Raw genomic sequence first — 55,898 nt, 5'->3', positions numbered from 1 at the left:
GCCCCTCATCCTCGCAGGAACGCCCCCGCTCATGCGGGGGCGTTCCTGCGTTCCGGCCCGTCGACCGGCTCCGGACCGCATTCCGCAGGGTTCTCCACGGATCCGGAGGGTTATCCACATTCTGGGGATGGATATGCACAGCCGCTCCCCGGAGTTATCCACAGTTCTATCCCCACCTGGGGAGAATTACACGGGTGTTATTCACATGTCTCCCGAGGACGACGAAAGCCCCCGCCCGAAGGCGGGGGCTTTCGTGACGGGGTTCAGCGCCCGGCGGTGATCAGCAGGGGAGGGACGACCGCGACCACGACGAGCAGCACGAGCACGATCACGGCGACGAGCCCGATCCACCAGAACTTCGCGTTGCGACGCCCGCTGGTCCGGACGTAGACGAGCGCCACCAGCGCTCCCACGACGGCACCGCCGACGTGCGCCTCCCAGGCGATCCCGGGCACGATGAAGCCGTACACGAAGTTGATCGCCAGCACGACCAGCGCCCCGACGATGTTGCCGCCCAGGTGCCGGCCGATCACGATCAGAGCCACGAACAGGCCGAAGATCGCACCGGACGCCCCGACCGTGGGCTGGGCCGGATCGATCAGTGCCATCGCGACGGACCCGCCGAGACCGCTCACGAGATACAGCGTCAGGAACCTCGCACGGCCCAGCAGCGGCTCGAGCTGCTGTCCCACCATCCACAGCGCCAGCATGTTGAGGCCGAGATGGATGAAACCGCCGTGCACGAGCAGTGCAGTCAGCAGTCGCCAGGGCTCGAACGGCAGCCCCGACAGCGACGGATAGAGATAGGCGCCCGCGAACAACAGCACGTTCTTGATCACGGCCCCGACTCCCGGGAGCTCGGCCAGGATGCTCACGGCCGAGGTGATCGCGAGGATCCAGTACGTCGCGAGCGGACGCCCGCCGACCGCCGTCATCGATCGTGCGCCCCAGCGCCGGTGGGCGCGACGCTGGGCGGGGGTCTGGCTCCGGCGCTGGTCCTGCATGCACTCGGGGCAGATCACGCCCACGGGCGCCTGCGTCTGACACTCCGGGCAGATCGTGCGCATGCAGCGCTGGCACAGCACGAAACTCTGCCGCCCGGGGTGCCGGTAGCAGAAGTTGTCGGGATTCGCGTGGAACTCCGGGTTCGTCATCGGTGCGCTCCGGAGTCCACTCGCGGAGAGGCGATCAGTTCGCGACGATGTCGACGGACTGCAGCACGACGTCCTCGACGGGACGGTCGCCGGCGCCCGTGCGCACGGCGGCGATCTCGTCGACGACGGCCTTCGACGCGTCGTCGGCGACCTCGCCGAAGATCGTGTGCTTGCCCTGCAGCCAGGGCGTCGGGTCGGTCGTGATGAAGAACTGCGAGCCGTTGGTGCCCTCGACCTGTCCGGTGATGGCGTTGCGACGGAGACCCGCGTTGGCCATGGCGAGCACGTAGGGCTCGTTGAAGTTCAGCTCGCCGTGGATCTCGTCGTTGAAGGTGTAGCCGGGGCCGCCGACGCCCTGACCGAGCGGGTCGCCGCCCTGGATCATGAAGTTCGGGATGATGCGGTGGAAGATGACGTCCTTGTACAGCGGGCCCTCGCCCGGCTTGCCGGTGGCCGGGTGGGTCCAGGATCCCGTGCCGTCGGACAGTTCGACGAAGTTCTTCACCGTGCGGGGAGCGTGGTCGCCGTACAGGTTGACGACGATGTCTCCGTGGTTGGTGTGCAGGGTGGCGACGTGAGTGGCGTGAGGCATGGATCCATTCTCGCATCGGATCCCCGGGACCTTCCGATTCCCCTGTGAACTTCCCACATGCACACGCGTTGCACAGGAGCATCTCTGGCAAGATGGGGAGTCCGAACCCCGTTTCGATTGGGAGGGCATCGTGAGCCTGAGCCGCAAGCGTCAGAAGGAACTCCGCCAGCTGCAGAGCGAGGCCGCCAAGCTGTGGGCCGCCCAGCAGGTCGTCGCCGGCGATGCGGCGAACGTCGCCCGCGAAGCCGGTCGCCAGCTCGACAACTTCCGTCGCGAGCAGGTGCTGCCCGCGGTGCAGGACGTCTACGAGCACCGCGTGGTCCCCGTCGTCGACAAGGGCCTCAAGATGTCCCGCGACGTCGTCGACCACAAGGTCGTCCCCGCGATCGGCGGCGTGGTCGGATCCGCTCTCACCGCCTGGGACATCGCCAACGCCAAGCGCACCGGCTCCCCGCGCCCCGCGCCCCGCGCCCTCGTGACCGTCGCCGAGCCGAAGCGCGGCCCCGGCATCGGTTCCGTGATCGCGATCATCCTGGGCGCCGCCGCCGCGGTGGGCGTGCTGGTCGCCGCGTGGCAGGCGCTGCGCGCCGATGACGAGCTCTGGGTCGCGGACGACCCGCTGAACGCCCCCGAGGCGTGAGCACCACCGCCCCCGAGCCCGGGGAGGAGACGCACGCCCGCGTGCGCGACGCCGCTGCGGCGCGCGACCTCGACATCGAGATCCGCCCGCGCCCTGCGGCGAAGAGCCTGCACGAAGCCGCGGCGCTGCTCGGACTGGATCCGTCCGGCATCGTGAAGACCCTCGTGGTCAAGAGATCCGACGACACGTTCCTGTTCGCGCTGATCCCCGGCGGTCGCAAGATCTCCTGGCCGAAGCTGCGGGCGCTGGTCGGCGTGAACCGGCTGAAGCTCCCGGATCCCGACGTGGCCTTCGCCGCGACCGGCTACGAGCGCGGCACCATCGTGCCCATCGGCAGCACGACCGCATGGCCCGTGTTCGCCGACGAGACGATCCGGGGCCGCCGCATCGCGATGGGCGCCGGAGCGCACGGCTACAGCCTGTTCGTCGATGCCGACGAGCTCATCCGCGCGTACGACGCGACGGTCGCCGACATCTCCGAACCCGAGTGATCCGCATCCCCCTCGCCTGAGCCCGGTGCCGGAGTAGCATCCGGACATGACGGATGCGCTGGAGACGTGGCGGGAGTTCCACGTCGCGATGCTCGGGGCCACGGCGGCCCTCGCTGGGCTCGTCATCGTCGCCGCGAGCGTGAACATCGACAAGATCGTGCTCGCCAGGTCGCTGACCGCGCGTCTGGCCGCCGCGATCGCCGGACTCGTGCTGGCGATCGTCACCTCGGGCATCGCGCTCATCCCCGGCCTCTCCTCCGCCTGGTTCGGCGCTCTCGTGCTGATCGTCACCGTGATCGCGGCGGCGTTCCAGGTGCACGCGGCACGGGCCCTCCGGAAGGATCGCGGGCACGGCAGCGTCGCCGCCCGGGCGGGTCTCGGGTTCCTGCCACTGGTCGCCTACGCGGTGGCGGGTGCGCTGCTGCTGTCCGGGCTGTCTTCGGGCCTCGTCCTCGCCGCGGCGGGCTCGCTGCTCGCGATCGTGGTGGCGATCGTCATCTCCTGGATCGCGCTGGTCGAGGTGCTGCGCTGAAGTCAGCCGAGCAGGCCGGCCATCCCCAGGGCGATGTCGACGAGCCGCACGCGCTGCAGGCCGCCGATCTCGTCCAGCCGGTACCAGGCGGCCATGTCGGTGGATCCGCTCTTCTCGAACCTCAGCCGCCCGCCCGTGATGCGCGCCCGGTACACGATGCGCAGCGTGTGCAGCGGGTCGGTGGCCCCCGGCGTCACCCGCCGTCGCGGCGGGATCACGCGGGAGTGGATGCCCAGCAGATCCTCGATGACCACCTTGTAGCCGGTCTCCTCGTGCACCTCGCGACGGGCGGCGACCTGCGGATCCTCGCCCGGCTCCAGCCCGCCGCCGGGCATGGTCCAGGACACGCGCCGGCCCTCCGTCCACCGGGCCAGCAGCACGCGGTCCGCATCGTCGACGATGACGGCGTATGCCGCGACCCGCATGTCCATGAGTCACACCCTAGGCGGTGCGGGCCGGTATGGCGCCGTCAGGTCGTCCTTCGTCCGCCGAGACGCACCTCGCGCACCTCGGCCGTGACGAGTTCCTCAGCCGGGACGGTGAGCGGATCCCGATCCAGCACGACCAGGTCGGCGAACAGTCCGGGGGCGAGGGATCCGATCTCGTGCTCGCTGAAGAGCTGCCAGGCCGCGTTGCCGGTGTGCGCGGCGAGCGCCTGCGCCCGTGCGACAGGAGTGCCCGCGGGCATCACCCGGCCGGCACGGGTGCGCCGGGTCTCTGCGACGGCCATGTTGCGCAGCGGCTCGGCGGGCGTCACCCAGCCGTCGTTGTGGAACGTCGCACGGTGGCCTGCGGCGAACGCGGCGCCGGCGTCCGCCCACGCTCCGCCGTGCTCGGATCCGAAGAGGTCGTCCACGAGCACCTCTCCCCAGTAGGTGATGTGATCGACGAAGAGGCTCACGGTGACGCCGAGCTCCCGGGCGCGCGCGAACTGGGCGGGCGTCATCGCGCCGACGTGCTCCAGGCGGAAGCGGTGATCGGTGAGCGCGTGCGTGCGGATCAGCCGCTCGTAGACGTCGAGCGTCTCATCGATCGCGAGGTCTCCGTGCGCATGGCAGGCGAGCTGCCACCCGGCGGCGGCGTAGGGCTCGGCGATCCCGTGGAGCTGCGCGGCCGTGTAGTTCGCCGTGCCGCGGTGCCCCGGCTCGAGCCCGAGGCCGCGGGTGGCCGCGGTGTCGAGATAGGGGAAGCTCGTGGCGATGTTCCCGATCCACGGGGATCCGTCGGTCCAGGTCTTCACGCCGACCTGGCGCATCATCGCATCGCCCTGCCCGCGCGGCGCCGGCGTGCCGCCCGGACGCGACATCTCGTACCAGCGCAGGCGGAGCGGCATGCGCCCGCTCGCGCGGAGCGCGTCGACCGCGGGAGACAGCGCCGGGTTCCAGCTGAGGTCGGAGACGGTGGTGATCCCGCGGCGGGAGAGATCGGCGAAGTGGGCCGCGAGCAGCTCGACGATGTCGGCCTGCGCGGCCTGCAGCAGAGGCGCGGCGACGCGCTCGACCGCACCTGCCTCGAGGGCCACCCCGTTCAGCTCCCCATCGGCGGCGCGGCCGAACGAGGCCCCCACCGGATCGGGCGTCGTGCGGTCCAGTCCCGCACGCCGAGCCGCCGCGGAGTTGAAGTACGCGGAGTGGCCCGAGTTGTGCACGATCACGAGCGGCGTGGTTCCGGCGAGCTCGTCGAGCAGGCGCAGATCCGGATCCGGGAGTCCGCGCTGCAGCAGCGCGTCCCAGCCGTTCGCGTACACCGGGGCGCCCTCGGAGGCGGCGAGCGCGGTGCGCAGCGCCGCCATCACCCCTTCCGCGTCCGGGATGACGACCGGCCGGAGGTCGAGCACGCGATCCGAGAGCAGCACTGCGGCGGTCCCCGGGTGTCCGTGCGGCTCGATGAGTCCCGGCATGGCCCAGCCGTCCAGCGGGATGCGCTCGGCGGACGGATCCTGCGCGGCGAGGTCGTCGATCGCACCGAGAGCGATGATCCGCCCGTCATCGCCGACGAGCAGCGCCTCGACGAGATCGGGAGCGGCATCGGAGAGCGGCCGGAACCGGCCCGTGAACAGCGTCGTCATGCGGCCATCGTGGCAGGTTCCCCGCCGGGGCGGATACTGCGGCGTGCTGGGTCAGGGCCCCGAGCGGATCGATCAGTTCTGAAGAAGCGCGGTCTCCGCGGCGTTCCTAGGCTGAGGAGCGTCCCGATACCCGGGCCGCCGACAGGAGGATGCCATGACCGAGAACACCGCCCCCGTGCTGACCGACTTCGAACGCGCCGCCGTCAAGGAGGCCGCGAAGGAGAGCCGCACGCGCGTCGCACGCAAGAAGGCGAGCCCGGAGGAGCTGCGCGCCGCGGGAGAGGCCGACGTACAGGCCAAGATCGCGGAGATGGACGAAGAAGACGGATCCCTTGCCACCGCTCTGCATCGACTGGTCGCGGAGAACGCGCCGCACCTCGTCCCCAAGACCTACTACGGCATGCCGGCCTGGGCGAACGCCGCAGGCAAGGTGGTCTGCTTCTTCAAGCCCAAGGCGAAGTTCAAGGTGCGCTACGCGACGTTCGAGTTCGAGTGGCCGGCGCAGCTCGACGACGGCACGGTGTGGCCCGTGTCGTACGCCGTGACGGCGCTGACGCCCGCGGACCTCGCCTTCCTCGGCGAGCGCATCCGCACCGCCGCGCCCGCGGAGTGACTCCGCTCCAGAACCCGGGCGCTGGGCGCACGAGCTGCGGCACGGCGCTCACTCTCCGCGCAGGTGCGCGGCCGTGAGCGCGGCCATCTCCTCGTCGCTGAGCTCGTCCAGCTGTCGCGACTCGCGCCGGTCGGAGCGGATCCACCGCATCATCAGGATCACGAGGATCGGCACGTCGACGATCTCGGCGATGAACCACAGGAAGTCACCGGAGAGCTGCTGATCGCGCAGCGGGTTCGGGAACCACAGCGGCAGCGCACCGGGCCAGGTTCCGGCGTGGTCGAAGACGACGGTCCCCAGCCGCAGCAGCACGCCCGGGATCGCGTCGAGCACGAGCTCCACGAACGCGAACATGAACTCGGCCACGATGAACAGGCTCGTGCGTGCGACGGTGTGCGCGGCGATCGGCAGCACCATGAGCAGTCCCAGCACGGGCACGAGCACCGACGCCACGCCCTCGGCGATCGGATCGATGCGGAGCACGGCCGACAACGGCGTGAAGAGCACCGAGAACACGAGGCACGTGAACACCGGCGCCATGATCGCGTTGCCGAAGAACTTCGCGAGCCACGAGCGCAGGAAGCCGTCGACCCGCGCACGGGGCCGCGTCGAGAGCACCGCGCGGGCGAGGGACACCGGCCGGCCGAGGGTGACCAGCACCGGGACGACGAAGAGCAGCAGGGCGATCCGGGTCGAGAACGCCCAGCGCAGCGCGGGGCTCCACGTTCCGAGGAACCCGAACGACACCACGGCGTAGGAGCCGAGGCCCAGCAGCAGATACATGAGCGTCAGCCGCAGCGGCCAGCGGTGCCCACGGCGCCGCAGCACCTCCACGCCGCCGAGATAGAGCGCGGCCGCGACGACGAGCACCGCGAGCGCGGTGGGATCCAGGCTCCAGGTGCTGAGGAAGACGGGGAGGGAGGGCGTGGCGGGATCCGATCTGCTGGTGCGGCCGCCGCGACGTTACGCCCGGTGGCTATGCAGAGGATGGGATCCGGTCCCAGAGCGTCTTAACGCGGGGTGAACTCTCGCGGTCGAGTGCGCGAAGACCCCTGTCGCGGCGGCCGTCGCGCGGGATGCTGACGATCATGAGCGCCGAAGTGCTGATCCTCGTCCTGGTGGTCGTGACCGCCCTCGGCTTCGACTTCACCAACGGCTTCCACGACACCGGCAACGCGATGGCCACGTCCATCGCCACCGGCGCTTTGAAGCCCAAGGTCGCCGTCGCTCTGTCCGCGATCCTGAACCTCGTCGGCGCCTTCCTCTCGGTCGAGGTCGCTGCGACCATCACCAAGGACGTGCTGACGATCCAGGGTCCGAACGGAGACCTCGTCCCGGGGCTCTCCCCGGAGTCGGCCATGATCATCATCTTCGCGGGTCTCGTCGGCGGCATCCTGTGGAACCTGCTCACCTGGCTGCTGGGTCTGCCCTCGAGCTCGTCGCACGCCCTGTTCGGCGGCCTCATCGGCGCCGGCATCGCGGGCGCCGCGACCGTCAACTGGGCGGGCATCGTGGGCAAGATCATCGTCCCCGCCGTGCTCTCGCCGGTCATCGCCGGCGTGGTCGCCGCCGTCGGCACCTGGCTCGTGTACCGCCTCACGCGCACGGTCCACGCCAAGCACCGCGAGGCCGGCTTCCGATGGGGTCAGATCGGCACCGCATCCCTCGTCTCCCTCGCGCACGGCACCGGGGATGCGCAGAAGACCATGGGCGTGATCGCGCTGGCCCTCATCGCGCACGGCACCCTGACCGGCGAGCAGATCCTGAGCGACGGCCTGCCGATCTGGATCATCGTGACATGCGGCGCCGCCATCGCCCTGGGCACCTACCTCGGCGGCTGGCGGATCATCCGCACCCTCGGCAAGGGCCTGGTCGAGATCGAGTCGCCGCAGGGCCTCGCGGCTGAGGCCTCGTCGGCGGCGATCATCCTGACCTCCAGCTCGATGGGCATGGCCCTGTCCACGACGCACGTCGCCACGGTCTCGATCCTCGGATCCGGCGTCGGACGTCCGGGCGCCCAGGTGCGCTGGGGCATCGCGGGCCGCATGGTCACCGCATGGCTGATCACGATGCCCGCCGCCGGCGTGGTCGGCGCGCTCTGCTACTTCCTCGCACACGGGATCGGCGGCCTCGCCGGAGCGCTCACCGTGTTCGTGCTGCTGATCGCCGCGGCCGCGCTTCTCTACGTGCGCAGCCGCCGGCAGAAGGTCGACCACCGCAACGTCAACGCAGAATGGGACGGCAAGGTCGTCCCCGACGCCGCCTCGCAGGGCGCGACGGCCTGAACCGAAGGACGGATGAGATGAACTTCGACATCGCGCAGATGGCGCTCTCGGCCGGCCGGGTGCTGCTGGTCGGCCTGCTTTTCGGCGCCGGCCTGCCGGCCCTGTTCGCGATCGGGATGCGGCTCCAGTCCGCCGGCACCGGGGAGGTCGACGGCGAGGCACCAGGCACACGCCGGCCCCTGCTCACCGTCGCCGGATGGATCCTGTTCGCCCTTGTGATCGCGGCGGTGCTCGCCGGCGTGCTGTTCATCACGCGGCTGAGCATCTACCACTACTTCGGGATCTCCCTGTTCGGAGTGGGCAAGTGAACGGCGGCGTCCTGGCGCGCGTGCTGGACTGGCTGCGCGCCGGCTACCCCGAGGGCGTTCCGCCCAAGGACTATTCGCCGCTGCTCGCCCTGCTCCAGCGCACCCTGACCGCCGAGGAGCTCACGGCGGTCGTCGGCGCGCTCGCGCAGCAGGAGACCGATCCCGTGCGTGTCTCGCAGATCCGCGCGGCGATCACCGAGATCACGGCCGCGACGCCCGGCGAGGACGAGGTGCGCCGCGTGGCCGCCCACCTGGCCGAACGCGGCGTTCCGCTGAGCACCAAGGCGCAGCGCATCGTCGGCGATCGTGCGATCCTCGCGGAGGCCGCCGCGGAGGCGGGCGGACCGGGCGCCTCCCGCGGCGGGGTCTCGGATGGATCGGGCGCTGCCGACCTGAGCCCCATCGCACAGGCGCTGCGCTGGCTCGGCGCCGGCTACCCCGACGGGATCCCCGCCCAGGACCGCGTGCCGATCCTCGCGCTGCTGCGACGCAGGCTCACCGACGACGAGGTGCAGGAGGTCTGCGCGGCCGTGGCGGCGCAGAGCGGCGCGGATCCCGAGATCTCCCTCGTCGACGCACAGGTGCTGATGATGAAGGTGCTCGGAGAGCTGCCCGGAGACGACGACGTGGAGCGCGTGCGCGCCCGCCTCGAGCAGTCCGGATTCACGCTGACCTGAGCGCGTCCGTCCGGCGTGTCGCAGGCGCCGCCGTGTGACGGGAATGTCTGTCCCGAAGGCGGTCAGAGGGCGGCAGGACAGACGTTTCCGCCCCGAACTGCGTGGTCCGGGACAGTTCATCCTGTTCTCGGAATATGTTCTCCCGGCACGCTGGTGCGGCCCCGGCGCGGCGACGTAGCGTGGAGGGGTGAGCACCCCGTTCCCCGCCTCCGTGTATGCCGCCCGCCTCGATCGCGCTCGTGCGCTGACCGCCGACGCGGGTCTCGACGCCATCGTGGTCGGCCCCGGCCCGGACCTCGCGTATCTCGTCGGCGTCGAGGGCGACACCATCGAGCGGCTCACCGCGCTGGTGATCCCGGCGAGCGGCGAGCCGACCGTCGTCGTTCCGCGCATGGAGCTCGCCAAGGTGCGCGACACCGCGGTGGGCTCGCTCGGGCTCGCCGTGTCAGACTGGGTCGACGGCGAGGATCCGTACGCCCTGGTCACCGCCGCGATGGGCGGATCCGCCGCGCGCTTCGGCGTCGCCGACGCGCTCCCTGCCCTGCACGTCGTGCCGCTCACCGTGCGCCTGGACGTGCGGCCCGAGCTCGCGACGCCGGTGCTGCGCGAGAGCCGCATGATCAAGGACGCGGCCGAGGTCGCCGAGCTGCGACGTGCCGGTGATGCCATCGACGCCGTGCACCGCCGGGTGCCCGGGCTGCTGCGGGCGGGCCGCACCGAGCGCGAGGTCGCCGCCGAGATCGCCGCGGCGCTCGTCGAGGAGGGGCATCGCACGGTCGAGTTCGTGATCGTCGCCTCGGGTCCGAACGGCGCAGATCCGCATCACGAGGTGTCGGATCGCGTGATCCAGGACGGAGACGTGGTGGTCGTGGACATCGGCGGCGCGGTGCCGAGCGGCTACAACTCCGACAGCACACGGACGTATGCCGTCGGCACGCCGGATCCCGAGGTCGCGCGACGCATCGCCGTGCTGGTGCGCGCCCAGCAGGCCGCCGTCGACGCGGTGCGCCCCGGCGTCACCGCGGAGCAGGTCGACGCCGCCGCCCGCGACGTGCTCGCCTCCGAGGGGCTGGCCGACGCGTTCCTGCACCGCACCGGCCACGGCATCGGCGTCACGACGCACGAGGAGCCGTACATCGCGCCCGGCAATGCGCTGCCGCTGCGCGAGGGGATGGCGTTCAGCATCGAGCCGGGGATCTACTTCCCCGGCGAGTGGGGCTCCCGCATCGAGGACATCGTCGTCGTCACCGCCGACGGCTGCACGAACCTCAACACCACCCCGCACGAGTTGACGACCGCGGGTTCCTGACGCCCGCGCTGCGCCCGCGCCGTTGGATCTCCCGGCGCGGGCGCAGGGGGCAGGCCCGCGCCGGGAAGTCTGTGTGTCGCGCCTCAGCGCACGCGGTCGAGAGCCTCGGGGATCTCCACGCGCCAGGACGACGGCGCCTCGGACGCGGGGGCCGCGGGAAGCACGCCCTCGCCGTCGGGGTGCGGGATCGCATCCAGCAGCGCTTCCGTGTACGGGTGCACGGGGTTCGCCCACACCACCGGAGTGGCCCCCGACTCGACGATGCGCCCGCGGTACATCACGGCGACGCGGTCGGCCATCAGGCGCACCACCGAGAGGTCGTGCGAGATGAAGAGCATCGCCGCGCCCGAGGCGACGCAGAGTTCGCGCATCATCGCGGCGACCGAGGCCTGCGCCGACGCGTCGAGCGCCGAGATCGGCTCGTCGGCGACGATGAGGTCGGGCTTGGCGGCGAGCGCTCGGGCGATCGCGACGCGCTGGCGCTGACCTCCGGAGAGCTGGTACGGGTAGCGGTTCTCGAGGGCGGGAGACAGGCCGACGGCCTCGAGCCAGTGCGAGGGCGCCTCGGTGTCGACGCCGCGGGCGCGGGCGGCACGCGACCCCTCGGCGATCTGCTGCGCCACGCGGATGCGCGGGTTCAGCGAGGAGTTCGGATCCTGGAACACCATCTGGATCGCCGTGAGCTCCTTGGGCCGGGTGCGAAGACCCAGCGGCTGCACGGGACGGTCGCGGTACAGCACCGTGCCCCCGGCGGGGCGCTCCATGCCGATCACCGCTCGCGCGGTCGACGACTTGCCGCAGCCGCTCTCGCCGACCAGAGCGAGCACCTCGCCGGCGGCGATGTCGAACGAGACGCCGTCGACGGCGCGGAACGCCGTGCGCCCGCCGTACTCGACGACGAGGGAGTCCACGTGCAATACCGGCTTCTGATCGCTCATCGGTTCTCCTCCGCATCGGCGTCGTGCACGTCGGCGCCGCCGACAGGACCGTCGACGAGCGAGTCCTGCGCATCGGGCATGGCCGCCAGCAGCTCACGCGTGTAGGGATGCTGCGGATCCTGGAAGATCTGCGTCCGGGACCCTGATTCGACGATGAGCCCGCCGCGCATGACCGCCACCTCGTCGGCGATCGCGCTCATCACGCCGAGATCGTGGGTGACGAGCAGCACGGCCAGGTCGCGCTCGGTGGCGAGGTCGCGCAGCAGGTGCAGGATGCCGGCCTGCACGGTGACGTCGAGCGCCGTGGTCGGCTCGTCGGCGAGCAGCACCTCGGGCTCGCAGGCCAGGGCGATCGCGATCGCGATGCGCTGACGCTGCCCGCCGGAGAACTGGTGCGGATACTTCTGCAGGGCTTCCTCGGGGTTCGGCACCCGGACCAGGGCGAGGAGCTCGGCGGCGCGCCTGCGCGCCTCGGCGCGGGAGAGCCCCAGATGCGCGCGCATGCCGTCGGCCAGCTGGGAGCCGACGGTGATCTGCGGGTGCAGGCTCGCCGAAGGATCCTGGAAGACCATCCCGATCCGCTTCCCGCGCACCGTGCGATAGCCCCTGCCCGTCATCCCGACGAGCTCGGTGTCCGCACCGAGCATGATCGATCCCGACGCGGTGCCGCCTGCGGGCAGCAGACCGAGGATCGCCATGGCGGTCATGCTCTTGCCGGATCCGGACTCTCCGGCGAGACCCTGGATGCGACCCGGCACGAGGTCGAGCGAGATGCCCTTGACGACCTCGGTGCGGTTGCGTCTGCTCTGGCCGAGCTCGACGCGCAGATCGCGGATCGCGAGTGCGGTGCTCACTTCGACTCCCTTTCGGTCGCTCGGTGCATGCGCGCTCATGCCGCCTGCCCCGTCGCCGCGGCGGCCGACACCGCGGTGGGAGCCTCCGCCTCCCGCTCGCGCGCGGCGAGCGGGTCGAGGGCGTCGCGCAGCGAGTCGCCGATGAAGTTGAACGCCATCACGATGCTGAGGATGGCGAGGCCGGGGAACAGTCCGAGCCACCAGGCCGAGGTGTTCTGCATCGCCGCGGCGATCATCGTCCCCCACTCCGGCGTGGGCGGCTGCGCACCGAGGCCCAGGAAGGAGAGGCCGGAGAGCAGCAGGATCGCCGTGCCGATGTCGAGCGAGGCGAGCACGAGTACCGGACCCGCGATGTTCGGCAGCACGTCGCGCGCCAGCGAGCGCAGCGGCGAGGAGCCGAGCAGGCGGCCGGCGACCACGTAGTTCTGGGTGCGCAGTCCCAGCACGAGCGACCGCGTGATGCGGGCATACGGAGGCCAGGCGACGATGATTCCGGCGATCACGGCGTTCATGATCGACGGGCCCAGCGAAGCCGCGATCACCATGGCGAGGATGACGGTGGGGAACGCCATCACCATGTCGGTGATGCGCATCAGCACCTCGTCCACCCAGCCGCCGAGGTAGCCGGCGACCGCGCCCACGATGGTGCCGACGACCATGGCGCACACGACGAGCATGAGCGCGAGCGGGATCGTGGTCTGGGCGCCGAGCAGCAGGCGGGAGAAGACATCGCGGCCGTTCACGTCGGTGCCCATGATCGCGTCGCCGCTCGGGGCGGCGAGCCGGGGCAGGTCCTGCGCGAGCGGGTCGTGCGGCGCGATCCACGGAGCGAGGATCGCGACGAGGATCCAGACGAGCGCGATCACGGTGCCGACGAGCGCGAGCGGGGTGCGCCACGCGCGCGGCAGCCAGGAGCGCCGGCGCTTCGGCGCGAGCTTCTCGGGGATGACGAGGTTCACGACAGCCTCACTCGCGGGTCCAGGACGCCGTAGAGCACGTCGACGACGAGGTTGATGACGAGGTAGATCACGCCGACCACGAGACCGACGCCGGTGACGGCGAGCAGGTCCAGGTTCTTCGACGCGTTGTACGCGTAGGTGCCCAGGCCGGGCCAGGCGAACACGGCCTCCACCAGCACGGTTCCGGAGAGCAGGCTGCCGAACGCGATGCCGACGAGGGTGAGGATCGGAAGCGCCGCGCCGCGCAGGACATAGCCGATGACGACGCGTCGACCGCTCAGGCCCTTCGCCCGCGCCGCGCGCGCGTAGTCCATGTCGAGCACCTCGAGCACCGAGGTGCGCACGAAGCGGGTGAGCGTCGCGATGGTGAAGAGGCTGAGCACGAGCACCGGCAGAGCCAGGTGGCTGGTGGCGTCGAAGAAGCCGACCGAGTCGCCGTTGAGCAGGTAGTCGATCGTGTAGAACCCCGTGATCCGGGGCGGCGGTGTGATCGTGGGCGAGATCCGGCCGGATCCCGACACCCAGTGCAGGTTCATGAAGAACAGCTGGTAGCAGAGGATCGCCATCCAGAAGGTCGGGATGCTCAGACCGATCAGGGTGACCACGCGCACCACCTGATCGGTGGCCTTGCCCCGGCGGTACGCGGCGAGCGTGCCGAGGACGATCGCGACGGCGAGGCTGACGATGATCGCGTAGAACGCGATCTCGCCGGTCGCCGGCACGGCCTTGGCGAGATCGGCCGACACCGGGCGTCCGGTCGTCATCGAGGTGCCGAGGTCGCCCTGCAGCAGATTGCCGACGTAGCGGAAGAACCGGATCCAGACGGGCTGGTCGAGGCCGTACTTCTCGCGGAACGCCGCGACCGTCGCCGGGTTCGACGACGCGCCCTCGCCGAGGGCGGCGCGCACCGGGTCGCCGGGCACGATCACGGTGAGGGAGAAGGTGACCAGCACGATCCCGAACAGCAGGATGACGCTCGTCACGGCCCTGCGGGCGAGGAACCGCAGCAGGGTGTGCTGCGACTGCCTCGTCCTTCGGGTGGCGATGGCTCGGGTCTCGGACAAGATCGGCGCTTCCGGGTCTGCGGGTCTGTGTCGGCGTTGGTGCTGCGGGGGCCGGATGCGGTTCCGGCCCCCGCAGGGCTCACTGGGCGGGGTGCAGCGTCCGCAGGTCCAGCGTCCAGGTCACGTTGTACTCGAGACCGGCGACCTTGGTGGAGCTGGCGAGGTTGATGCCGGGCACGATCAGCGGCACGAACGGGCCGGACTCCTGCATCGCCTTCGCGTAGTCGCTGAACGCCGCGTTGCGGGCGTCGACCGTCGTCGCGTTCTGCGCCTTGGTCACGAGGTCCGCGATCGCGGTGTCGGCCTCGGCGGGCCAGCCGGCGCGGAGGCCGACCTTCTGGCCCGGGCCGAACGGCAGGAACGACGAGGTGTCGGCGTAGTCGGGGCCCCAGTACCAGAGCGAGAACGCCTCCTGGGCCTTGACGTAGGGCTGCACTTCGGTTGCGAACGGCGCGGGGGCGAGGGTCACGTTGATGCCGACGGCCTTCAGCTGCTCCTGCACGCGCTCGGCGACCGGCGTGAACTCCACACCGCCGACCGGGTTGTCGTTCGGGAACTGCAGCTTGACCTCCTGGCCGGTGTAGCCGGAGGCGGCGAGGGCGGCCTTGGCCTTGTCCAGGTCCTGCTTCGCACCCGACTTGTTCGCGCCGGGGAACATGGGCGGGATGACGCCGGTGGCCTGCGCGGATCCGGATCCGGCGAGCTCGAGCAGCTTGTCGTAGTCCAGCGCGTAGCGCACGGCCTCCGCGAACTTGGGGTTGGCGGTCACGCCGCCCACGTTCTTGTCCTGGTTGATCAGCAGGAACAGCGTCTCGGCGGAGGGCGCGGAGTCGACGGTGAAGCCGTCGCCGAGGTTCTTCACCTGGTCGCCGGAGAGGTCGACCGCCACGTTCGAGTCGCCGCCCTTGAGGTTGGTGAGCTGCGTGGAGGACTGCGAGATGTTGCGCACCACGATCTTGTCGTAGGCGGGCTTGTCGGCGCCGTCGTACTTGTCGTTCTTGACGAGCACCACCTGAGTGGTGAGGTCGAGCGACTGCAGCTTGTAGGGACCGGATCCGGCCGAGTTGGCGTCGAGCCAGCTCTTCGCGCCGTCCTTGTCGTCGGTGGTGCCGCCGTTCTTCTTGACGACCTTCGAGTTGAGGATCGCGAGCGACGGGTTGGTGACGATCGCGGGCAGCTGCAGCGACGGCGTCTTGGTCGACAGCTTCACGGTCTTGTCGTCGACCTTGGCGACCGTGATGCCGGCCATGAGGAAGTTCGCCTTGGAGTCGGTGATGCCCGCAACCCGGTCGAGCGAGAAGACGACGTCGTCCGCGGTCACGGGGGTGCCGTCGGAGAAGGTGCGGCCGTCCTGGATCGTGAAGGTGAACTCGGTGGCGTCCGCGTTCTGCTTCATGGTCGCGAGGTCGGGCTTCGGGGTCGTCGAGTCGGCTCCCTGGAACGTGAGCAGGGTGTCGTAGACGGCGTGCAGCACCATGTTCCCGGTCGGCACGTAGTTGCGACCGGGGTCGCCCGTCTCGAGGGAGAACGCGGTGTCGACCACGAGCGTGCCGCCCGAGGAGGAACCGCTGGAGTTGTTGCTCGCGGAGTTGCCGCCGGAGCAGCCGGCGAGCGCGATGGCGGCCGCGGCGATGAGCGCTGCGGCGACGTGGCGATAGGAACGGGCCACGGCTTTCCTCCTCATTGAAAAATGGACAGGTCAGACGACCGGATCGGGTTTCCCGGCACTATATCCGACCGTTCGCGACGATTTCGAGCAATCCATTGTCACGCTTCCATCACTACGGCAATATGTCCAGCATGACCGAAGATCAGCCCTCCGCGTCTGGACGATCCGCGCCCGCGATCGACGAAATCGCGTACGACATCCTCCGCGCGCTGCGTCGCAACGGACGGATCTCGATCGCGGCGCTCGCCCAGGAGGTCGGGATCTCGCGGGCCAGCGCCTACTCGCGCGTGGAGTCGCTGACGCGCGCCGGCATCATCACGGGCTACACCGCGGAGGTCGACACCACCCGGCTGGGGCTCGGCGTGAGCGCCCTGGTGTTCTGCACCATCCAGCCGCAGTCGTGGACCTCGTTCCTGCAGGCGATCGGGGAGATGCCCGACGTCGAGTCGGCGATGGTGATGACCGGGGAGCACGACGTGATGCTCCTGGTGCGCAGCGTCGACATGGAGCGCATGCAGTCGCTCGTGATCGGGACGATCGCCGATCGGCCCGAGGTCACCAAGGTCGAGACCGCGATCGTGATGGGCGAGGTGTTCCGGCGGCCGTTCGTGCTCCCGGACGAGATCCCCGAGCGCGCCGCGATCGGCGTCGACAGCGGCCTGATGCGATTCACCCGCACCGACGGCAGCCGCGGCACCCGCGTCTGATCCCGCCCGGGACCGCCGGCGCGTCGGGGTCAGACCTGCACGCAGACGCTGACGTGATCCACGCCGTCGACCGCGAAGTCCTCGATGAGACGGATCCGGCCGTCGTCCGACTGCTCCGCCCGGCTGACCGCGTCCCCGCGCACCACGGTGCCGTCGCTCGCCAGCGCATGTGCGAACGAGACGCGCACCTCGGCCCCGGCCACCTCGCCGACGAAGCGGCCCTCGGTGACCGTGTCGCCCGTGTACTCGCCCCAGATGAGGCTGCCGTCCTGGTGGTAGTCGAACGTGGTGGGGGCGTCGGAGTCGACGGCGCTCGCGGTCGAGGAGACCATGGCGAAGCGCAGTCCATCGAGGGAGAGGGTGGAAGGCATGACGACGAGTATGGACCCGCGCACGGGCTTCCGCGCAATCCCGACGGGAGCGCAGGCGGCCCCGGTCCGGCTCGTCCGCGCACTCCGGAAGGAGCTCGGCGGCGCTCTCCGAATGACAATCGTCCGGGCCCGGAGATCTATTAACAGGTTCATCCACATGTGGATTACTCGGCGAATGCGGAAATGGTCCGGCGCACCCGTCCCCGATCGGAGGGAGCTTCGGTATACCCGCTGTTCACCGGCTGTTTTCCGAGGGTCTCGGACCGGGACTCCTGCAGGATGCGGAGAGTGTGATCCGGTCATTGCGATCATCCCGCGCGCACTGCGCAAACGCCTCGGGACGCCGCGTCAGGAAATCCTGCGGAAGAGCGCATTCCCGGCTGCGGCGAATGCGCTTCCGACCGACAGGATAGCCGTGCCGCCACCCGCGTAGGCGATCTGGAGATGGCTGCCGTGGTTCTGCACGGTGATGAAGATGATCACGAAGGCGACCGCCGAGGCGATCGCACCGGCTCCCGCCACCCACCACAGCACCCGCAGGGATCGCGCCGGCGGATCCGCTTCCGGCACTCCCCACAGCAGCAAGGCGATTCCTCCCAGACAGCCGCATACCGCGACGAGCATGAACGCGGCGACCACATCGCTGGGTCGGTGCCACTGCTCGATCACGAGGCCGATGCCCGTCAAGACGGCGAACGCGCCGCCGATGATCGCGGCCAGCGGCCGCCAGCGCGACGGGCTCACGACGAAGACCGCGAACCCCGCGGCGGCGGCGACCGTCGCATGCCCAGACGGGAATGAATTGTCCAGCAGGTCGGTCGCACCGGTCGCGGCCCGCTCCAGGAACACGTGCTTCGCGAGCTCCGCGGCGATCACCGCGACGACGCCCGCGCCGAGCGCGACCACCAGATGCCGGAAGCGTCGCGTCACGAGCCCGATCACGAGCGTCGCGAGGATCCCGCCGCCGACGGCGACGGTCGGCACGTTCCCCAGGACCATGCCCATGAACTTGTAGACCGCGTCGTGCTGGGCGGAGGCGCCGACGAACGCCCGCTCATCGACGATCTGCCCCACGTAGGTGCGCACGAAGAACAGGTAGGTGACGACGAAGGAGGCCGCGAGCACCACGGCGGCGAGGGCGAACCGTCCTATCCCACGTCTCTCCGCCATGGATCCATCTTGCCGGGTCCAGCTGTGCGGTCGCTCACCACTCGCTGCGGTCGTGCGCCGCGCGCAGGTCGCGGACGGCGCGCGCGTCGTCGTACGTCGCGACTCCGCCGCGCAGCAGGACGCCCCGCGGAGCCGAGGCTCCGGCCCGGGTCTGCCCGGAATCCACCGGTGCGACGGGTTCCGGCGTCTTCTGGTCGCCGTGACGCCCGCGGGCGGTGTCGAGCAGGGGCAGGGCGATGTGCACGAGGGGTCCGATGCCGAGCGCGAACACGACCGTGCCCACCCCGACGGTGCCGCCGAGCAGCCACCCGATCGCGAGCACGCTGACCTCCACGGACAGGCGGGACACCCAGATCGGCCATCCGAGCCGCGCGTTCATCCCCGTCATCAGACCGTCACGGGGACCGGGTCCGAAATGGGCGCCGATGTAGAGCCCGCTGGCGAGCGCGACCACCACCACGCCGGCGAGCAGCACGAGCACTTGCGCGAGGAGGCCGTGGACGGGCGGGATCACGGTGACGGTCGCCTGGATCGCGGTGCCGACGAGCAGCACGTTCAGGAGGGTGCCGAGGCCCGGCTTCTGCTGCAGCGGGATCCACAGCAGGAGCACGAGCACGCCGACGATGTTCGTGATCCAGCCCACGCCGATGCCGGTGTGCCGGGACAGGCCCTGGGCGAACACGGTCCACGGATCCACACCCAGACCGGCGATGATCATGAGGCCGTCTCCCACGCCGTAAAGCACGAGACCGACCAGCAGCTGCAGCACCCTTCTTGTCATGTCTCCATGATCGAGCACAACTGGACTGTTGCGTTCAGTCCAATCGTCCTAGGCTGGCCTCATGGACTCCCGGCTCTCCGCCCGTGCCCTCGTCGATCTGCTCGGGCTCTGGCGCACCAGCGAACCCGCGTTCGACGCCCTCGCGGACGCCATCCGCCTGCTCTGCCTCGACAATCGCATCGCGCCCGAGACGGCGCTGCCCGCCGAACGCGAGCTCGCCGCGGCCCTGGGCGTGAGCCGCACGACGGTCGCCGCCGCGTACCGCGCGCTCCGCAGCACCGGGCACATCGTCAGCCGGCAGGGATCCGGCAGCGTGACCCGGCCGCTCGGTCGCACCACCGCGGCCCGCTGGTTCGACCGCGAGGGGATCGATCTCCAGCAGGCGAGCCCGCCCGCCTGGCCGGGACTGCCCGGGGTGATCGCCGAAGGCGCGGCGTCGGCGACCGCGCTCGTCTCCCGCGCGGGCTACGACATCCTCGGTCACGTGGAGCTGCGTTCGGCGATCGCCGATCGCTACAGCCGGCAGGGGATCCCGACGAAGCCCTCGCAGATCATGGTCACCACCGGTGCGCAGCACGCCCTGAACCTCATCGCGTCGACGCTGCTGCGGCGCGCGGATCGCGTGCTGCTGGAGACCCCGAGCTACCCGCATGCCATGGAGACGTTCCGCCGGGTGGGCGCGCGGCTCGTCGGCGTGCCCGTCGAGTCCGGGCACGGCTGGGATCTGGACCGCGCCACCCAGGCGTTCGCGCGCACCCGCCCGATCCTCGCCTACCTGATGCCCGATTTCCAGAATCCCACGGGGTGCTCGATGAGCTCCGAGGAGCGGGCGGTGTTCGCACGCGCTGCGCACGATGCCGGATCCATCCTCCTCATCGACGAGACCACCGCCGACCTCGCCATCGACCCGCTGCCGCGCCCGCAGCCGCTCGGCACGGGCAGCTCAGCGACGATCCGGGTGGGCTCGCTGGGGAAGTCGGTGTGGGGCGGATTGCGGATCGGCTGGATCCGCGCGGCGGACGACGTGATCCGCAGGCTCCGGGCCGCCCGCACGACGCACGACCTCGGCACCCCCGACCTCGAGCAGGCCGTGGCCACCCGGGTGGTGCAGCGGCTCGACGAGATCCTGCCGCAGCGCGCGTCGCTGCTGAGGGACGGCCGGGACGCCCTCGCCGCCGCGCTCGCCCGTGCCCTGCCGGAGTGGACCGTCCCTCGCGTGCACGGCGGGGTGGCGCTCTGGGTGGGACTGGGGGAGCCGCTCAGCTCCGCCCTCGTGATCGACGCCGCCGCGCACGGGTTGCACCTCAGCGCCGGCGGGCGCTTCGCCGTCGAGGGAGGGCAGGAGCGGCACCTGCGGATCCCCTTCACCACCGAGCCCCGGGAGCTGGAGCGCGCCGTCGACATCCTCGCCGCGTCCTGGGCGCGGGTGACCGCGGGCGCCCCTCGCATCTCGCCGGTCGCGGCCCTCGCGGAAGCCGTGGTCTGACGCTCCGCGTGCACTGCCCCAGAACGAGGAAACGGACCCGGTTGCACCGGGTCCGTTTCTGAACTGTGGAGCCTAGGAGATTCGAACTCCTGACATCCTGCTTGCAAAGCAGGCGCTCTACCAACTGAGCTAAGGCCCCGTGTCGCTGACGACGGGTTTCGACCGAATGAGCGGATCCGATTGCTCGGATCCGCTCATGTGTCGGTGGGGCTACCAGGACTTGAACCTGGGACCTCTTCATTATCAGTGAAGCGCTCTAACCGCCTGAGCTATAGCCCCGTATCAACCTCCAAGACTTTACCCGACGGCGGCGCGATCACGAAATCGAGCCCGGTCAGCTCCCTTCGCGGATCACGACGCTTCCCGCGGACACGCTCGACCGGATGCGGTGCGGCGACGACGGATCGGTCTGGATCCGTGCCTCGAGGCTCCCGGCCGACGTGTCCTTGGAGAGGTCGTAGCGCCCCGACGGCACCGTCACGTCCATGGTTCCCGCGCTGACGTCGAGGCGGATCAGATCCGGCTGGGATCCGCCGATGGTGGCGTTCAGATCCCCGGCGGACAGGGACAGGTCCGCCGTGGTCACGTCGTCCAGGCGCAGCTCCGCGGAGCCTGCGTTGACGCGCGTGGTCACCGACGCAGCACCGCCGTCGACGGTGAGGGAACCGGCGTTGACCGTCGTCGAGAGCGTCTCGAAGCGGCCCTCGGTCGTCAGGGAGCCCGCGTTGAGCGTCAGGTCGCCGGTCAGCTCGCCCTCCAGCTCCCGGGGAAGCGTGAGCGTCATCCGCGGATCCGTGCCGAACCAGCTTCCGATCCACCAGCCGAAGGGCGTGTTGGGCCGGTCCACCCGCAGCACATCGCCGTCGCGGCGCATCGTCCAGTCGCCTCCGCCATCGCCCGTCACGCTCATGGTCGCGTCCGTCACATCGCTGAAGCGGACCGTCGCGGCTCCCCGGCCGACGTCGATCTTGAGCGTCGTGACGCCACGGACGTCCGCCGTGGTGCTGCGCGAGTCCGCGCCGTCGCCCGTGGCCACCTGCTGCATCGCGGCGAAGGCCGAGGTGCCGCCGGCGACGACGAGCGCACCACCGCCGATGATCGCGGCGGCGATCGTGATCGCCAGGAGCGCGCCCTGCGGAGGCCGGGCCCCCGCGGCCGGCGCGGGGTTCGGCGCGCCGGTCGGCTCCGTCGTCGCCGTGAGGACGTCGGGGTCCGCGTGCGCCGTGCCGCTCGGATCCGTTCCGGGGCGAGGAGGGGTGAGGTTCGTCATCGGCTGATTCCCGTCTGTGTCGGTCCGGCAGGGGCTCCGCCCCGGCCGGTGCTGGAGAGGTGGGCGATCGCGGCGAGCACCCGGCGGTTGCCGGACTCGTCGGGTTCGAGCCCGAGCTTCTGGAAGATGGCGGTGATGTGCTTCTCGACGCTCGCCTCGGAGAGGAAGAGCGTGCCGGCGATGGCCTGGTTCGACCGGCCCTCGGCGATCATCGCGAGCACCGTCCGCTCGCGCTCGGTGAGGCTGCGCATCCGATCGTCCTGGTTGCGCCGGGTGAGCAGCTGCGCGACGACCTCCGGATCCAGCACGGTCGATCCTGCCGCGATCCGCTGCACCGACTCGATGAACTCGGAGACGTCGGCGACGCGGTCCTTGAGCAGGTAGCCGAGAGGTCCGGCCGATCCCTGCGCGACGATGAGGTCCGACGCATACCGCTCCTCCACGTACTGCGAGAGCACGAGCAGGGGGAGCTGCGGGAGACGGCGGCGCAGCGCCAGAGCGGCCCGGATCCCCTCGTCCACGAAGGTCGGCGGGAGCCGCACGTCGAGGATGCACAGCTCTGGGTCGCTCGCGTCGACGGTCTCGTCGAGCGCGGTGGCATCGGGCAGGGCGGCGACGACCGTGTGACCGGCGTCCTCGAGCAGGCGGACCAGTCCTTCGCGCAGCAGAACCGAGTCCTCGACGATCAGGATGCGCACGGGACGCTCACCTCCAGGCTGGTGGGACCGCCGACCGGGCTGTCCAGGCGGATCGTGCCTCCGGCCGCGAGCGCCCGGTTGCCGATGCCGTCGAGCCCTCCACCGGGGACGACGGTGGCACCGCCGACGCCGTTGTCCTCCACGCGGGCCCACAGCGTGCCGCCGTCCCGCACCCGCACCACGACCCGGCACTCGCTCGCACGCGAGTGCTTGGCGGCGTTGGTCAGCGACTCCGCGATGGCGAAGTACACGGCCGCCTCCGCGTCGCGGGAGCAGCGGCCGTCGAGCCGCACGTCGAGCACCACGGGCACCGGCGAGCGACCGGCGAGCGCCGAGAGTGCGGCGTCCAGCCCGCGGTCGTCGAGCACCGAGGCGTGGATGCCGCGGGCGAGCTGGCGCAGCTCGGTGATCGCGGCCTTCGTCGAGGTGTGCGCCTCGGCGATGAGCGCCTTCGCGGCCTCCGGATCCGTGTCGATCTTCTGCTGCGCCATGCCGAGGGTCATGCCCACGGAGACGAGCCTCGGCTGCACGCCGTCATGCAGGTCCCGCTCGATACGGGTGCGCTCCACGTCCGCGGCACGCACGGCACCCGCCCGCTGCGCCGTGGTGGTGCGCACCTGTTCGCTGAGATCGAGGTTGCGGTCCGGAGTCGCGACGATCCCGCGGGAGATCACCCGGTGGAGCAGGGCGATGCCGATGATCCCGACGACCGCGGCGGCCGCCCCGGCCCCGCCGACGAGGGGCGCCCAGGCGCTGGGATACCGCGTGCCCCAGCCGGTGTCCACGTCGGCGCCGGTGAACAGCGGCGCGAACGCCGTGACCGCCGACCAGCCGAACCACGTCATGAGCCGCAGCACGAGCGACCCGAGGGCGCACGCGATCGCGAAGTTCGCGAGCGCCCGCCACATGCGGCCGTTGTACGCCTGCCGCCAGAGCGAGAGCAGCCAGCCGCCGAAGCCCGGACGCTCTCGCGGACGCCGGCGCAGCGCCGGGAGGTCGAATCCGTAGAGCCCGTTCAGCCGGGCGATCTCGAACCACCCGATCCCGAACAGCGCGTACACGAGACCGACCAGCACCACCAGGCCGACGCCGAAGACGCTGAGCCCGATCCCGATGCCCACGGCCCCGCCGAGGACACCTGCGACTCCGGATCCGAGGAAGCCGAGTGCGGCCAGCTCCAGGATCGTGAGGAACAGGCGCACGGGTGTGCGGACGGATTCCGCGGCCGGGCCGGCGGCGGTGCCCGCCGGGGGAGGATCGTAAGACGGTGCGGTGGTCACGTTCGGCGCACTCCGTTCGCTCGCTGCTGGCATGACTCCACGCTACGGGCGCGTTCGGAGGCAGGGAACGGAGGCATCCGGAGCAACCGTTTCGGGTTTTCCGTAACGCGTGCGGGGTTATGCATGCCTAGCCTCGTTGGACGCGCGCACGATCTCGTGCTTACGTGATGCCATGCATGCATTGAGCGAACGAGAGGATCTGTCGTGAGCACGGCACATCCGGACGAACCGCACGGGACGGGACTCGGCCAGCGCCTGAACTGGCTCCGCGCCGGCGTCCTCGGCGCGAACGACGGCATCGTCTCCGTCGCCTCGCTCGTCGTGGGCGTCGCCGGTGCGACGACCGACAACGCCGCGCTGCTGGTGGCAGGCCTCGCCGGCCTCATCGGCGGGGCGATCTCGATGGCGCTCGGAGAGTACGTCTCCGTCAGCAGTCAGCGCGACAGCGAGCACGCCCTGATCGCCAAGGAGCGCGAGGAGTTGCGCACGATGCCGGAGCAGGAGCTCGCCGAGCTCACCGACCTGTACCGGCAGCGCGGGCTCAGCGAGCAGACCGCGCATCAGGTCGCCGTCGAGCTCACCGCCCACGACGCCCTCGCCGCGCACCTCGAGGTGGAGCTGGGCATCGACCAGGACGATCTCGTCAACCCCTGGCACGCGGCGCTCTCCTCGGCGATCGCCTTCACGGCCGGGGCGATCCTGCCGCTGCTGGCGATCCTGCTGCCGCCGCCCGCGTGGCGTGTGCCGGTCACGTTCGTCGCCGTGCTGATCGCCCTCGCGGCGACCGGTGCGCTCTCGGCGCGGATCGGCGGCTCGAGCCCGACGCGCGCGTCGATCCGGCTGGTGATCGGCGGCGCACTGGCTCTCGCCGCGACCTGGCTCATCGGCACCCTGCTCGGCACGACCGGGGTGGTGTGACCTGAACTCCGCTCGGGGAATCCCCGGAGGACGACGAAGGCCCGGATCCGTGGATCCGGGCCTTCTCGCGTCGAGGCGGTGTCAGTTCGAGGTGAACCCGACGAGCAGGCCGCCCGTCACCTTCACCGCGAAGTTGTAGATGCCCGCGACGACAGCACCCATCACCGTGAAGACGATGAGGTTCAGGATCGCGCAGACGGATCCGAACGCCAGCACCTGCGGCAGCCCGATCAGGCTGCTGAGCTTGGCGCCGTCGGCGATGCCGGCCACGAACTCGTCGGCCTTGCCCATGAGACCCGTCGCATCCACCACCAGGTAGATCAGCAGGAACGAGACCAGGGTGACGATGGCGATCGCGATCGCGCCCAGGAACGACAGCTTCACTGCCGACCAGAAGTCGATGTAGACCAGGCGCAGGCGCACCTGCTTGCTGGAGGTCTTCCGGGACGACTTCTTCGCGAGCTTGTCGGCTACCGTGCTCATGCGTCAGTTCCTTCGGGGGCTTCGGGGGATTCGGTCTCGGGGGCGGCACCGGAGTCCTCGGACTCTTCGCTGTCGGCCAGGCCTCGCTCGGTGTTCCGCGCGATCGCAAGGATCCGATCGTCCTCATCGGTCCGGGCGAAAACCACGCCCATGGTGTTGCGACCCTTCGCCGGCACCTCGGCCACGGCAGAGCGTACCACCTTGCCGCTGGCAAGAACCACAAGGACCTCATCGTCTTCCTGGACGATCAGACCCCCTGCCAGGATGCCCCGGTCATCGTTCAGTTTCGCGACCTTGATGCCCTGACCGCCGCGGCCCTGCACCCGGTATTCGTCGACCGAGGTGCGCTTCGCGTAGCCGCCGTCGGTGACGACGAACACGTAGCCCTCGGCCGTCACGAGCGACGCCGACAGCAGACTGTCGTCGCCGTTGAACCGCATCCCCTTCACGCCCTCGGTGGCGCGGCCCATCGGGCGCAGCGCCTCGTCGGTCGCGTGGAAGCGCACCGACATGCCGTGGCGGCTGATGAGCAGCACGTCGTCGGTGGCGTCGGCGAGGAAAGCGCTGACCAGCTCGTCCTCCTCGCGGAGGCGGATCGCGATGACGCCGCCCTGACGGTTGGTGTCGTAGTCGCCGAGGCGGCTCTTCTTCACCAGGCCGCCGCGGGTGGCGAGCACGAGATACTGCGCCGCGGCGTAGTCGCGGATGTCGAGGATCTGCGCGATCTTCTCGTCCGGCTGCAGCGCGAGCAGGTTCGCGACGTGCTGGCCCTTCGCATCGCGGCCGGCCTCGGGGATCTCGTACGCCTTGGTGCGGTACACGCGGCCCTTGTCCGTGAAGAACAGCAGCCAGTGGTGCGTGGTCGTCACGAAGAAGTGCTCGACGAGGTCGTCGGCGCGCAGCTGCGCGCCCTTGACGCCCTTGCCGCCGCGGTGCTGCGAGCGGTAGTTGTCACTGCGGGTGCGCTTGATGTAGCCCTCACGGGTGACTGTGACGACCATCTCCTCTTCGGCGATGAGGTCTTCCATCGAGACGTCGCCGTCGAAGCCGTGCAGGATGTGCGTGCGGCGCTCGTCGCCGAAGCGGTCGACGATCGCCGTGAGCTCCTCGCGGATGATGGTGCGCTGGCGCCCCTCGTCGGCGATGATCTCCTTGTAGTCGGCGATCCGCGCCTCGAGCTCGGTCGCCTCGTCGATGATCTTCTGGCGCTCGAGCGCGGCCAGGCGCCGCAGCTGCATGTCGAGGATGGCCTGCGCCTGCTCCTCGTCGATGCCGAGCAGCTGCTGCAGACCCTCGTTCGCCTCCTGCGCGGTGGGCGAACGGCGGATCAGGGCGATGACCTCGTCGAGCGCGTCGAGCGCCTTGAGGTATCCCTGCAGGATGTGCATGCGCGCTTCGGCCTTCGCGAGGCGGTACCTCGTGCGCCGCACGATGACCTCGATCTGGTGGTCGAGCCAGTGCGTGACGAAGCCGTCGAGCGCGAGCGTGCGGGGCACGCCGTCGACGATCGCGAGCATGTTCGCGCCGAAGTTGTCCTGCAGCTGGGTGTGCTTGTACAGGTTGTTCAGCACGACTTTGGCGACGGCGTCGCGCTTGAGCACGATCACGAGACGCTGACCGGTGCGGTCGCTGGACTCGTCGCGGATGTCGGCGATGCCGGTGATCTTGCCCTCACGGGCGAGGTCGCCGATCTTGACGGCGAGGTTGTCGGGGTTCACCTGGTACGGGAGCTCGGTGATCACGAGGCACGTGCGGCCCTGGATCTCCTCGACGCCGACCACCGCGCGCATCGTGATGGATCCGCGCCCGGTGCGGTACGCCTCGTGGATCCCCTTGGTGCCGAGGATCTGCGCGCCGGTCGGGAAGTCCGGTCCGGGGATCCGCTGGATCAGCCCGTCGAGCAGCTCCTCACGGGGGAGTCCGGGGTTCTCCAGCGCCCAGAGCGCGGCCTCGGACACCTCGCGCAGGTTGTGCGGCGGGATGTTGGTGGCCATGCCCACCGCGATGCCGATCGACCCGTTCACGAGCAGGTTCGGGAAACGCGCCGGCAGGACGTCGGGCTCCTCGGTCTGGCCGTCGTAGTTCGGCGAGAAGTCGACGGTCTCCTCTTCGATGTCGCGCACCATCTCGAGCGCGAGCGGAGCCATCTTCGTCTCGGTGTATCGCGGCGCGGCGGCGCCCATGTTGCCCGGGGAGCCGAAGTTGCCCTGGCCGAGCGCGAGCGGGTAGCGCAGCGACCACGGCTGCACGAGGCGCACGAGGGTGTCGTAGATGGCGGTGTCGCCGTGCGGGTGGTACTGACCCATCACCTCGCCTACCACGCGGGCGCACTTGGAGAACGACTTGTCCGGACGGAAGCCGCCGTCGTACATCCCGTAGATCACACGGCGGTGCACGGGCTTGAGGCCGTCGCGCACGTCGGGGAGCGCACGACCGACGATGACCGCCATCGCGTAGTCGAGGTACGACCGCTGCATCTCCGACTGCAGGTCGACCTGGTCGATCTTGCCGTGGTTGTGGCCGTCCCGGATGTCCTGCGCACCCTCGTTCGTGATGATCTCTTCGTCGTCAGCCATGTCTGCTCTTCCTGAGTGGTCCAGAAGTTCTGTGCGCGCTGCGGCGCGCGGATCCCGTCAAGGGATCAGATGTCGAGGAACCGCACGTCCTTGGCGTTGCGCTGGATGAAGCTGCGGCGCGACTCGACGTCCTCGCCCATCAGCACGCTGAAGATCTCATCCGCCGCGGCGGCGTCGTCGATCGTGATCTGACGGAGCGTGCGGGTGGTGTGATCCATCGTGGTCTCCCACAGCTCCTTGGCGTTCATCTCGCCGAGACCCTTGTAGCGCTGGATGCCGGCGTCCTTCGGGATCCGCTTCCCGTTCGCGAGCCCGTCGTTCAGCAGCGCATCGCGCTCGGCGTCGGAGTAGACGTACTCGTGCGGCGCGTTCGTCCACTTCAGGCGGTACAGCGGGGGCATCGCGAGGAACACGAAGCCGGCCTCGATGAGCCCGCGCATGTAGCGGAAGAGCAGCGTGAGCAGCAGCGTCGTGATGTGCTGGCCGTCGACATCGGCATCGGCCATCAGCACGATCTTGTGATAGCGGGCCTTCTCGAGGTCGAAGTCCTCGCCGATGCCCGTGCCGAAGGCCTGGATCATCGCCTGGACCTCTTTGTTGGCCAGTGCCTTGTCCAGACGCGCGCGCTCGACGTTCAGGATCTTGCCGCGCAGCGCCAGGATCGCCTGGGTGTGCGGGTCGCGCCCCTGCACGGCCGAACCGCCGGCCGAGTCGCCCTCCACGAGGAAGATCTCGGAGATCGACGGATCCTTGCTGGTGCAGTCCTTGAGCTTGTCCGGCATCGCCGCCGACTCGAACACGCTCTTGCGGCGCGCAGTCTCGCGCGCCTTGCGTGCGGCCATGCGCGCGGTCGCGGCCTCGACGGCCTTCGTCACCACGTTCCTGGCCTGCTTCGGGTTCCGGTCGAACCAGTCGCCGAGCTGATCGCCGACGACCTTCTGCGTGAACGCCTTCGCCTCGGTGTTGCCCAGCTTGGTCTTCGTCTGGCCCTCGAACTGCGGCTCGCCCAGCTTGATCGAGATGACGGCCGTGAGTCCCTCGCGCACATCGTCGCCCGTGAGGTTGTCGTCCTTCTCCTTGAGGATGTTGTTGGCGCGCGCGTAGCGGTTGACGAGCGTCGTCAGCGCGGCGCGGAAGCCCTCCTCGTGGGTGCCGCCCTCGTGCGTGTTGATCGTGTTGGCGTAGGTGAACACGTTCTCCGTGTAGCCGGTGGTCCACTGCATCGCGACCTCGAGGGAGATCTTGCGCGCCGTGTCCTCGGACTCGAAAGCGATGATCTCGTCATTGACCACATCGGCCTTGCGCACGTGGTTCAGGTACTCGACGTAGTCGACGAGTCCCCGCTCGTAGAAGAAGACGTCGGCGCGCTGGCGGGTCACGACGGTGCCGTCGACCTCCTCGTCGACCGTCGCGCCCTCGCGCTCGTCGTGCAGCTCGATGCGCAGGCCCTTGTTCAGGAACGCCATCTGCTGGAACCGGGTGCGGAGGGTGTCGTAGTCGAACTCGACGGTCTCCTGGAAGATGGTGCCGTCCGGCCAGAACGTGATCGCGGTTCCGGTCTCGGTCGTGGCCTCGCCCTTCTCGAGCTGCTGCTGCGGGGCGCCGCCGTCGGCGAAGCTGTGCCGCCAGACGAAGCCCTTCTGCTTGACCTCGACCTCGAAGCGCGTGGACAGCGCGTTCACGACGGAGGAGCCGACGCCGTGCAGTCCGCCCGAGACCGCGTAGGCCCCGCCGCCGAACTTGCCGCCGGCGTGCAGGATCGTCAGCACCACCTCGACCGTCGACTTGGTCGGGTCGGAGGAGTGCGGGTCGACGGGGATGCCGCGACCGTTGTCGACCACGCGCACACCGCCGTCGGCGAGCAGCGTGACCAGGATCGTGTCGGCGTAGCCGGCGAGGGCCTCGTCGACGGAGTTGTCCACGATCTCGTACACGAGGTGGTGGAGTCCGCGCGGACCCGTGGATCCGATGTACATGCCGGGGCGCTTGCGCACGGCCTCGAGACCCTCGAGGATCTGGATCGAGTCGGCGCCGTACTCCGCCGCCTGGGCCGCGGGAGCACCGGAGTCGTTCGAAATCGTCGCGGATCCGGGTGCTTCAGCCCCCGTCTGGGTCGATTCGTTCGCGTCAGAGGGGGTTTCAGGCGTCATCTGAGGGGAGGCTCCACATCGAAGATCTAGGCTCTCAGTCTATCGGAAAGACCCCTTCCTGTCTCGTTGTACGCGCTTCTGCGCGCCTTAACGACGGTGGAGCAGGACGGATCATGTCCTAGCCGTAGGTATCGCGCGGACCGCGCCCTGGAGCGACTCTGGGGCCCCATTTCCAGGAAGGGACGTCCGGTCCGACGAAGCGGATGTTCTCGACTCCGGCCTCCGGGTATCGCCGGCCGATCTCCGTGATGATGACCGCGCGCATGTACTGCAGGTTCTTCGCCCACGCCGTCGAGTCGCATTTGACGGTGAGCATCCCGCCCTCGAGCGACACCGGCTCGGAGTGCTTGGCGGTGTCCGGCCCCGCCAGCTCCGCCCACTGCAGCACCAGGTCCTCACGGCTCAGCGCCGCTTCCCAGCCCGCGTCGCGGGTGAGCTTCGCGAGCACGTCGCCGAGCGATCCCGGATCCCGGCCCGGCGTGAACGGCGCGTTCTCGTCGTCGACGATCCGCTTCTTGCGCTTCCAGTTCTTCGAGCTCGGCTTGAGCCCGCGCAGGCGCAGGTAGGTCGCGACGGTCTCCGGGATCTCGGGTTCGCCGTGCTCAGCCATCGTGCGCCTCCGCGTCGTCGAGGTCGGGGGCGGCGGGCACGGCCTCGCGCTCGTCCGTGATGGTGCCGGCGGAGATGCGCACCACGTGCCGGTGCAGCACCTCGGGGATGTCCTCCTCCACGGCGGCGGTCACCAGCACCTGCTCGTACCCGGCGGTGATCCCGGCCAGCCGCCGGCGACGCTCGGCGTCGAGCTCGGCGAAGACGTCGTCGAGGATCAGCACCGGGTCCCCGGCCGGCGACTCCGCGCGCAGCAGCTCCGCCGAGGCGAGTCGCAGCGCGAGCGCGATCGACCAGCACTCCCCGTGCGAGGCGTATCCCTTGACCGGCAGGTCCCGCACCCGCAGCACGAGATCGTCGCGATGCGGACCGACCAGGGTGAGGCCGCGCTCCAGCTCGGCCGGACGCTTCGCCGAGAGGGCGGCGCGGAACAGCTCCGCCGTGGTGCCGGAACCGGCGGCATCCTCGGCGTCGTCCCCCTCTTCGGGGTCGCCCCCGCGGATGGACTGCGCCCAGTGCAGCCGCGGATCGTGATCCTCGCCGGCGATCGCGGCGTACGCGTCCGCCACGCCGGGCTGCAGGTCCGCCGCGAGGCGGGAGCGCGCGTCGATGATCTCGGAGCCGAGCGCGATGAGCTTGTCGTCCCAGACGTCGAGCGTGCTGAGGGCCTCCGCCTTGATCCCGCGCGCCCGGGCCGACTTCAGCAGCGCGGTGCGCTGGCGCAGCACCCGGTCGTAGTCGGCGAGCACAGCGGACATGCGCGGGGTGCGCTGGATCAGCAGCTGGTCGGCGAAGCGCCGCCGCGAGGACGGATCGCCGCGCACGATCTGCAGATCCTCCGGAGCGAAGAGCACGACATGTGCGTAGCGGGGGAGGTCGGCGGTGCGTCCCGGGGCGCCGTTGATCCGCGCCTTGTTCGATCCCTGCCGATTGATCTGGACTTCGATCAGGACTTTTCTCGCACCGTGCGCGAGCCGCGCGCGGACGATCGCAGCCTCGTGGCCGTCGCGCACCATGGGGGCGTCCGAGGAGACCCGGTGGGAGCCCAGGGTCGCGAGGAAGACGATCGCCTCGGCGAGGTTGGTCTTGCCCTGGCCGTTGCGCCCGACGAGCACGTTCGGACCGCGGTGCAGCGTGAGTTCGGCGGTCGCGTAATTGCGGAAGTCCACGAGGCTGAGGTGCTCCACAATCACCCGAGCAACCTTACCCGCGGTCTCCGACAGCGGGACCGGGCGGAGCGCCCGCGATCAGAGCTCGCGCGCGACGTGGACGAAGCCGTTCTCGCGTCGCGTCTCGGTCATGCCGGAGCGGGCGAGCACGGCGAGCGAAGCGGAGTTCGTCTCCTCGGTGTCCGCGATCGCGCGGACGGCTCCGTGCGCCGCCGCGATCCGCAGGCCTTCGGCGACCGCCGCGGTCGCGAGCCCCCGACCCCGCGCCGAGGGCACCAGGCCGTAGCCGAACTCGACCGTGCCGCTCTGGTCGGGCGGACCGAAGAACCCGAAACCTCCGACGGCGACGCCCTCGTCATCGCGGATGACGTACATCGTGAACACCGGATCCGCGTATTCCCGCGCCGCGAGCGCGCGCAGCGGATCCCGCTCGTCCTCGAACGGGTATTCCGCGTGCCAGTCGTCGCCGGCACGCTCGTCCCGGGCGACGATCCGCGCCGCGAGGGCGGGATCGATCGGGTCCAGGCGCATCAGCGCAGCAGGAGGTTCGGCTGCAGGAGGTACTTGAACGAGTCGAGTCCCGCCTGGTCGACCGAGGTCTGGCTGGTGATCAGAACCGGGCTGAGCTTGTTGGCGTTGTCAGAGGAGGTGAACGTCACACGCACGAACTCGCTCTTGACCGCGCCGAGCGCCTCGAGCAGGTACTGCGGGTTGAGGCCGAGGGTCACGTCCTCGCCGTTCAGGTGGGCGTCGACCGACTCGGAGGCACGGGCCTGCTCCCCGCCCGACGCGTCCATGGTGACGCTCGACGTATCGAACGTGAATCGCAGGGGAGCCGAGCGGTCCAGCACGAGGGCGACGCGGCGGACCGCCTCCATGAGGTCGGCGGTGCTGACGACCGCGTGGTGGTCGGTCTGCTCCGGGAAAAGTCGCCTGACCGGGGGGAAGTTTCCCTTGATCAGCAGCGAGGTCACGGTCTTGTTGCCCGCGGTGAAGGCGATGATCTCGCGATCGCCGGCGCCGGAGAACGAGATCTGGATCGTGCCGGCGTGGCCGAAGGTCTTCCCGACCTCCTGGAGCGTGCGCGCCGGGACCAGTGCGGTCTGCTCGCCGCCCTCGCCGTCCCACGGCACGTCGCGCAGAGACACGCGGTAGCGGTCGGTGGCGACCAGGCTCAGCGTGTTGTCGCCGACTTCGAGCTGGACGCCCGTGAGCACAGGCGTGACATCGTCGCGGGACGCGGCGAAGGCGACCTGGGCGATCGCGGTGCCGAACTCCTCCGCGGGCACCAGTCCGCTGGTGCCCGAGACCTCGGGGATCGACGGATACTCCTCGACCGGCATGGCGGCGAGCGTGAAGCGCGCGGATCCGCAGCGGACGGCGATGCCGCCGTCCTCCTCGACCGAGATCTCGATGGGCGCATTGGGCAGTCGGCTGGCGATGTCGGAGAGCAGTCGCCCGTGCACGAGGATCGTGCCCGGTTCGTCGACCGTGGCCTCGATCGTGGTGCGGGCGGACGCCTCGTAGTCGAACGCCGACAGGGTGAGACCGCCGTCGCCCGCCTCGATCAGCACACCGGCCAAGATCGGCTGCGGGTTGCGCTGCGGCAGGAGCTTGACGACGAAGGACACTGCTTCGCTGAACACATCGCGATTGACCTGGAACCTCACCGGTGCTCCTTCGTCGACTGATTCCGAAGGGTCGCGCCGATGGCGCCCTCCGTCCGCTGGCACACACCAGGGGATCCCATGCTAATGCCACGAAGCGTCGCGTCCAGGTCGAGGGCCCTCGGATCCGGATCCGTCCCCAGCCCGGCACCGGGAGGTGATCGATGGCCGGAGATTCGAAAGGAGTTCTTAACGGTGTTAACACCTGTGGAGACTGTGGATAAGTCTGGGGATGCTTTGCGGCTGTAGGGAACTACACGTCTGTCACTTGTGGAGATCCTGCGGAAACAGTGGGGTCTCGGGGCGGGGTCGCTTCCTCGCCGTCCCCGAGTTATCCACAGATCGGGGTCCGATGTGGGGAATCCACGCCGTCCGATCGCGGAGATATCCCCAAGTTATCCACATGTGGACGCGCGGACCGGGCGCATGCCAGAATCCGCCCTCCGGGCGCGTCGAAGCCGCTCACGGCCGTCCTGGGGCCGATGAGCGGGGATCCGTGCCGGGGTGTGCGAGCCGAGACCGGGCTCAGCGCCGGCTGAGCTGCGCGGTGATCTCGGTCACCTGGTTGAAGATCGCGCGACGCTCCTTCATGAGCTCGCTGATCTTCTTGTACGCGTACATCACAGTGGTGTGGTCGCGGTTGCCGAAGAGCTGGCCGATCTTGGGGAGCGAGAGATTGGTGCGCTCGCGGCACAGATACATGGCGATCTGGCGTGCGGTCGCGATCTGCTGCGACCGGCTGGAGCCGTAGAGGTCGTCCTCGGTGAGCTTGAAGTAGTTCGCCGTGGTGGTGATGATGTCGGTCGGCGAGACGATGCTGTCCTCGTCCTGGTCGACGATGTCGCGCAGCGCGGTCTGGGCAGTGGCGATGTCGAGGGCCGAGCGGTTCAGGTTCGCGAAGGCGGTCGCGCGGATGAGCGCGCCCTCGAGCTCGCGGATGTTCGAGGACACCTTGGTCGCGATGTACTCCAGCACGTCGTCCGGCACGTGGAGCTGCTCGCTCTGCGCCTTCTTGCGGAGGATCGCGATGCGCGTCTCGAGGTCGGGCGCCTGCACGTCGGTGATCAGGCCCCACTCGAAGCGGCTGCGCATCCGCTCCTCGAAGCCGGTGAGGTGCTTCGGCGGCACATCGCTCGTGATGACGACCTGCTTGTTGTGGTCGTGCAGCTGGTTGAACGTGTGGAAGAACGCCTCCTGGGTCTCCGCGCGACCCTGGAGGAACTGGATGTCGTCGATCATGAGGATGTCGACCTCGCGGTACCGCGCCTGGAAGGCGGATCCGCGGTTGTTCGCGATCGAGTTGATGAAGTCGTTCGTGAACTCCTCGCTCGACACGTAGCGCACCTTGACCCCGGCGTACAGGGACTGCGCGTAGTCGCCGATGGCGTGCAGGAGGTGGGTCTTGCCGAGGCCCGGACCGCCGTAGATGAAGAGCGGGTTGTAGGCCTTCGCCGGCGCCTCGGCCACGGCCACCGCCGCCGCGTGGGCGAAGCGGTTGGACTGCCCGATGACGAAGTTGTCGAAGACGTACTTCGGGTTGAGGCGCGACTCGTGGCGGATCGGCGTGGGCTGCTGCTCGATGGGCGACTCGACGCGAGCGGGCTCCTGGCGGGCCGATGCGAAGTCCGTCACGGGGATCGGCACGGTCTGCTGATCCACCATGTCGTGGTTGACCGTGACCCGGAAGGACGTGACCTCGTCGCCGATGCGCGCGAGGGCCTCCATGATCGGCAGGCGCAGCCGCTTGTTGATCTGCCCGGCGGTGAGATCGTTGGGCACCTCGAGGTAGAGCGTGGCGGTCATCACGCCGGCGGGGACGGCGAGGTTGAGGAATCCCTGCAGCGGGGCGGTGACGCGCTCGTCGCCGGCCAGCTCGGCGAGCAGCTCGTCCCAGATCGGGACGTCGGACGCTGCGGATGCGGACATGGTTCCCCCGGGTGACTCGGCACAGCGGCGGATTCGATCGCGCTCCTGTGGATAACTGCTCGTGCCACGGTAGTCAGCGAGGTGCCTCCAGGGCAAGCTGTGACTGGCTCTCGCCGCCGGCGTGTCCCTGTGGGCGGATCCGTCCACAGGTGTGGATAATGTTGCTTTCGCCTGCTCGGTTTGCGATGTGGGGATCGACGTCGTAGCCTTAATCGGTTGACTTATGCCATTTCGGCAGTCTTTGTCCACCCGTCTCCGGCCGCATCGATCCCGGTGACAGCTTCCCTTCCCGGAGAAATCATGAGCAAGCGCACTTTCCAGCCCAACAACCGTCGCCGCGCCAAGAAGCACGGCTTCCGTGCCCGCATGCGCACCCGCGCCGGCCGCGCCATCCTGTCGGCACGCCGCTCGAAGGGCCGTGCCGAGCTCTCGGCGTAATCCGTGCTCGCCCGCCCGCATCGACTCACCCGCGGGTCCGACTACCGTACGGTGGTTCGGCGCGGGCGGCGATACGGCGGGCCCCGGCTGATCGTCTCGGTGCTCGACACCGGTGAGGAGCGCCCCGTGCGCTTCGGTTTCATCGTGAGCAAGCAGGTGGGGAACGCAGTGACCCGGAACACGATCCGGCGACGTCTAAAAGACGTCTGCGCACGCCAGCTCCCGCTGCCCGACGGCGTCGACCTGGTGATCCGCGCCCTGCCCGCTGCGGCGACGGCCCCGTTCACCGAGTTGCTGGCCGATGTCGATCGCGCGGTCGCCCGAGGTGTGCGATGAGCGCCCTGCCCGCATACTCCCGAGGAACGGCGCATCTGCATGGCCCTGATGCGCTGCGGGCGGTTCCGCTCGTGCCGAGGAATCTGTTCCTCGGGTTCCTCACCGCGTATCGCGCGGTGATCTCGCCTCTGTACGGCGATGTCTGTGCCTACTACCCCAGCTGTTCCGCCTACGCTGTAGGTGCGGTGCAACAGCATGGCGCGGTGAAGGGCGCAGGCCTTTCGGCGTGGCGGATCCTGCGCTGCAATCCCTGGAGCCACGGCGGTGTGGACGATGTGCCGCCGCACAAGAACTTCCGACACGCCCTCACGCCTCGAGGATTCGTCGTACCCTCCCGAAAGGACTGATCAGTGGGTTCCGACCTCCTGTTTGCCGCGTCAACGACGCCCGCTGCCTCGAGCGGCGGCTTCGATCTGCTGGGCACCATCATGTGGCCGTTCAAGGCCCTGGTCGAGGCGATCCTCGTCGCCTGGCACTGGCTGTTCACCGCGATCGGTCTTCCGGGCGCCGCAGGTCTCACCTGGGTGCTGTCGATCGTCGGCCTCGTGCTCGTCATCCGTGCGGCGGTCTTCCCGCTGTTCGTGCGGCAGATCAAGAGCCAGCGCAAGATGATGGAAATCGCTCCTGAACTGAAGAAAGTTCAGGAGAAGTACAAGGGCAAGCGCGACCAGCTGAGCCGTGAGGCCATGAGTCGCGAGACCATGGCGCTCTACAAGAAGCACGGCACGACGCCGATGTCGAGCTGTCTGCCGCTGCTTGTGCAGATGCCGTTCCTGCTCGGCATGTTCTACACGCTGAGCGACGTGAAGAAGCACGCCGAGGCCGGCGTCGGCGGCGTGTGGCTGCTGACCAAGGAGCTGACTAAGCAGTTCTACGACGCGACCCTGTTCGGAGTCGCACCGCTGCACACCAGCCTGGTGGACGCCGTGCAGCACAAGCCCTCGGGCTGGGAGACGACGGTCGCGATCCTCATCGTGCTGGTCATCCTCATGATCGGCTCCCAGTTCTTCACGCAGCTGCAGATCATCTCGAAGAACCTGTCGCCCGAGGCCAAGACCGGCCAGGCGTATCAGATGCAGAAGATCATGCTCTACATCCTTCCGCTGGGCTTCATCTTCTCGGGGCTGTTCTTCCCGCTCGGCGTCGTCATCTACTGGTTCGTCAGCAACCTGTGGACGATGGGGCAGCAGTTCCTCGTCCTCCGCGAGATGCCCACTCCCGGATCGGATGCGGCGAAGGCGCGCGAGGAGCGCCTCGCGCGCAAGGGCAAGGCGATCAACTCCGAGGGCAAGGTCGTCCCGGTCGCGGTGTACGAGGCGGAGCAGCAGAAGATGCTTGAGGATGCGGAGCGTCTTCGAGCCCAGCAGCCCAAGCGTCAGCAGCCGAAGAGCGCCAAGCGCGCGAAGAGGGAGCAGGGCGGGAAGCCCCAGATCGGAGACCAGTCATGACCGAGCAGAGCGTCTCCGAGCCGACCGTCTCCGACCTCGAGAACGAGGGCGACGTCGCCGCGGACTTCATCGAGGGTCTGCTGGACATCGCCGACATCGATGGTGACCTGACCCTCGACGTCAAGCAGGGCCGGGCGTACGTCTCGGTCGAGGCGGAGGGTGATGGCCTTCGACTGCTCTCGGCACCCGAGACGGTGCAGGCGCTGCAGGAGCTCACCCGCCTTGCGGTGCAGAGCAGCACCGGCGCGTTCTCCCGGGTGATCCTGGACGTTGCCGGCTCCCGCGATGCGCGGCGCAGCCAGCTCGAGCGCCTGGTCGATTCGGCCGTCGCGAAGCTTGACGATGGTGCTTCGCAGGCGTCGCTGCCCTCGATGTCGAGCTACGAGCGCAAGCTGGTGCACGACATCGTGGCGGAGCGTGGTCTCGTCTCCGAGTCTTACGGAGATGGTCCGTCGCGCCACACGGTCATCCGCCGGCACTGACGTTTCACGTGAAACATGACTGATCTGGATTCGGATTCGACAGGCCTGGAGCGAGAGCCCGCGGCCGCCGCGACGCTGTTCGGGTCCCGGTTGGATCTTGCGCGCGCGTTCACCGAGTCCCTTGCCGCACAGGGTGAGGAGCGAGGCCTGATTGGGCCTCTCGAACTCCCGCGTCTCTGGACCCGCCACATCCTCAACAGTGCGATCGCGGCACCGCTCTTCCATGGATCGGTGGCCGATGTCGGCTCCGGCGCCGGACTCCCGGGCATCGTGCTCGCGATCGCTCGCCCCGATGTGGAGTGGACTCTCATCGAGCCGATGGAGCGCCGCGTCGTGTGGCTCGACGAGCAGGTCGAAGCCCTGGGTCTGTCCAACGTGACCGTTGTACGGGGCCGTGCGGAAGACGTGGGTCTCAGTGCGCGCTTCGATGTGGTCACCGCGCGAGCGGTGAGTGCCCTGCGTACGCTGCTGCCGTGGACGGCACCGCTGGTCCGCAACGGGGGAGAGCTCGCTCTCCTCAAGGGCGCGAACGCCGAGAACGAGATCACCGCTGCGCAGAAGCAGATCCGCAAGTTCCTCCTGAGCGATGTGCGAGTGGAGACCCTCGGTGAGGGCGTGCTCGACGAGACCACGCGCGTGCTGCGCGCCACGGTTCGCGGCTGAGGTCCTGTCTTCTCGCTGATTCTCGTGCCGTCTAAGGCGTGGGTTCCTGGCCTATGAGATCGGATCCTCCCTACCGCGGATAGTCCGGCGGCTTCTGCGCGTGCGCGCGTCGGTTCTGCCCACCCTTAGGTTCAGCGCCGTGAGCCACGGCTGGAGGGTGACGTTTCACGTGAAACATCGCGGGATGGTCGGGGTCAACCAGAAGTGCGCGATGGCGAGCGATCCGGTTGTGACCGGAGCGTCATCGGCTGAGATCCCCTTATCGGTACGGCCGAATCGCTGATGACGGTCAGCGAGATCACGCACAGCCCCATGCTTGGTCAATTCCTGAGGCACGGACGGACCGGAGCCATGGGGTGGACCTGGCCTTCTCGGTCCGCACGGTCATGTTTCACGTGAAACATCCCGCGGATCCTGGCGTGAAGGCGGGGATTGTCACCCGTGCAAGTTAGAGTGGATAGTCCGTCGTTCCCCGTCGGAGACCGTCGAAAGGAGTGGATGTTTCACGTGAAACAGTCCTCGAACACCTCGACTGCTGAATATGGCGTGGACACCCCACTCGCGCGAGAACTCGCGGATCTGACAGCCCGCCGCAAGGCGCTCGAGTCGGTGACGGTGCGGTTCGACGGTCCCACGCGGATCTTCACGATCTCGAATCAGAAGGGTGGCGTCGGCAAGACGACCACTGCGGTCAATGTCGCATCGGCGATGGCTGAGCTCGGGGCGAAGGTCCTGGTGATCGACCTGGACCCGCAGGGGAACGCATCGACAGCGCTGGGTGTGCCGCACACGGCCGATCTCCAGAGCATCTACGACGTGCTGATCAGCGATGTCCCCTTGGCGGAGGTTGTGCAGGTCAGTCCCGAGTCACCGAACCTGTTGTGCGCACCGAGCACGATCCATCTCGCGGGAGCCGAGATCGAGCTTGTCTCGCAGGTTGCTCGCGAGCATCGACTCCGCACGGCACTGAACGACTATCTCTCGGCCCACCCGACCGACGTCGTGATCATCGACTGCCCACCGTCGCTGGGGCTCCTCACGATCAATGCGTTCACGGCAGCCACGGAGGTCATGATTCCCATCCAGTGCGAGTACTACGCACTCGAGGGATTGAGCCAGCTGCTGGGCAACATCCGCATGATCCAGAAGCATCTGAATCCCGATCTCACAATGTCAACGATCCTCCTGACCATGTTCGATGGTCGCACGCGGCTCGCGCAGCAGGTCGCGGAGGAGGTGCGCGGACACTTCCCGCACGAGGTGCTCGACACCGTGATCCCACGATCGGTGCGCGTGTCCGAGGCGCCGAGCTTCGGACAGACGGTGATCACGTATGACGGACAATCGGTGGGCGCTGTCGCCTACCGCGAAGCAGCAGTGGAGATCGCCCGTCGGGCGAACGACGACAACGAGAAGAGGCACTGATGGCCAAACGCACGGGACTCGGCCGGGGGATCGGAGCACTCATCCCCACTTCGGACGCCGCAGAGCGTCCGGTCGACGTGTTCTTCCCCGGTGCGCGGGTTACCGAAGCGGTCAAGGAGTCCGCCCCGGTGGTGAACACCGAGGAGCCTGCCGAACTCGTCGCCGTTCCCGGCGCACGTCTGATCCGGGTCGATCCGCATGACATCGTGCCGAATCCCCGCCAGCCGCGTACGCACTTCAACGAGGATGACCTCGCCGAGCTGGTCCACAGCGTGCGGGAGTTCGGCGTGCTGCAGCCCGTCGTGGTGCGCGAGAACGCCGAGGGCAAGTACGAGCTCATCATGGGTGAGCGCCGGACACGCGCTGCGCGTGAAGCCGGACTCGACTCCATTCCCGCGATCCTGCGGGAGACCGCGGATGAGGACCTTCTCCGAGACGCGCTGCTCGAGAACCTGCACCGCTCGCAGCTGAACCCCCTGGAGGAGGCATCTGCGTACCAGCAGCTGCTGGAGGACTTCGGCATCACTCAGGAGGCGCTGGCGACGCGGATCGGACGCTCCCGACCGCAGGTCAGCAACACCATCCGTCTGCTGCGTCTGCCGGTTCCGGTCCAGCAGCGGGTCGCAGCGGGTGTGCTCACCGCGGGGCATGCGCGCGCGATCCTCTCGCTCGACGACGCCGAGCTCATGCAGCGCCTCGCGGACAAGGTCGTGAACGAGGATCTGTCGGTGCGGGCCACCGAAGAGGCGGCGAAGACGATCGCCGCGTCGGGCGCCGTGGCGAAGTCTGTCAGGCCGCAGGCCGGTGCGCGACGCGCGTACCTCGACGATGTCGCCGGCAAGCTCGGCGATCGCCTGAACACTCGCGTGCAGATCGCGCTCGGTGCCAGGAAAGGCCAGGTCAAGATCGAGTTCGCCTCGATTCAGGATCTGAATCGAATCCTCGCGGAGATCGGTGAGGAAGGATTCGGCTCCTAGCAAACCCTGAGCCCGGATACTCGTACGGCCCGGAAGGCATTCGCTGCAAGCGGATCCTCTCCGGGCCTTCGTGTCCCCGGGGCCGCGTAGGCTTGTCAGGTGACTGGATCTCCGACGCGGCGTGCGAGCCTTGAGGTGCTCCGTGCCGAGGCGGCGGATGAACTGGCGGTTCTGGTGCAGGAGCGGCTGCTCGGGGGAGAGGACCCGTGGGCCTTCATGGAGGAACTGCCCAGCGTCGATGAGCTGGTGGTGTTCCTGCTCCGCGCCGACGAGATCGTCGAGAGTGGGGGAGTTCGCCCGGACGAGGCTCGGAATTTCGATGTGCTGCGGCGCATCGCTCTCGACTATCCGGAGCTGACGTCGATCGTCTGGGGATTGCTCGGTGACGGGCCCAAGTACCGGCGCTGGGATCTGCTCACCGACGATGCGCGTTCCTCGTAGCGTCCCGACGTTTCACGTGAAACATCGGTAGCTCGGTGGCAGCGGCAATGGGATCCCAACCCCAGCGTGAGTGACGGGTTTCCCGCCACCCGGATCCAACGCTCGCATCGATGGCGGAAGTACCTAGGGGAACAGCCGCGCGAGACTTCCGTGTGATCGGCGCCGTTTCACGTGAAACGTCCGTAATGAGGACTCGGTATGCCGCCGTTACGGCGGTGGGCTCCACCGAGAGCGCTGGCACAGCGATGGGTAGGCACCCGTCGGGTGTGGAAAGTATGAACCGAGTCGTTTCACGTGAAACGGTGCAGTGGGGAAGTGAGGGGTAGCGATATCCCCCGAGCCCTGAAATGCGGGATCACTGCGGGAGAGTGCCACAGGACACGACGAAGCCCGCCCTCCAGCGGAGAGCGGGCTTCGTCGTGATCGGGGGTCAGCCGAGGAAGGCGGACAGATCCTGCTCGAGGGCGAACTTCGGCTTGGCGCCGATGATCGTCGTCTTCACCTCTCCGCCCTGGAAGACCTTCATCGCCGGGATCGACGTGATCTGGTACTTCATCGCGAGGTCGGGGTTCTCGTCGACGTTGAGCTTGAGGATGGTGATCTTGTCGGGGTTCTCCGACTGGATCTCGTCCAGCACGGGCGCGACCATGCGACACGGCCCGCACCATGCGGCCCAGAAGTCGACCAGAACGGGGCCTTCGGCCTGAAGCACGTCCTGCTCCCAGGTCGCCTGGCTGGTTGCCTTGGCAGTCATGATTCTCCTTGTTCGTGTGAGCGTGTGATGCTCGGTGATGTCAACAGCGAGAGGGGCGGAACTGTTCCCGCCGTCAGGCGAGCGCCGGCTCCGCCTCGGTCCCGTCCGAGAGTGCGGCGAGGAAGTGCTCGACGTCGAGTGCGGCAACCGTTCCGGAACCCGCAGCGGTGACGGCCTGACGGTAGGTCGGGTCGATCACGTCGCCGGCGGCGAAGACGCCGGGCACGGAGGTGCGGGAGCTGCGCCCGTCGACCCAGATCGTCCCTTCCGGAGTCAGCTCGAGCTTCCCGTGCACGAGGTGCGTACGCGGGTCGTTGCCGATCGCGATGAACAGGCCGTCCACGGGCAGGTCGGTCGTGCTGCCGTCGACCGTGTTGCGCAGACGCACGCCCGTCGTCGCATCGTCGCCCAGCACCTCCTCGACCGCGCTGTTCCAGATGAACTCGATCTTGTCGTTCGCGAACGCGCGCTCCTGCATGATCTTGGACGCACGCAGGGTGTCCTTGCGGTGGATGACGTACACCTTGCTGGCGAACTTGGTGAGGAACGTGGCCTCCTCCATCGCCGAGTCGCCGCCGCCGACCACGGCGATCGTGCGCTCTCGGAAGAAGAAGCCGTCGCAGGTGGCGCACCACGAGACGCCGTGACCGGAGAGCCGGTCCTCGCCCGGGATGCCGAGCGTGCGATAGGCGGAACCCGTCGCGTAGATCACCGACGCGGCCTCCAGCACCGTACCGCTGCCGAGCGTGACCTTCTTGATCTCACCGTCGAGATCGAGCTCGGTGACGTCGTCGTAGAGGACTTCGGTACCGAACCTCTCAGCCTGCTCCTGCATCTTGGCCATCAGGTCGGGACCCTGGATGCCCTCGGGGAAGCCCGGGAAGTTCTCGACCTCGGTGGTCTTCATCAGCTCGCCGCCGACCTCGACCGAGCTCGCCACGAGCACCGGGTTCAGGTTCGCACGCGCTGCGTAGATCGCCGCGGTGAATCCCGCAGGTCCCGAACCGATGATGATGACCTGTCGCATTGCTTCTCCTTGCTGTCGCACGCTTCAACACATGGTACCGGCGCGGCATTCCGCGGAGCTGGTGGCTTGCCCGGGCGGGGGAGTGGCGCACGCCGGCAGGCGCGACAGGCAGAGCGGCAGGGTGGAATCAGTCCGCGACGTCGATGACGCGCGTGATGCCGAACACGGGAGAGAGGGCGCCCGACGAGAGGGCAGCGACGTCATCGATGAGCACGGTCTGGTCCGAGGGCCGGATCCAGAGCGTGAACGACGCGGCAGCGCCGTACGCCACCTCGCCGAAGGTGGATCCGTGCGTGGCCGCCCAGTCGCGAAGAGCGTTGTCGATCCGGCCGGCGTCGCCGTGCGGCACCTCGATCCTCGCCTCCAGGAGCTCCTGCCGATGCAGCAGCACTGCGTCGTCCAGCGCCTCGGAGACCGCGGTCGAGTAGGCCCGGATGAGGCCGCCGGCACCGAGCTTCACCCCGCCGAAGTAGCGCGTCACGACAGCGACCACATCGGTGAGACCGCGCCGGCGCAGCACCTCCAGCATGGGCATCCCCGCCGTGCCGGAGGGTTCACCGTCGTCCGAGGAGCGCGCCTGATCGCCGTGGAGACCTGTGATCATCGCCGTGCAGTTGTGCCGGGCGTCCCAGTACTGCCGGCGCACGGCGGCGATGACGGCGTCTGCGTCATCGACCGAGTGCACCGGCGCGACGCGCGCGATGAAGCGCGACTTCTTCACGACGAGCTCGCACACGATCGGCGCCGCGAGCGTATCCGGATAGGAGCGCGTCATGACGGGGCCGGCTCAGCGGCTCGGCACGACACGGCGCACGAGGCTCTTCAGTGCGTCGAGCTCGGGGGCGCGGAGCAGGGCGAGGATGCCGATGTAGACGATCAGCACGACCGACGCGACGATGGCGCAGCCGAGTGCGGCGGGGATCCTGTCCGCCGTCGTCCAGCCCTTCGCCCCTCCCAGCAGCAGGAAGACACCCCAGCCCGCTGCCGCAGCGGGAATCGCCGCAGCGAGGAAGCGAAGAAGGGCGAGGATCCATTCGCGTGCACCGATGCCGTGGAGACGACGCGAGAGCAGCACGCTCGCGACGATGGTCTGCAGGATGCTCGAGAGGGACTGTCCGAGGGCGATCGTGGCCGCCAGGAGCGAGAGCGGCACCACGCCCGCCTGGTGGAGCAGCTGCGCTCCGAACGCCGTGGCGACGATCAGCACGCACTGGAAGATCGTGAAGAAGAACGGCGTGCGCGTGTCTCCGAGGGCGTAGAAGGTGCGCTGCACGATGAACAGCACGGCCAGGGGGACGAGGGCCACCAGGTACCCGACGAGGACAGGTGCAGCCATCTGTGCCTCGTGGCGATCGTCGGTGAAGATCCGCGAAGCCGGGACGGCGGCGGCGAGCACGGCTGCCAGCGCGCCCACGAGGAAGAAGCCCAGGGTGCGGATGCTGCGCGCGATGTCGGCACGCACCTCCGCGATCCGGCCGGCATGCGCGTGCTCGCTGAGCTGTGTGAAGTAAGGGGTCCCGATCGAGAGCACGATCACCGAGTACGGGAGCATGAAGATCAGCCAGGCGTTGTTCATCACGGTGATCGACGGGTCGTGCCCCGACGCCTCGATCGCGATCCGGTGCTGATAGAAGCCGGCGGCGAGGCTGGACAGCGCCATCAGCATGGTCCATCCGGCGAGCCTGACGATGTTGCCGAGGCCCACTCCCCGCCAGCGGAAGTCGATGCGTAGAGCCAGCCGGGTGCGGGGCCAGAACGCGAGGAGCACGGCTGCCTGCAGGACGATGCCGAAGGTCGCCGTGCCGCCGAGCCAGGCGATCCGCTCCGGCGTCCAGTCGGTGATCTCGGTGAGCGGAGTGCCGAACATCGCCCCGATCACCAGGAAGCCCGCGATCGAGATGATGTTGTTCACGACCGGGGCCCACGTGAACGGACCGAAGATCCGACGCGCGTTGAGGGTCTCGCCGATCAGCGCGTAGAGCCCGTAGAACAGGATCTGCGGCATGCACCAGTATCCGAAGGCGATCGCGAGCGCGCGCTGCGCCTCTGAGACATCCGGGGAGATGATGAGCGAGACCAGCCACGGCGTCGCCAACGTCGCGACCACTGTGGCCGCGACCAGCACGACCGTGCCGGCGGTGAAGATCTTCGAGATGAACGCGCTGCCGCCGTCCGCGCCTGCCACGGCTTTGACGATCTGCGGCACGAGAACGGCTGTCAACACGCCGACGGAGATCAGGGAGAACACGTCGTTCGGGAGCTGATTGGCGATCGCGAACGCGTCCGGAGCCGAACCGATGGCCCCGATCACCCCCACCAGCACGATCGTGCGCAGCAGACCCGTGATCCGCGACACCATCGTTCCGGCGGCGAGCAGGGCGCTCGCGCGACCGAGGCTATTCATGGGTCTCCTCGCGGGCCGGCTCGTCCATGCCGTCTGCGGCATGCTTCTCGTCGGCCGCCTTGCGGCGCCGGCGGATCGTACGGAAGATGCCCGCGCAGATGAGCAGAAGACCGAGCGAGCCGAAGACGATGAGGCCGATGGTCTCCCACTCCGCACGGATCGTCAGGCGCGTGGTCCGTTGCGGTCCGATCGCCACCCCGGTGGGGCTCGTCAGCGACATTGTCAACGAGACGTCGGCGTTCGCCACGTGAGACTCGAGGGGAAGACGCACGCGAATGGTGCTCGAAGGCTGTGCCTGGACATCGGTGGCCGCGGGCACCTCGATACGGGCATCGCTCGCGACGACGTTCAGCCGCACGTGCACCGGGTAGGGCAGCTCGTTGCGCACCCACACGGGCACGTCGACCTTCGGGCTGATCAGGATCGGGTTGGAGGGCTGTATCCCGACCGCGTCCATCGTCTTCTGCGTGGCCGTCCGGTGCGCGCGCAGCGCGTCGGCGAAGTCGGCGGGCTTCGTGTGCACGCCGACGCCGAGCAGGCGCATGATCGAGATGCGCTCGCGCACCGTGAGATCCGCAGGGCGCTCGAGAATCGTGGCGAACTGGGCGAGGCGGTCAGCGTCCTGGTTCAGCGCGAGCACCGCGGCCGCGCGATCCTCCGCCGACTCGGTCGCAACCGTCAGTTCGACGGGAGTGCTCGACAGCACGCGATCGAGGCGCCCGTCCTGTCCGCCGCTGAACGCACTGACCGCATTGGTGAGGCCCTGCTCGGAACGACTGTCGGCACGGGAGAGGCCGGCGAGGACCGTCGAGCCGGGGGCGTCGAACCACAGCATGGCGTTGGCAGTGAGGAGTGCGCCGCCGCGGGCGGTCGCGTCGGGCTCCCCGGCCGCGGCGCTCAGCGCACGGGAGACCGCGTCGTCCGCAACCAGCACCGTCGTGCCGTCCACCGTGCCCCGGGAGGCGACGGCAGCGTCCTTCGCGCCGGCCGTGAAGCTCGTCGACGGCAGGATCGGCACGGTGCCCGCACCGTCCGCGCCGTAGTGCGACATCGTCGCCACCTGGGCGGCGGTGAGCTCACCGCGCGGCCAGAGGATGTCGGCGCGTGCACGGGCGACGGCATCGGCCGCCGCGTCGGCGGGCGGTGGGGTCGAGCTGTCGCCGGCGGACGTGGGTGTCGGCGTCGGAGTGGGTGTCGGTGTGCCCGCCGGGCCCAGGAACGGGCTGAAGTCGTCGACCGTCATCGGAGTGGCCAGCCCGGCCGCCGCCTGGGCGGTCGCATCCGCGTCGCCGAACTGCAGGGTGAAGCGCTCGTTGGGCAGTGTCTCGAGCCGGGCCAGCCACGCGGTCGCCGTGGCCGGCGCCGAGGTGCCCAGAACCCGGATGGCGGCCACGATCGACGGGTCGATCGCCAGCACGGCCGGGGTGCCGGCCACGCCGTTCAGCTGCGCGGTGAGCGCCCCGGCGGGCGCGGTCAGGGCGGTGAGCTCTGCGGCGCTCAGCAGATCGCCGGCGGGCGCAGCCGTGATCGGTACCACGGTGACGACCGTGGCCGGCGCTCCTTGCGCGACGATCAGAGCGCTGCGTGTGTCGGCGGTCGGGGCCGGGGCGCCGGTCGACGACGCGGGGGCCTCGAATCGGGCGCGCAGCGGATACACGCCCGGCGCGAGGGCGCCGATGTCGGCGGCCGGCACGACGACCTGGGTGCGTGAGGTTCCCTCGGCGTCCAGCACCGTGGTGCGCACGTCGCCGATCGCCGCGAGCGCCGGTGCGTCGGCCGAGCCGTCCAGCCAGGCGGTCACCGCGCGCCGATCACCGAGCGCCGTGCGACCGAGCTCGAGGTGGACGGTGCCCGCGCCGAGACCCGCCGTGGCGTCGTTGCGCAGGGTCAGGGTCGCCGTCAGCGGGGAGCCGGAGACGTATGAGCCGTTCGCCTCGGGGAGCAGGGAGAGCTGCACCCCGGCATGCTGCGGGGTCTGCGTGGGGCTCGGCGTGGGCGTGCTCTCCGCGATGGCGGGAGAGGGGGCCGCGAGTGGCAGCGCCAGTCCGAGGGCGACGACGAGGGCCCCTGCGGCGCGGCGGAGGCGCAGTCGGAGAGGGAGGTTCGCTGTCGTTTTCGTCGTCATAGGGGATCCGTCGAGCGCACGCGGCGCGGCGAGTGCTGGCCTTGAGATTCTAGGCGGCGCGTGGCGTCGATCCCTGGAGGCGGGCAGGACGCCCGCATCCACGGGTGCGCGAGTCCCGCGCCGCGTAGGCTGACGCCGTGGTCCGACACCTGACGCCTCGCCCCGATCCCCTGCTGTGTGCGGCCCTCGCCGCCGACCTGGATGCCGCGGATCTGCGTTCCGAGCCGCTGCGCGCCGCCTGGGGTGCCGAGGCGGACGACGCGCTCGCACGGGGCATCCGCTCTCCTCTGCTGCGCGCCATCGCCGACCGCACCGACGCCCTGGCGACGCTCGGCCGCTTGTTCGTCCTCGGCATGCCGCAGCCGGAGGCGGATGTCGCCTCTGCGCTCGCCCGCACCGGCGTGGACGGGGTGGAGGAACTGGGCCTCGCGTATCGCGAAGACGGGCAGGTCGTTCCTGCGGCGCTCATCCGCCCGCAGTCCTTCGTCGACGCCGACGGCGTGGGGGAGTGGTGGATCGCGAGCGACCTGGACGAGCTGGCGCTGCACCACCTCGACGCCGACGGCGTGCTTCCGGCCGATCACGTGCTCGGAGTCGGCGGCGCCTCGCGGACCCTGGCCTCGATCGTCATGCCGATCGAGGTCGAACGCGCCCTCGATCTCGGCACCGGCTGCGGGATCCAGGCGCTCCTGGTGTCGCGGCATGCGGGGACGGTGGTCGCGACCGACATCTCCGAGCGCGCGCTCGCCTACGCCGAACTGAACGCGATGCTTGCCGGCGTGCACAACATCGAGTTCCGCCGCGGCAGCCTGTTCGAGCCCGTGGCCGACGAGAGCTTCGGGCTGATCGTCTCGAATCCGCCGTTCGTGATCACGCCGCGCGGCGCCGGCGTGCCCGAGTACGAGTACCGCGACGGAGGTCTCGTCGGCGATGCGCTCGTCGAGGCGTTCGTGCGCACCGCGCCCGCGCACCTTGCTCCCGGAGGGTCGGCCCAGCTGCTCGGCAACTGGGAGTCGATCGGGTCGGCGCTCGGGCTGCGCCGCCTCGAATCGTGGATCGACCAGGGTCTGGACGCCTGGGTCGTGCAGCGCGAGACGCTCTCGCCGCTCGGCTACGCGGAACTGTGGATCCGGGACGGCGGGACCACGCCGCGCGATGCCGCGTTCGAGCCCCTGCTGGACGCCTGGCTCGACGACTTCGCGGCCCGCGGGGTGACGGAGATCGGCTTCGGCTACGTGCTGATCCGCCGGCCCTCCGATGCAGCGGCGACCTCCCCCGTGCTTCGCCGCTTCGAAACGGTCACTCAGCCCGTCACCAGCGCGGGCCGCGCCTTCCTCGACGGCCTCGCCGGCCACGACGCGCTCGCCGACGGCGTGCCCGACGTGCTGCTCGTGGCGCCGGATGTGACCGAGGCCCGCCACCACATGCCGGGTCAGGATGCGCCGAGCGTGATCGAGCTGCGTCAGGGCGGCGGCTTCGCTCGCACCGTCTCGGTGGATCCTGCGCTCGCAGGATTCGTCGGCGCCTGCGACGGCGAGCTCACGGTGACGCAGATCGCCGCGGCGCTCGCCGACCTCTTCGAGGTGCCGCTCGCAGAGCTCTGGGCTGATCTCGAACCGCGCCTTCGCGCGCTGGTGACCGACGGGTTCCTGAGCACGGCAGAGGAGAGGACGCGGAATAATGCCTGAATCCATGCGTTCGAATAGATCATGAAGGCTTTCGGATTCCTGTCCTTCGGGCACTACGGCGACGTGCCCGGATCGGCGACGCGCACGGCGGGCGACATGCTGCGCCAGACCATCGAGCTCGCCGAGGGGGCCGATGAGATCGGCGTGAACGGCGCGTACGTGCGCGTGCACCACTGGGCGCGGCAGGCCGCGTCGCCGATGCCCCTGCTGACGGCGATGGCCGCCCGCACCCGCCGCATCGAGGTGGGCACCGGCGTCATCGACATGCGCTACGAGAACCCGTTCCAGTTCGCCGAGGAGGCGGCCGCGCTCGACCTCATCGCCGACGGCCGCATCGCCCTCGGGGTGAGCCGCGGCTCACCCGAGACGGCACTGCGCGGCTACGAGACGTTCGGCTTCCACGATGAGGAGGATCCGGAGCGGGGCGGCGTCATGGCCCGGGAGAAGTTCGACCTCTTCCTCCAGGTCATCGACGGGGCAGGCGTGGCACCCGGCGACCCGCGGATGGTGGGCGCAGGCCGCTACCTGGCGATCGAGCCGCAGTCGCCGACGCTCCGCGACCACATCTGGTGGGGAGCCGGTTCGCGGGCCACGGCCGAGGAGACCGGGCGCAAGGGCCTGAACCTGATGAGCTCCACGCTGCTCACCGAGGCGACGGGTCAGCCGTTCCACGAGCTGCAGCGCGAGCAGATCGACCTGTTCCGCGCCGCCTACAAGGAGGCCGGCCACACCGGCGCGCCTCGGGTGTCGGTGAGCCGCAGCGTGTTCCCGCTGGTCTCGGACCAGGACCGCGCCTACTTCGGGCTGCGATCCGAGGAGAACCACGACCAGGTCGGGGTGATCGACGGCTTCCGCTCGACGTTCGGCAAGACCTACGCGGCGGAGCCCGACGTGCTGATCTCCCAGCTGAAGCAGGACGAGGCGGTCATGTCCGCCGACACCCTGATGCTGACCATCCCGAACCAGCTCGGGCCGGAGTACAACCTGCACGTGCTGCAGGCGTTCGCCGAGCACGTCGCGCCGGCGCTCGGCTGGAAGCCCAACACCGAGGGTCCCGTGCAGGGCGACCCGGTCTGAGTCCCTGCGCCCGCCCGCGATGCTTGCATGACCCTGCGACGCCTGCAGGACCGGATCCACGGATCCGTCCGCAGGCGTCGCGCGGTCCTGCAGACGTCGCAGGGGATGGGGGCGTCGCGCGGGACGCTGCACGGCATGGGGGACCGGGGCGCCTCAGTCCCCGTCGGGAGGACCGAACAGGTTCTTCCCGTGCTTGTGCAGCAGGTTGTACGCGTCGATGAACGTCTGCGGCTGCTGATCCTCCGGCAGGCCGTAGCGTGCCAGGAGCAGCCCGAGCAGGCCCTGGGCGGGCGGGGTCAGCGGCTTGCCTGCATGTGCGTGCGCGGGATGCGGCGGCTTCGCCTCGGGGTTCGGCGGCGTGTACAGCGATGTCGTCACCGGCCAGTCGGCAGGGTGTCGGGGCTTGTCGAGGTTGATCAGCGCGAACAGGTCGTTCGCCGTCGCGTCGCGCCGGGTGAGCGGCTTCAGGCCGTGCAGCCGCGTGAGCGTGGCGATCACGGATCCGTGGTGCATCTGGTCGTTGATGATCGTGCCGCGGCGCGTGTAGGCGGACACCGCGATCGCGGGCACGCGGCAGCCGAGCCGGTCGAACCGGAAGCCCATCTCTCCCGCCCCGGAGTCGTCCGGCGGTGCGGCCTTCGGGGGCACGACGTGGTCGTAGGTGCCGCCGTGCTCGTCGAAAGTGATCAGCAGCAGCGTGTTGATCGCATTGGATCCGTTCGGCGACTTGCTGGTGCGGACGGCGTCGTAGATGTCGTGGATGAGATCGTCGCCCGCGCGCACGTCCGAGAACGCGCTGTTGATGATGTCGGATCCGTCGACGTCGCTCTCCCTGCGCGCCCCGAACGGCGGGTGGAAGTCGTTGTGGTTGTAGATCATCCGAGGCTCGATGAACGCGTAGGCGGGCAGCTCGCCGTGCTCGACGTCGGCGTAGAAGTCGTCCATGGTGCCGAAGTGCTCGGTGCGCCAGAACTTCTCCAGCACCGGCGCGTGCAGCACCCCCGTGAACGAGACCATCTGCAGCTCATCGAAGTAGATCTTCCAGGTGAGCCCGGCATCTTCGAGCCGGTTGAAGATGGTGGGCGACGTGGGCGCGTTCAGCCACTTGTCGTAGTCGCCGCCCTCGTGGTTGGTGACGAACCCGTGCGAGGTCGAGGCGTTGAAGAAGGTGCGGTTGCAGAACGTCTGCGACGGCACCGCGCAGAACCAGTGGTCGAAGACGGCGAACTCGCGAGCGAGCGTCGACACGGTCGGCAGCATCTCAGGAGAGAAGGAGCCCATGATGCGCTTGCGCTCCTCATCCGTCGGCTCTTTGCCGTGCCTCAGGCGCATGAGGTTCACCTGGTAGTCGGTGACGAAGCCGCTCATGGTCGGCTCCTCGCCCTCGCCGGGGTGGTTGTACGGGGCGTGGAAGCCGTCCTCGTAGAGGAACGCGTTCTCCGCCGGGTTGATCGTGTTGTACAGCTGCGTGTTGACGTGCGGGTACATCTCGCCCGGATCCGGATCCGGCCACGTCATGATCTGATCCGTCGGGCCCTCGTAGACATGCGCGTCGTAGCGCACGCCGTCGAGCTCGTTGTAGTACTCGCCGAAGGCGAGACCCTCGAAGTCCTTGCCCTCCGGCAGGTCCTCCTTCGTGTAGAGGTACCCGAGCAGGTTGTCGAAGGAGCGGTTCTCGCCCATCACGACCACGATGTGGTCGAAGCCGGGAGCGTGCCGGGGTGCGAGTGCGCCGTAGTCGTCCAGTGCCTCGGCGAAACCGGCGCGCTGCCCGAGCGCATAGCCGGCCGCCGCGCCCGCGCCGCCGCCCACGACCGCACCGGCGGCCGTCAGTCCGCCGATGCGGAGGAAGTCCCTTCGGGAGCGTCCTCCGGTCTTCGCGCCGACGCCGTCTTCCGTGCCGGTGCTCTCCGTCGAGGCGGCTCCGCCGGCGCCGCTGCTCTCGTCGCCGGATGCCGGGGGGCTCTGTCGTCTGGCCATGCGGCGATCCTACTGAGGGCCCGGACGGGACCGCGGGCGGCGGCAGACGGGCCGCGACGGGCCGAGCGCGGGCCGATCCTCGCGGAGAGGTCCGGATAGGGTCGGGGGCATGGCGGAATCGATGGACTACTCGACCGAAGCGCAGGTGCGGCGCATCTCCGCCGACTTCGCGCGGCGGCGGGCCCGGATGTTCCTCGCGTTCGCGTGCGTCGAGGGGCCGGTGCTGCTCGGCGCGATCGTGGTCGTGTACGTGCTGAAGCTCGTGGATCCGCAGTTCGGCGTGTGGATCCTCCTCGCCGTGGCACTGCTCAGCGGGCTCTGCCTGAGTGCGCTCGTCATCGGCCACGCGAGGGCCGAGCAGCAGGCGATCCGCGATGTGGGCGGTACGCCGTTCCCGCCGTCGGGCGGCCCGACCTTCTGACGGCCGGCGAAGCACCGACGGTTCCCGGGCTCCGCTCGGCGGTCGCCCCGCCCGCCCCGGTACCCTGGAACCCATGCTCAACATGGCCGATTCCCTTGCGCGCCTGAGCGCCCTCGCCGAGGATCCGGTCGTCCGGATCCTGGCCGACGCGTTCTCGGACGCCGGGTTCGACCTCGCCGTCGTGGGCGGTCCGGTGCGCGACGCGCTGCTCGGACGCGCCACGCACGACCTCGACTTCACCACGGACGCCCGTCCCGACGACATCCTCCGCATCGTCGCGCCGATCGCGACCGCGCACTGGGACATCGGGCGCGAGTTCGGCACCATCGGCGCGCGGGTGCAGGGTGAGCAGGTCGAGATCACGACCTACCGCGCCGACGCCTACGACGGCGTGACCCGCAAGCCTGTCGTGGAGTTCGGCGACGACATCGACGGCGACCTGGTGCGCCGCGACTTCAGCGTGAACGCGATGGCCTTCCTGGTGCCGCAGCAGCGACTCGTGGATCCGACCGGGGGAGTGGAGGACCTGATCGCCGGGATCCTGCGCACGCCGACGGATCCGCAGGTCAGCTTCGGCGACGACCCGCTGCGCATGCTCCGTGCGGCCCGCTTCAGCGCGCAGCTCGGCTTCGGCATCGAGGAGCGCACGCTGGCGGCGATGGCCGAGCTGCGGCCGACGCTGTCGATCGTCAGTCCCGAGCGGATCCAGGCGGAGCTGATCCGCCTCCTGCAGTCGGATGACCCCGTGCGCGGCATCCGCGTGCTGGTCGACACCGGGCTCATCGACGAGTTCCTGCCCGAGGTCACCGCGCTGAAGCTCGAGATCGACGAGCACCATCACCACAAGGACGTGTACGAGCACTCGCTCACCGCCCTGGAGCAGGCGATCGCGCTGGAGCGGGTGCGCCACCCCGACGAGCCCGCCGACGCGGTCCTGCGTCTCGCGGTGCTGCTGCACGACATCGGCAAGCCGCGCACCCGCAGACTCGAGCCCGGTGGCGCGGTGAGCTTCCACCACCACGACGTGGTCGGATCCCGGCTCGCGCGCAAGCGCCTGCAGGCGCTGCGATTCGACAAGGAGTCGACCGACGCCGTGGCGAAGCTCATCGAGCTGCACCTGCGCTTCTTCGGCTACGCGGAGGGCGCGTGGACCGATTCCGCCGTGCGCCGGTATGTGCGCGACGCCGGAGACCAGCTCGAGCGCCTCCACATCCTCACCCGTGCCGACGTCACGACCCGCAACAAGCGCAAGGCCGCGCGGCTCGCGTCGGCCTACGACGACATCGAGCAGCGCATCGCGGCTCTGCGCGAGCAGGAGGAGATCGACGCGATCCGTCCCGAGCTCGACGGCAACGACGTACAGCGGATCCTGGGGATCCCGCCCGGGCGCGAGGTGGGCGAGGCCTACCGGTTCCTGCTCGACCTGCGCCTCGACGAGGGCGTCATCGGACCCGAGGCTGCCGAGCAGCGCCTTCGGGCCTGGTGGGCCGCACGGGACTGAGGTCGTCGCCCGCATCGACCGGATGCGCGACGGGGCCGACGGTGCCCTGCCCGTGGTGTTCGCCGCGCAGGGCGGCTTGGACGAGGTGCGTGAGGTCGATCGAGACGATCCGAGGTTCCGTCACGTCTCAGCCCGCCGGCGTGGAGGTCGCTGAGGGACCGGGGGTCGCGGCGGACGGCTGCGGTGTCGGGGAGGCCGTCGGCGGCATCGTCGCACCGGTCGTGGGCGGGGGCGTCACCGTGAGGGCGCGATCCGGCGCGCGCAGGAACGGAGGCTGCGGCGCGATCGTCGTCGACGGGTCGAGCTGACCCGTCTGGTCGTCGACCCGACCCAACTGCAGCGGGTAGACGTTCCAGACCGGCCGCCCCTGCGCATCCCGATAGGGGAGGGTCGTGGTGCCGCTGTCGCCCGGGCCCCAGAACGCCGCGGCGCTGTCGTACTGATCGCTGTCGCGTCCCATGAGGTTCAGCGGGGTGCCGCGGTTCGTGTACACCTGCGCGCCCTCGATGGGTGTGCCGTCCTTGTCGTAGACGAACAGGTTCACGACGCGATCCCCGTCGAGGGACAGGCCGGGCGCCGGCTGATTGACGACCTGGACCGTGTCCCGATTCGTCACCGCCGTGAGGAAGGTGCCGAGGGCGATAGGCAGGATGAGGAGAGCGATGACGCTCACGATGGTGCGGATGTGCTTCAGACGATTCCTCGGCAGCCAACGGCCACGCCCCCATTGCACGCTGACCACCGTCAGCAGGATGAGGAGCGTCCACGCGAGGATCCGCGTACCGGGCCATCCCTGCGTGAGCATCGTCCAGATTCCGTAGCCGAGCAGCACGCTCACCACGGCGAACATTCCGAATCCCCGCGCGAGCCACCACAGAGGCCGGAGCGCGCCCAGGACTCCCAGGATCTCGACCCCTGCGTGAGAGGACCGGATCCTTCCGACGCCTCGTCCCGCGGCGCCGGCGACCCGCTCATGCCAGGGCGTCCTCGTCGGGGCGACCGCGGCGGCAGCACGCTCGGGCAGTCCCGCCGCGCTGCGCAGCTCCTCGGCGTACGCCGCAGGATCGCCGAGCTCGATCGCGCCGCCGTTGTCGGCCGCCTGGTCGGTGAGGTCGCCGACGAGTCCCTCGACGAGGTCGTCCACCTCATCGGACGGCAGATCGGCGAGCTGTGCGCGGACGGCGTCGGCGAAGATGCGGATCCGTTCCGCGGCGGCCAGGGTGGTGTCGTTCATCGCTGCGCTCCTTCGGAGAGGATCCCGGTGGGTTCGGCGGGGGGATGGAACAGAGGGCGGGTC

At 69.4% G+C, this 55,898-nt stretch carries 55 protein-coding genes and 2 tRNA genes; 24 read left to right on the top strand and 33 right to left on the bottom strand.

Annotation, left to right across the window (positions count from 1 at the left end):
• Positions 1-263: 263 nt before the first annotated feature.
• A complete protein-coding gene (locus RL72_RS07745; protein WP_045250242.1) occupies positions 264-1,154 on the bottom strand; it encodes a rhomboid family intramembrane serine protease in 891 nt (296 codons plus the stop codon).
• A gap of 34 nt (positions 1,155-1,188) precedes the next feature.
• Positions 1,189-1,746, bottom strand: coding sequence for a peptidylprolyl isomerase (locus RL72_RS07740; RefSeq protein WP_045250241.1), 558 nt, complete (start codon positions 1,744-1,746; stop codon positions 1,189-1,191).
• Positions 1,747-1,876: 130 nt separating this feature from the next.
• On the opposite strand from RL72_RS07740, the gene RL72_RS07735 reads away from it, so the two are divergent.
• From RL72_RS07735 to RL72_RS07725, 3 genes are read left to right on the top strand one after another with little or no spacing between them, the layout of a single operon-like run.
• Positions 1,877-2,386, top strand: coding sequence for a hypothetical protein (locus tag RL72_RS07735; RefSeq protein ID WP_045250240.1), 510 nt, complete (start codon positions 1,877-1,879; stop codon positions 2,384-2,386).
• Positions 2,383-2,877 carry an aminoacyl-tRNA deacylase gene (locus tag RL72_RS07730; protein ID WP_248700415.1) on the top strand — a complete coding sequence of 165 codons (495 nt, stop codon included), beginning with the start codon at positions 2,383-2,385 and terminating at the stop codon, positions 2,875-2,877. The genes RL72_RS07735 and RL72_RS07730 overlap by 4 nt, the downstream gene beginning before the upstream one ends.
• Before the next feature lie 46 nt (positions 2,878-2,923).
• Positions 2,924-3,409, top strand: coding sequence for a hypothetical protein (locus RL72_RS07725; protein WP_045250239.1), 486 nt, complete (start codon positions 2,924-2,926; stop codon positions 3,407-3,409).
• 2 nt (positions 3,410-3,411) lie between these two features.
• Here the strand turns inward: RL72_RS07725 and RL72_RS07720 are convergent, their stop codons facing one another.
• Both RL72_RS07720 and RL72_RS07715 read right to left on the bottom strand, forming a co-directional pair.
• Positions 3,412-3,840: an NUDIX hydrolase gene (locus tag RL72_RS07720; protein ID WP_045250238.1), complete on the bottom strand. Its 429-nt coding sequence runs from the start codon at positions 3,838-3,840 to the stop codon at positions 3,412-3,414.
• A 38-nt stretch (positions 3,841-3,878) separates the two neighbouring features.
• Positions 3,879-5,477 carry an amidohydrolase gene (locus RL72_RS07715; protein ID WP_045250237.1) on the bottom strand — a complete coding sequence of 533 codons (1,599 nt, stop codon included), beginning with the start codon at positions 5,475-5,477 and terminating at the stop codon, positions 3,879-3,881.
• Between the two features lie 154 nt (positions 5,478-5,631).
• On the opposite strand from RL72_RS07715, the gene RL72_RS07710 reads away from it, so the two are divergent.
• Positions 5,632-6,090: a DUF1801 domain-containing protein gene (locus RL72_RS07710; RefSeq protein WP_045250236.1), complete on the top strand. Its 459-nt coding sequence runs from the start codon at positions 5,632-5,634 to the stop codon at positions 6,088-6,090.
• A 48-nt stretch (positions 6,091-6,138) separates the two neighbouring features.
• Here the strand turns inward: RL72_RS07710 and RL72_RS07705 are convergent, their stop codons facing one another.
• The gene (locus RL72_RS07705) at positions 6,139-6,960 is read right to left on the bottom strand and encodes a cytochrome c oxidase assembly protein (protein WP_082072250.1); all 822 of its coding nucleotides are present in this window, start codon (positions 6,958-6,960) and stop codon (positions 6,139-6,141) included.
• Between the two features lie 218 nt (positions 6,961-7,178).
• Here RL72_RS07705 and RL72_RS07700 point away from each other — a divergent pair, with 218 nt between their 5' ends.
• From RL72_RS07700 to RL72_RS07680, 4 genes are all read left to right on the top strand, one after another.
• Entirely contained in the window at positions 7,179-8,375 is a 1,197-nt protein-coding gene (locus RL72_RS07700; RefSeq protein WP_045250275.1) for an inorganic phosphate transporter, read from the top strand.
• Positions 8,376-8,392: 17 nt separating this feature from the next.
• Positions 8,393-8,683 (top strand): hypothetical protein, encoded by a 291-nt coding sequence (locus tag RL72_RS07695; protein ID WP_045250235.1) that lies wholly within the window; start codon positions 8,393-8,395, stop codon positions 8,681-8,683.
• Positions 8,680-9,360, top strand: coding sequence for a DUF3349 domain-containing protein (locus RL72_RS20220; RefSeq protein ID WP_248700414.1), 681 nt, complete (start codon positions 8,680-8,682; stop codon positions 9,358-9,360). Before RL72_RS07695 ends, RL72_RS20220 begins: the two co-directional genes overlap by 4 nt.
• Positions 9,361-9,547: 187 nt before the next feature.
• The gene (locus tag RL72_RS07680) at positions 9,548-10,669 is read left to right on the top strand and encodes a M24 family metallopeptidase (protein ID WP_045250234.1); all 1,122 of its coding nucleotides are present in this window, start codon (positions 9,548-9,550) and stop codon (positions 10,667-10,669) included.
• Between the two features lie 83 nt (positions 10,670-10,752).
• Here RL72_RS07680 and RL72_RS07675 read toward each other — a convergent pair whose 3' ends face one another.
• The 5 genes from RL72_RS07675 to RL72_RS07655 all read right to left on the bottom strand — a co-directional run bounded on the left by RL72_RS07675 (position 10,753) and on the right by RL72_RS07655 (position 16,153).
• Positions 10,753-11,607, bottom strand: a complete 855-nt coding sequence (locus RL72_RS07675; RefSeq protein ID WP_045250233.1) for an ABC transporter ATP-binding protein — start codon at positions 11,605-11,607, stop codon at positions 10,753-10,755.
• Positions 11,604-12,461: an ABC transporter ATP-binding protein gene (locus RL72_RS07670; RefSeq protein WP_248700413.1), complete on the bottom strand. Its 858-nt coding sequence runs from the start codon at positions 12,459-12,461 to the stop codon at positions 11,604-11,606. Before RL72_RS07670 ends, RL72_RS07675 begins: the two co-directional genes overlap by 4 nt.
• Positions 12,462-12,496: 35 nt before the next feature.
• Complete coding sequence (locus tag RL72_RS07665; protein WP_045250231.1) at positions 12,497-13,420, bottom strand: ABC transporter permease; 924 nt, start codon at positions 13,418-13,420, stop codon at positions 12,497-12,499.
• Positions 13,417-14,484: an ABC transporter permease gene (locus RL72_RS07660; protein ID WP_248700412.1), complete on the bottom strand. Its 1,068-nt coding sequence runs from the start codon at positions 14,482-14,484 to the stop codon at positions 13,417-13,419. The genes RL72_RS07665 and RL72_RS07660 overlap by 4 nt, the downstream gene beginning before the upstream one ends.
• A gap of 79 nt (positions 14,485-14,563) precedes the next feature.
• Positions 14,564-16,153, bottom strand: a complete 1,590-nt coding sequence (locus RL72_RS07655) for an ABC transporter substrate-binding protein (protein ID WP_091477888.1) — start codon at positions 16,151-16,153, stop codon at positions 14,564-14,566.
• A 131-nt stretch (positions 16,154-16,284) separates the two neighbouring features.
• Between RL72_RS07655 and RL72_RS07650 the strand changes: the two genes are divergently transcribed.
• On the top strand, positions 16,285-16,860 hold the full coding sequence (locus RL72_RS07650; RefSeq protein WP_248700411.1) for an Lrp/AsnC family transcriptional regulator: 576 nt from the start codon (positions 16,285-16,287) through the stop codon (positions 16,858-16,860).
• 29 nt (positions 16,861-16,889) lie between these two features.
• On the opposite strand, the gene RL72_RS07645 is transcribed toward RL72_RS07650, so the two are convergent.
• From RL72_RS07645 to yczE, 3 genes are all read right to left on the bottom strand, one after another.
• Positions 16,890-17,231 carry an avidin-fold protein gene (locus RL72_RS07645; protein WP_245762949.1) on the bottom strand — a complete coding sequence of 114 codons (342 nt, stop codon included), beginning with the start codon at positions 17,229-17,231 and terminating at the stop codon, positions 16,890-16,892.
• A gap of 348 nt (positions 17,232-17,579) precedes the next feature.
• Positions 17,580-18,401 (bottom strand): phosphatase PAP2 family protein, encoded by an 822-nt coding sequence (locus RL72_RS07640; protein WP_045250228.1) that lies wholly within the window; start codon positions 18,399-18,401, stop codon positions 17,580-17,582.
• Positions 18,402-18,435: 34 nt separating this feature from the next.
• A complete protein-coding gene (gene yczE / locus RL72_RS07635; protein WP_346218188.1) occupies positions 18,436-19,182 on the bottom strand; it encodes a membrane protein YczE in 747 nt (248 codons plus the stop codon).
• A 61-nt stretch (positions 19,183-19,243) separates the two neighbouring features.
• Here yczE and yczR point away from each other — a divergent pair, with 61 nt between their 5' ends.
• Entirely contained in the window at positions 19,244-20,668 is a 1,425-nt protein-coding gene (gene yczR / locus RL72_RS07630) for a MocR-like transcription factor YczR (RefSeq protein ID WP_045250227.1), read from the top strand.
• 66 nt (positions 20,669-20,734) lie between these two features.
• Here yczR and RL72_RS07625 read toward each other — a convergent pair.
• The 5 genes from RL72_RS07625 to RL72_RS07605 all read right to left on the bottom strand — a co-directional run bounded on the left by RL72_RS07625 (position 20,735) and on the right by RL72_RS07605 (position 23,949).
• Positions 20,735-20,807, bottom strand: a tRNA-Ala gene (locus RL72_RS07625).
• A 66-nt stretch (positions 20,808-20,873) separates the two neighbouring features.
• Positions 20,874-20,947: transfer RNA gene (locus RL72_RS07620), tRNA-Ile, on the bottom strand.
• A 55-nt stretch (positions 20,948-21,002) separates the two neighbouring features.
• The gene (locus tag RL72_RS07615) at positions 21,003-21,938 is read right to left on the bottom strand and encodes a DUF4097 family beta strand repeat-containing protein (protein WP_052674249.1); all 936 of its coding nucleotides are present in this window, start codon (positions 21,936-21,938) and stop codon (positions 21,003-21,005) included.
• Positions 21,935-22,636, bottom strand: a complete 702-nt coding sequence (locus RL72_RS07610; RefSeq protein WP_045250226.1) for a LuxR C-terminal-related transcriptional regulator — start codon at positions 22,634-22,636, stop codon at positions 21,935-21,937. The genes RL72_RS07615 and RL72_RS07610 overlap by 4 nt, the downstream gene beginning before the upstream one ends.
• On the bottom strand, positions 22,624-23,949 hold the full coding sequence (locus RL72_RS07605) for a sensor histidine kinase (protein ID WP_082072249.1): 1,326 nt from the start codon (positions 23,947-23,949) through the stop codon (positions 22,624-22,626). Before RL72_RS07605 ends, RL72_RS07610 begins: the two co-directional genes overlap by 13 nt.
• A 171-nt stretch (positions 23,950-24,120) precedes the next feature.
• Here RL72_RS07605 and RL72_RS07600 point away from each other — a divergent pair, with 171 nt between their 5' ends.
• A complete protein-coding gene (locus RL72_RS07600) occupies positions 24,121-24,834 on the top strand; it encodes a VIT1/CCC1 transporter family protein (protein WP_045250225.1) in 714 nt (237 codons plus the stop codon).
• An 81-nt stretch (positions 24,835-24,915) separates the two neighbouring features.
• On the opposite strand, the gene RL72_RS07595 is transcribed toward RL72_RS07600, so the two are convergent.
• The 8 genes from RL72_RS07595 to dnaA all read right to left on the bottom strand — a co-directional run bounded on the left by RL72_RS07595 (position 24,916) and on the right by dnaA (position 35,414).
• On the bottom strand, positions 24,916-25,317 hold the full coding sequence (locus RL72_RS07595) for a DUF3566 domain-containing protein (RefSeq protein WP_045250224.1): 402 nt from the start codon (positions 25,315-25,317) through the stop codon (positions 24,916-24,918).
• Positions 25,314-27,893: a DNA gyrase subunit A gene (gyrA, locus tag RL72_RS07590; protein WP_045250223.1), complete on the bottom strand. Its 2,580-nt coding sequence runs from the start codon at positions 27,891-27,893 to the stop codon at positions 25,314-25,316. The genes RL72_RS07595 and gyrA overlap by 4 nt, the downstream gene beginning before the upstream one ends.
• A gap of 65 nt (positions 27,894-27,958) precedes the next feature.
• Positions 27,959-30,043, bottom strand: coding sequence for a DNA topoisomerase (ATP-hydrolyzing) subunit B (gene gyrB / locus RL72_RS07585; protein WP_082072248.1), 2,085 nt, complete (start codon positions 30,041-30,043; stop codon positions 27,959-27,961).
• A 118-nt stretch (positions 30,044-30,161) separates the two neighbouring features.
• On the bottom strand, positions 30,162-30,653 hold the full coding sequence (locus RL72_RS07580) for a DciA family protein (protein ID WP_045250222.1): 492 nt from the start codon (positions 30,651-30,653) through the stop codon (positions 30,162-30,164).
• A complete protein-coding gene (gene recF / locus RL72_RS07575; protein WP_045250221.1) occupies positions 30,646-31,845 on the bottom strand; it encodes a DNA replication/repair protein RecF in 1,200 nt (399 codons plus the stop codon). The genes RL72_RS07580 and recF overlap by 8 nt, the downstream gene beginning before the upstream one ends.
• Positions 31,846-31,899: 54 nt before the next feature.
• On the bottom strand, positions 31,900-32,352 hold the full coding sequence (locus tag RL72_RS07570; protein WP_045250220.1) for a GNAT family N-acetyltransferase: 453 nt from the start codon (positions 32,350-32,352) through the stop codon (positions 31,900-31,902).
• Positions 32,352-33,491, bottom strand: coding sequence for a DNA polymerase III subunit beta (gene dnaN / locus RL72_RS07565; protein ID WP_045250219.1), 1,140 nt, complete (start codon positions 33,489-33,491; stop codon positions 32,352-32,354). The genes RL72_RS07570 and dnaN overlap by 1 nt, the downstream gene beginning before the upstream one ends.
• A gap of 522 nt (positions 33,492-34,013) precedes the next feature.
• Entirely contained in the window at positions 34,014-35,414 is a 1,401-nt protein-coding gene (gene dnaA, locus RL72_RS07560; RefSeq protein ID WP_045250218.1) for a chromosomal replication initiator protein DnaA, read from the bottom strand.
• Positions 35,415-35,714: 300 nt separating this feature from the next.
• Between dnaA and rpmH the strand changes: the two genes are divergently transcribed.
• The 9 genes from rpmH to RL72_RS07520 all read left to right on the top strand — a co-directional run bounded on the left by rpmH (position 35,715) and on the right by RL72_RS07520 (position 41,624).
• Entirely contained in the window at positions 35,715-35,852 is a 138-nt protein-coding gene (gene rpmH / locus RL72_RS07555; RefSeq protein ID WP_045250217.1) for a 50S ribosomal protein L34, read from the top strand.
• Positions 35,853-35,855: 3 nt separating this feature from the next.
• Complete coding sequence (gene rnpA / locus RL72_RS07550) at positions 35,856-36,188, top strand: ribonuclease P protein component (RefSeq protein WP_082072247.1); 333 nt, start codon at positions 35,856-35,858, stop codon at positions 36,186-36,188.
• Positions 36,185-36,535, top strand: a complete 351-nt coding sequence (gene yidD / locus RL72_RS19475) for a membrane protein insertion efficiency factor YidD (protein ID WP_082072246.1) — start codon at positions 36,185-36,187, stop codon at positions 36,533-36,535. Before rnpA ends, yidD begins: the two co-directional genes overlap by 4 nt.
• 3 nt (positions 36,536-36,538) lie before the next feature.
• Positions 36,539-37,636, top strand: a complete 1,098-nt coding sequence (gene yidC / locus RL72_RS07545; RefSeq protein WP_045250215.1) for a membrane protein insertase YidC — start codon at positions 36,539-36,541, stop codon at positions 37,634-37,636.
• On the top strand, positions 37,633-38,118 hold the full coding sequence (locus RL72_RS07540) for a Jag family protein (protein ID WP_045250214.1): 486 nt from the start codon (positions 37,633-37,635) through the stop codon (positions 38,116-38,118). Before yidC ends, RL72_RS07540 begins: the two co-directional genes overlap by 4 nt.
• Positions 38,119-38,133: 15 nt before the next feature.
• Entirely contained in the window at positions 38,134-38,781 is a 648-nt protein-coding gene (gene rsmG / locus RL72_RS07535; protein ID WP_045250213.1) for a 16S rRNA (guanine(527)-N(7))-methyltransferase RsmG, read from the top strand.
• Between the two features lie 498 nt (positions 38,782-39,279).
• On the top strand, positions 39,280-40,206 hold the full coding sequence (locus RL72_RS07530; protein ID WP_045250212.1) for a ParA family protein: 927 nt from the start codon (positions 39,280-39,282) through the stop codon (positions 40,204-40,206).
• Positions 40,206-41,183, top strand: coding sequence for a ParB/RepB/Spo0J family partition protein (locus RL72_RS07525; RefSeq protein WP_045250211.1), 978 nt, complete (start codon positions 40,206-40,208; stop codon positions 41,181-41,183). Before RL72_RS07530 ends, RL72_RS07525 begins: the two co-directional genes overlap by 1 nt.
• Before the next feature lie 99 nt (positions 41,184-41,282).
• A complete protein-coding gene (locus tag RL72_RS07520; RefSeq protein ID WP_045250210.1) occupies positions 41,283-41,624 on the top strand; it encodes a hypothetical protein in 342 nt (113 codons plus the stop codon).
• Positions 41,625-42,054: 430 nt separating this feature from the next.
• Here the strand turns inward: RL72_RS07520 and trxA are convergent, their stop codons facing one another.
• The 5 genes from trxA to RL72_RS07495 form a co-directional block, all read right to left on the bottom strand.
• Entirely contained in the window at positions 42,055-42,381 is a 327-nt protein-coding gene (trxA, locus tag RL72_RS07515; protein ID WP_374700547.1) for a thioredoxin, read from the bottom strand.
• Between the two features lie 70 nt (positions 42,382-42,451).
• Positions 42,452-43,405 carry a thioredoxin-disulfide reductase gene (trxB, locus tag RL72_RS07510; RefSeq protein WP_045250208.1) on the bottom strand — a complete coding sequence of 318 codons (954 nt, stop codon included), beginning with the start codon at positions 43,403-43,405 and terminating at the stop codon, positions 42,452-42,454.
• A gap of 127 nt (positions 43,406-43,532) precedes the next feature.
• Positions 43,533-44,180 (bottom strand): IMPACT family protein, encoded by a 648-nt coding sequence (locus RL72_RS07505; RefSeq protein WP_045250207.1) that lies wholly within the window; start codon positions 44,178-44,180, stop codon positions 43,533-43,535.
• Between the two features lie 12 nt (positions 44,181-44,192).
• The gene (gene murJ / locus RL72_RS07500; RefSeq protein ID WP_045250206.1) at positions 44,193-45,809 is read right to left on the bottom strand and encodes a murein biosynthesis integral membrane protein MurJ; all 1,617 of its coding nucleotides are present in this window, start codon (positions 45,807-45,809) and stop codon (positions 44,193-44,195) included.
• Entirely contained in the window at positions 45,802-47,934 is a 2,133-nt protein-coding gene (locus tag RL72_RS07495; RefSeq protein WP_045250205.1) for a DUF6049 family protein, read from the bottom strand. The genes murJ and RL72_RS07495 overlap by 8 nt, the downstream gene beginning before the upstream one ends.
• Positions 47,935-48,071: 137 nt before the next feature.
• Between RL72_RS07495 and RL72_RS07490 the strand changes: the two genes are divergently transcribed.
• On the top strand, positions 48,072-49,622 hold the full coding sequence (locus tag RL72_RS07490) for a DUF7059 domain-containing protein (protein WP_248700410.1): 1,551 nt from the start codon (positions 48,072-48,074) through the stop codon (positions 49,620-49,622).
• Positions 49,623-49,643: 21 nt separating this feature from the next.
• Positions 49,644-50,699, top strand: a complete 1,056-nt coding sequence (locus RL72_RS07485) for an LLM class flavin-dependent oxidoreductase (RefSeq protein WP_045250204.1) — start codon at positions 49,644-49,646, stop codon at positions 50,697-50,699.
• Between the two features lie 153 nt (positions 50,700-50,852).
• Here the strand turns inward: RL72_RS07485 and RL72_RS07480 are convergent, their stop codons facing one another.
• A complete protein-coding gene (locus RL72_RS07480; protein WP_082072245.1) occupies positions 50,853-52,679 on the bottom strand; it encodes an alkaline phosphatase family protein in 1,827 nt (608 codons plus the stop codon).
• A 109-nt stretch (positions 52,680-52,788) separates the two neighbouring features.
• Here RL72_RS07480 and RL72_RS07475 point away from each other — a divergent pair, with 109 nt between their 5' ends.
• The gene (locus RL72_RS07475; protein ID WP_045250203.1) at positions 52,789-53,100 is read left to right on the top strand and encodes a hypothetical protein; all 312 of its coding nucleotides are present in this window, start codon (positions 52,789-52,791) and stop codon (positions 53,098-53,100) included.
• A 73-nt stretch (positions 53,101-53,173) separates the two neighbouring features.
• Positions 53,174-54,601 (top strand): CCA tRNA nucleotidyltransferase, encoded by a 1,428-nt coding sequence (locus RL72_RS07470; RefSeq protein ID WP_045250202.1) that lies wholly within the window; start codon positions 53,174-53,176, stop codon positions 54,599-54,601.
• 127 nt (positions 54,602-54,728) lie between these two features.
• Here the strand turns inward: RL72_RS07470 and RL72_RS07465 are convergent, their stop codons facing one another.
• Complete coding sequence (locus tag RL72_RS07465) at positions 54,729-55,835, bottom strand: hypothetical protein (RefSeq protein WP_052674248.1); 1,107 nt, start codon at positions 55,833-55,835, stop codon at positions 54,729-54,731.
• Positions 55,836-55,898 lie beyond the last annotated feature (63 nt).

Source organism: Microbacterium azadirachtae, assembly GCF_000956545.1.
Taxonomy (GTDB): Bacteria; Actinomycetota; Actinomycetes; order Actinomycetales; family Microbacteriaceae; genus Microbacterium; species Microbacterium azadirachtae.
Note: the sequence above shows the minus strand (reverse complement) of the source record. Positions and strands in the feature narration are given on the sequence as shown.

Excerpts from the sequence above, each read along its gene's own strand:
- RL72_RS07615 (WP_052674249.1), bottom strand. The coding sequence starts at position 21,938 with ATGACGAACCTCACCCCTCCTCGCCCCGGAACGGATCCGAGCGGCACG.
- RL72_RS07465 (WP_052674248.1), bottom strand. The coding sequence starts at position 55,835 with ATGAACGACACCACCCTGGCCGCCGCGGAACGGATCCGCATCTTCGCC.
- RL72_RS07530 (WP_045250212.1), top strand. The coding sequence starts at position 39,280 with ATGTTTCACGTGAAACAGTCCTCGAACACCTCGACTGCTGAATATGGC.
- RL72_RS07715 (WP_045250237.1), bottom strand. The coding sequence starts at position 5,477 with ATGACGACGCTGTTCACGGGCCGGTTCCGGCCGCTCTCCGATGCCGCT.
- gyrB (WP_082072248.1), bottom strand. The coding sequence starts at position 30,043 with ATGACGCCTGAAACCCCCTCTGACGCGAACGAATCGACCCAGACGGGG.
- RL72_RS07605 (WP_082072249.1), bottom strand. The coding sequence starts at position 23,949 with ATGCCAGCAGCGAGCGAACGGAGTGCGCCGAACGTGACCACCGCACCG.
- RL72_RS07695 (WP_045250235.1), top strand. The coding sequence starts at position 8,393 with ATGAACTTCGACATCGCGCAGATGGCGCTCTCGGCCGGCCGGGTGCTG.
- RL72_RS07475 (WP_045250203.1), top strand. The coding sequence starts at position 52,789 with ATGGCGGAATCGATGGACTACTCGACCGAAGCGCAGGTGCGGCGCATC.
- RL72_RS07675 (WP_045250233.1), bottom strand. The coding sequence starts at position 11,607 with ATGAGCGATCAGAAGCCGGTATTGCACGTGGACTCCCTCGTCGTCGAG.
- RL72_RS07720 (WP_045250238.1), bottom strand. The coding sequence starts at position 3,840 with ATGGACATGCGGGTCGCGGCATACGCCGTCATCGTCGACGATGCGGAC.
- RL72_RS07525 (WP_045250211.1), top strand. The coding sequence starts at position 40,206 with ATGGCCAAACGCACGGGACTCGGCCGGGGGATCGGAGCACTCATCCCC.
- RL72_RS07580 (WP_045250222.1), bottom strand. The coding sequence starts at position 30,653 with ATGGCTGAGCACGGCGAACCCGAGATCCCGGAGACCGTCGCGACCTAC.
- yczE (WP_346218188.1), bottom strand. The coding sequence starts at position 19,182 with ATGACAAGAAGGGTGCTGCAGCTGCTGGTCGGTCTCGTGCTTTACGGC.
- RL72_RS07640 (WP_045250228.1), bottom strand. The coding sequence starts at position 18,401 with ATGGCGGAGAGACGTGGGATAGGACGGTTCGCCCTCGCCGCCGTGGTG.
- RL72_RS07710 (WP_045250236.1), top strand. The coding sequence starts at position 5,632 with ATGACCGAGAACACCGCCCCCGTGCTGACCGACTTCGAACGCGCCGCC.
- rsmG (WP_045250213.1), top strand. The coding sequence starts at position 38,134 with ATGACTGATCTGGATTCGGATTCGACAGGCCTGGAGCGAGAGCCCGCG.
- RL72_RS07480 (WP_082072245.1), bottom strand. The coding sequence starts at position 52,679 with ATGGCCAGACGACAGAGCCCCCCGGCATCCGGCGACGAGAGCAGCGGC.
- RL72_RS07540 (WP_045250214.1), top strand. The coding sequence starts at position 37,633 with ATGACCGAGCAGAGCGTCTCCGAGCCGACCGTCTCCGACCTCGAGAAC.
- RL72_RS07505 (WP_045250207.1), bottom strand. The coding sequence starts at position 44,180 with ATGACGCGCTCCTATCCGGATACGCTCGCGGCGCCGATCGTGTGCGAG.
- dnaA (WP_045250218.1), bottom strand. The coding sequence starts at position 35,414 with ATGTCCGCATCCGCAGCGTCCGACGTCCCGATCTGGGACGAGCTGCTC.
- RL72_RS07740 (WP_045250241.1), bottom strand. The coding sequence starts at position 1,746 with ATGCCTCACGCCACTCACGTCGCCACCCTGCACACCAACCACGGAGAC.
- RL72_RS07485 (WP_045250204.1), top strand. The coding sequence starts at position 49,644 with ATGAAGGCTTTCGGATTCCTGTCCTTCGGGCACTACGGCGACGTGCCC.
- yidD (WP_082072246.1), top strand. The coding sequence starts at position 36,185 with ATGAGCGCCCTGCCCGCATACTCCCGAGGAACGGCGCATCTGCATGGC.
- gyrA (WP_045250223.1), bottom strand. The coding sequence starts at position 27,893 with ATGGCTGACGACGAAGAGATCATCACGAACGAGGGTGCGCAGGACATC.
- rpmH (WP_045250217.1), top strand. The coding sequence starts at position 35,715 with ATGAGCAAGCGCACTTTCCAGCCCAACAACCGTCGCCGCGCCAAGAAG.
- RL72_RS07470 (WP_045250202.1), top strand. The coding sequence starts at position 53,174 with ATGCTCAACATGGCCGATTCCCTTGCGCGCCTGAGCGCCCTCGCCGAG.
- RL72_RS07595 (WP_045250224.1), bottom strand. The coding sequence starts at position 25,317 with ATGAGCACGGTAGCCGACAAGCTCGCGAAGAAGTCGTCCCGGAAGACC.
- yczR (WP_045250227.1), top strand. The coding sequence starts at position 19,244 with ATGGACTCCCGGCTCTCCGCCCGTGCCCTCGTCGATCTGCTCGGGCTC.
- RL72_RS07725 (WP_045250239.1), top strand. The coding sequence starts at position 2,924 with ATGACGGATGCGCTGGAGACGTGGCGGGAGTTCCACGTCGCGATGCTC.
- RL72_RS07645 (WP_245762949.1), bottom strand. The coding sequence starts at position 17,231 with ATGCCTTCCACCCTCTCCCTCGATGGACTGCGCTTCGCCATGGTCTCC.
- murJ (WP_045250206.1), bottom strand. The coding sequence starts at position 45,809 with ATGAATAGCCTCGGTCGCGCGAGCGCCCTGCTCGCCGCCGGAACGATG.
- RL72_RS07570 (WP_045250220.1), bottom strand. The coding sequence starts at position 32,352 with ATGCGCCTGGACCCGATCGATCCCGCCCTCGCGGCGCGGATCGTCGCC.
- RL72_RS07745 (WP_045250242.1), bottom strand. The coding sequence starts at position 1,154 with ATGACGAACCCGGAGTTCCACGCGAATCCCGACAACTTCTGCTACCGG.
- RL72_RS07650 (WP_248700411.1), top strand. The coding sequence starts at position 16,285 with ATGACCGAAGATCAGCCCTCCGCGTCTGGACGATCCGCGCCCGCGATC.
- RL72_RS07495 (WP_045250205.1), bottom strand. The coding sequence starts at position 47,934 with ATGACGACGAAAACGACAGCGAACCTCCCTCTCCGACTGCGCCTCCGC.
- RL72_RS07700 (WP_045250275.1), top strand. The coding sequence starts at position 7,179 with ATGAGCGCCGAAGTGCTGATCCTCGTCCTGGTGGTCGTGACCGCCCTC.
- trxB (WP_045250208.1), bottom strand. The coding sequence starts at position 43,405 with ATGCGACAGGTCATCATCATCGGTTCGGGACCTGCGGGATTCACCGCG.